Source organism: Nocardia sp. NPDC003726, from assembly GCF_053586955.1.
In genome coordinates, this window is sequence record NZ_JBSFNF010000001.1 from 1 (window position 1) to 54850 (window position 54850).

54 protein-coding genes (1 of these 54 cut by a window edge) are annotated in these 54850 nt (G+C 68.7%); 23 read left to right on the plus strand and 31 right to left on the minus strand.

Features of this window, described 5'->3' with window-relative positions; genetic code table 11:
- Positions 1-102: 102 nt before the first annotated feature.
- The 3 genes from ACWDMM_RS00005 to ACWDMM_RS00015 form a co-directional block, all read right to left on the minus strand.
- Positions 103-2268, minus strand: coding sequence for a 3-hydroxyacyl-CoA dehydrogenase NAD-binding domain-containing protein (locus ACWDMM_RS00005; RefSeq protein ID WP_357104842.1), 2166 nt, complete (start codon positions 2266-2268; stop codon positions 103-105).
- A gap of 29 nt (positions 2269-2297) precedes the next feature.
- On the minus strand, positions 2298-3509 hold the full coding sequence (locus ACWDMM_RS00010) for an acetyl-CoA C-acetyltransferase (RefSeq protein WP_195081101.1): 1212 nt from the start codon (positions 3507-3509) through the stop codon (positions 2298-2300).
- A 209-nt stretch (positions 3510-3718) separates the two neighbouring features.
- Positions 3719-4204, minus strand: coding sequence for a carboxymuconolactone decarboxylase family protein (locus ACWDMM_RS00015; protein ID WP_449935167.1), 486 nt, complete (start codon positions 4202-4204; stop codon positions 3719-3721).
- Between the two features lie 330 nt (positions 4205-4534).
- On the opposite strand from ACWDMM_RS00015, the gene ACWDMM_RS00020 reads away from it, so the two are divergent.
- The 3 genes from ACWDMM_RS00020 to ACWDMM_RS00030 all read left to right on the plus strand — a co-directional run bounded on the left by ACWDMM_RS00020 (position 4535) and on the right by ACWDMM_RS00030 (position 7682).
- On the plus strand, positions 4535-5029 hold the full coding sequence (locus ACWDMM_RS00020; protein ID WP_195081103.1) for an anti-sigma factor antagonist: 495 nt from the start codon (positions 4535-4537) through the stop codon (positions 5027-5029).
- Between the two features lie 166 nt (positions 5030-5195).
- Positions 5196-6101, plus strand: coding sequence for a cyclase family protein (locus ACWDMM_RS00025; RefSeq protein WP_195081409.1), 906 nt, complete (start codon positions 5196-5198; stop codon positions 6099-6101).
- A 42-nt stretch (positions 6102-6143) separates the two neighbouring features.
- Entirely contained in the window at positions 6144-7682 is a 1539-nt protein-coding gene (locus tag ACWDMM_RS00030; protein WP_449935169.1) for a long-chain-fatty-acid--CoA ligase, read from the plus strand.
- A gap of 551 nt (positions 7683-8233) precedes the next feature.
- Here ACWDMM_RS00030 and ACWDMM_RS00035 read toward each other — a convergent pair.
- The 6 genes from ACWDMM_RS00035 to ACWDMM_RS00060 all read right to left on the minus strand — a co-directional run bounded on the left by ACWDMM_RS00035 (position 8234) and on the right by ACWDMM_RS00060 (position 14156).
- Positions 8234-9625 (minus strand): phosphotransferase, encoded by a 1392-nt coding sequence (locus ACWDMM_RS00035; RefSeq protein WP_195081410.1) that lies wholly within the window; start codon positions 9623-9625, stop codon positions 8234-8236.
- Complete coding sequence (locus tag ACWDMM_RS00040) at positions 9622-10806, minus strand: acyl-CoA dehydrogenase family protein (protein WP_195081105.1); 1185 nt, start codon at positions 10804-10806, stop codon at positions 9622-9624. Before ACWDMM_RS00040 ends, ACWDMM_RS00035 begins: the two co-directional genes overlap by 4 nt.
- Positions 10803-11195 carry a nuclear transport factor 2 family protein gene (locus ACWDMM_RS00045; protein WP_195081106.1) on the minus strand — a complete coding sequence of 131 codons (393 nt, stop codon included), beginning with the start codon at positions 11193-11195 and terminating at the stop codon, positions 10803-10805. The genes ACWDMM_RS00040 and ACWDMM_RS00045 overlap by 4 nt, the downstream gene beginning before the upstream one ends.
- Before the next feature lie 35 nt (positions 11196-11230).
- Positions 11231-12151 (minus strand): hydroxymethylglutaryl-CoA lyase, encoded by a 921-nt coding sequence (locus ACWDMM_RS00050; RefSeq protein ID WP_449935175.1) that lies wholly within the window; start codon positions 12149-12151, stop codon positions 11231-11233.
- Positions 12148-13404 (minus strand): CaiB/BaiF CoA transferase family protein, encoded by a 1257-nt coding sequence (locus ACWDMM_RS00055; RefSeq protein ID WP_357104852.1) that lies wholly within the window; start codon positions 13402-13404, stop codon positions 12148-12150. The genes ACWDMM_RS00050 and ACWDMM_RS00055 overlap by 4 nt, the downstream gene beginning before the upstream one ends.
- A gap of 119 nt (positions 13405-13523) precedes the next feature.
- Positions 13524-14156, minus strand: a complete 633-nt coding sequence (locus ACWDMM_RS00060; RefSeq protein ID WP_195081109.1) for a TetR/AcrR family transcriptional regulator — start codon at positions 14154-14156, stop codon at positions 13524-13526.
- A gap of 109 nt (positions 14157-14265) precedes the next feature.
- Between ACWDMM_RS00060 and ACWDMM_RS00065 the strand changes: the two genes are divergently transcribed.
- Positions 14266-14832: a VOC family protein gene (locus ACWDMM_RS00065; RefSeq protein ID WP_357104855.1), complete on the plus strand. Its 567-nt coding sequence runs from the start codon at positions 14266-14268 to the stop codon at positions 14830-14832.
- 15 nt (positions 14833-14847) lie between these two features.
- Positions 14848-15486, plus strand: coding sequence for a carboxymuconolactone decarboxylase family protein (locus ACWDMM_RS00070; RefSeq protein WP_195081111.1), 639 nt, complete (start codon positions 14848-14850; stop codon positions 15484-15486).
- A gap of 24 nt (positions 15487-15510) precedes the next feature.
- Here ACWDMM_RS00070 and ACWDMM_RS00075 read toward each other — a convergent pair whose 3' ends face one another.
- Positions 15511-16032 carry a MarR family winged helix-turn-helix transcriptional regulator gene (locus ACWDMM_RS00075; protein WP_195081112.1) on the minus strand — a complete coding sequence of 174 codons (522 nt, stop codon included), beginning with the start codon at positions 16030-16032 and terminating at the stop codon, positions 15511-15513.
- Positions 16033-16090: 58 nt separating this feature from the next.
- On the opposite strand from ACWDMM_RS00075, the gene ACWDMM_RS00080 reads away from it, so the two are divergent.
- The 3 genes from ACWDMM_RS00080 to ACWDMM_RS00090 all read left to right on the plus strand — a co-directional run bounded on the left by ACWDMM_RS00080 (position 16091) and on the right by ACWDMM_RS00090 (position 18880).
- Positions 16091-16816 carry an SDR family NAD(P)-dependent oxidoreductase gene (locus tag ACWDMM_RS00080; protein WP_195081113.1) on the plus strand — a complete coding sequence of 242 codons (726 nt, stop codon included), beginning with the start codon at positions 16091-16093 and terminating at the stop codon, positions 16814-16816.
- A gap of 172 nt (positions 16817-16988) precedes the next feature.
- Positions 16989-17819 carry a DUF1684 domain-containing protein gene (locus tag ACWDMM_RS00085; RefSeq protein ID WP_195081114.1) on the plus strand — a complete coding sequence of 277 codons (831 nt, stop codon included), beginning with the start codon at positions 16989-16991 and terminating at the stop codon, positions 17817-17819.
- Entirely contained in the window at positions 17816-18880 is a 1065-nt protein-coding gene (locus ACWDMM_RS00090; RefSeq protein ID WP_449935184.1) for an LLM class flavin-dependent oxidoreductase, read from the plus strand. The genes ACWDMM_RS00085 and ACWDMM_RS00090 overlap by 4 nt, the downstream gene beginning before the upstream one ends.
- Before the next feature lie 29 nt (positions 18881-18909).
- Here the strand turns inward: ACWDMM_RS00090 and ACWDMM_RS00095 are convergent, their stop codons facing one another.
- Both ACWDMM_RS00095 and ACWDMM_RS00100 read right to left on the minus strand, forming a co-directional pair.
- Positions 18910-19401, minus strand: coding sequence for a DUF2505 domain-containing protein (locus ACWDMM_RS00095; RefSeq protein ID WP_195081116.1), 492 nt, complete (start codon positions 19399-19401; stop codon positions 18910-18912).
- Between the two features lie 214 nt (positions 19402-19615).
- Positions 19616-20602, minus strand: coding sequence for an oxygenase MpaB family protein (locus ACWDMM_RS00100; RefSeq protein WP_449935187.1), 987 nt, complete (start codon positions 20600-20602; stop codon positions 19616-19618).
- A gap of 148 nt (positions 20603-20750) precedes the next feature.
- On the opposite strand from ACWDMM_RS00100, the gene ACWDMM_RS00105 reads away from it, so the two are divergent.
- Entirely contained in the window at positions 20751-21515 is a 765-nt protein-coding gene (locus ACWDMM_RS00105) for a TetR/AcrR family transcriptional regulator (protein WP_195081118.1), read from the plus strand.
- Positions 21516-21531: 16 nt separating this feature from the next.
- Here ACWDMM_RS00105 and ACWDMM_RS00110 read toward each other — a convergent pair whose 3' ends face one another.
- The 11 genes from ACWDMM_RS00110 to ACWDMM_RS00160 form a co-directional block, all read right to left on the minus strand.
- Positions 21532-22512 (minus strand): oxygenase MpaB family protein, encoded by a 981-nt coding sequence (locus ACWDMM_RS00110; RefSeq protein WP_357104863.1) that lies wholly within the window; start codon positions 22510-22512, stop codon positions 21532-21534.
- 41 nt (positions 22513-22553) lie between these two features.
- Complete coding sequence (locus ACWDMM_RS00115; protein ID WP_195081120.1) at positions 22554-23237, minus strand: hypothetical protein; 684 nt, start codon at positions 23235-23237, stop codon at positions 22554-22556.
- On the minus strand, positions 23234-24205 hold the full coding sequence (locus tag ACWDMM_RS00120; protein ID WP_195081121.1) for an MlaD family protein: 972 nt from the start codon (positions 24203-24205) through the stop codon (positions 23234-23236). Before ACWDMM_RS00120 ends, ACWDMM_RS00115 begins: the two co-directional genes overlap by 4 nt.
- Positions 24202-25233 carry an MlaD family protein gene (locus tag ACWDMM_RS00125; protein WP_449935192.1) on the minus strand — a complete coding sequence of 344 codons (1032 nt, stop codon included), beginning with the start codon at positions 25231-25233 and terminating at the stop codon, positions 24202-24204. The genes ACWDMM_RS00120 and ACWDMM_RS00125 overlap by 4 nt, the downstream gene beginning before the upstream one ends.
- Positions 25230-26318: an MlaD family protein gene (locus tag ACWDMM_RS00130; RefSeq protein WP_357104869.1), complete on the minus strand. Its 1089-nt coding sequence runs from the start codon at positions 26316-26318 to the stop codon at positions 25230-25232. Before ACWDMM_RS00130 ends, ACWDMM_RS00125 begins: the two co-directional genes overlap by 4 nt.
- A gap of 11 nt (positions 26319-26329) precedes the next feature.
- Positions 26330-27349, minus strand: coding sequence for an MlaD family protein (locus ACWDMM_RS00135; RefSeq protein WP_357104872.1), 1020 nt, complete (start codon positions 27347-27349; stop codon positions 26330-26332).
- The gene (locus tag ACWDMM_RS00140) at positions 27349-28362 is read right to left on the minus strand and encodes an MlaD family protein (RefSeq protein WP_449935197.1); all 1014 of its coding nucleotides are present in this window, start codon (positions 28360-28362) and stop codon (positions 27349-27351) included. The genes ACWDMM_RS00135 and ACWDMM_RS00140 overlap by 1 nt, the downstream gene beginning before the upstream one ends.
- Positions 28359-29384 (minus strand): MlaD family protein, encoded by a 1026-nt coding sequence (locus ACWDMM_RS00145; RefSeq protein ID WP_195081126.1) that lies wholly within the window; start codon positions 29382-29384, stop codon positions 28359-28361. Before ACWDMM_RS00145 ends, ACWDMM_RS00140 begins: the two co-directional genes overlap by 4 nt.
- Before the next feature lie 7 nt (positions 29385-29391).
- On the minus strand, positions 29392-30276 hold the full coding sequence (locus ACWDMM_RS00150) for an ABC transporter permease (RefSeq protein WP_449935201.1): 885 nt from the start codon (positions 30274-30276) through the stop codon (positions 29392-29394).
- Positions 30276-30989, minus strand: a complete 714-nt coding sequence (locus ACWDMM_RS00155; protein ID WP_195081411.1) for an ABC transporter permease — start codon at positions 30987-30989, stop codon at positions 30276-30278. Before ACWDMM_RS00155 ends, ACWDMM_RS00150 begins: the two co-directional genes overlap by 1 nt.
- 453 nt (positions 30990-31442) lie before the next feature.
- The gene (locus ACWDMM_RS00160; protein WP_195081128.1) at positions 31443-31649 is read right to left on the minus strand and encodes a hypothetical protein; all 207 of its coding nucleotides are present in this window, start codon (positions 31647-31649) and stop codon (positions 31443-31445) included.
- A 142-nt stretch (positions 31650-31791) separates the two neighbouring features.
- On the opposite strand from ACWDMM_RS00160, the gene ACWDMM_RS00165 reads away from it, so the two are divergent.
- Positions 31792-32454: a cyclase family protein gene (locus ACWDMM_RS00165; RefSeq protein WP_449935205.1), complete on the plus strand. Its 663-nt coding sequence runs from the start codon at positions 31792-31794 to the stop codon at positions 32452-32454.
- 40 nt (positions 32455-32494) lie between these two features.
- Here ACWDMM_RS00165 and ACWDMM_RS00170 read toward each other — a convergent pair whose 3' ends face one another.
- Complete coding sequence (locus tag ACWDMM_RS00170) at positions 32495-33346, minus strand: crotonase/enoyl-CoA hydratase family protein (protein ID WP_195081130.1); 852 nt, start codon at positions 33344-33346, stop codon at positions 32495-32497.
- A 238-nt stretch (positions 33347-33584) separates the two neighbouring features.
- On the opposite strand from ACWDMM_RS00170, the gene ACWDMM_RS00175 reads away from it, so the two are divergent.
- Positions 33585-34346, plus strand: coding sequence for a 3-hydroxyacyl-CoA dehydrogenase (locus ACWDMM_RS00175; protein ID WP_195081131.1), 762 nt, complete (start codon positions 33585-33587; stop codon positions 34344-34346).
- A 163-nt stretch (positions 34347-34509) separates the two neighbouring features.
- Here ACWDMM_RS00175 and ACWDMM_RS00180 read toward each other — a convergent pair whose 3' ends face one another.
- Positions 34510-35400 (minus strand): hypothetical protein, encoded by an 891-nt coding sequence (locus tag ACWDMM_RS00180; protein ID WP_195081132.1) that lies wholly within the window; start codon positions 35398-35400, stop codon positions 34510-34512.
- A gap of 98 nt (positions 35401-35498) precedes the next feature.
- Positions 35499-36260 (minus strand): bestrophin-like domain, encoded by a 762-nt coding sequence (locus ACWDMM_RS00185; RefSeq protein ID WP_449935210.1) that lies wholly within the window; start codon positions 36258-36260, stop codon positions 35499-35501.
- Between the two features lie 914 nt (positions 36261-37174).
- Between ACWDMM_RS00185 and ACWDMM_RS00190 the strand changes: the two genes are divergently transcribed.
- The 4 genes from ACWDMM_RS00190 to ACWDMM_RS00205 all read left to right on the plus strand — a co-directional run bounded on the left by ACWDMM_RS00190 (position 37175) and on the right by ACWDMM_RS00205 (position 41800).
- On the plus strand, positions 37175-38287 hold the full coding sequence (locus tag ACWDMM_RS00190) for a hypothetical protein (RefSeq protein ID WP_195081134.1): 1113 nt from the start codon (positions 37175-37177) through the stop codon (positions 38285-38287).
- A gap of 356 nt (positions 38288-38643) precedes the next feature.
- Positions 38644-39915 (plus strand): cytochrome P450, encoded by a 1272-nt coding sequence (locus tag ACWDMM_RS00195; protein ID WP_195081412.1) that lies wholly within the window; start codon positions 38644-38646, stop codon positions 39913-39915.
- Positions 39916-40242: 327 nt separating this feature from the next.
- Positions 40243-41118: a DUF4231 domain-containing protein gene (locus ACWDMM_RS00200; protein WP_449935214.1), complete on the plus strand. Its 876-nt coding sequence runs from the start codon at positions 40243-40245 to the stop codon at positions 41116-41118.
- Between the two features lie 298 nt (positions 41119-41416).
- Complete coding sequence (locus ACWDMM_RS00205; RefSeq protein ID WP_357104883.1) at positions 41417-41800, plus strand: VOC family protein; 384 nt, start codon at positions 41417-41419, stop codon at positions 41798-41800.
- 112 nt (positions 41801-41912) lie between these two features.
- Here the strand turns inward: ACWDMM_RS00205 and ACWDMM_RS00210 are convergent, their stop codons facing one another.
- The 3 genes from ACWDMM_RS00210 to ACWDMM_RS00220 form a co-directional block, all read right to left on the minus strand.
- On the minus strand, positions 41913-42347 hold the full coding sequence (locus tag ACWDMM_RS00210; protein WP_357104885.1) for a hypothetical protein: 435 nt from the start codon (positions 42345-42347) through the stop codon (positions 41913-41915).
- Between the two features lie 137 nt (positions 42348-42484).
- Complete coding sequence (locus ACWDMM_RS00215; protein WP_449935608.1) at positions 42485-44044, minus strand: serine hydrolase; 1560 nt, start codon at positions 44042-44044, stop codon at positions 42485-42487.
- Positions 44045-44228: 184 nt separating this feature from the next.
- Complete coding sequence (locus tag ACWDMM_RS00220; protein WP_357104887.1) at positions 44229-45950, minus strand: GMC family oxidoreductase; 1722 nt, start codon at positions 45948-45950, stop codon at positions 44229-44231.
- 187 nt (positions 45951-46137) lie between these two features.
- On the opposite strand from ACWDMM_RS00220, the gene ACWDMM_RS00225 reads away from it, so the two are divergent.
- Positions 46138-46836: a TetR/AcrR family transcriptional regulator gene (locus ACWDMM_RS00225; RefSeq protein ID WP_449935219.1), complete on the plus strand. Its 699-nt coding sequence runs from the start codon at positions 46138-46140 to the stop codon at positions 46834-46836.
- A 119-nt stretch (positions 46837-46955) separates the two neighbouring features.
- Positions 46956-47864, plus strand: a complete 909-nt coding sequence (locus ACWDMM_RS00230; protein WP_323124278.1) for an NAD(P)H-dependent flavin oxidoreductase — start codon at positions 46956-46958, stop codon at positions 47862-47864.
- A gap of 5 nt (positions 47865-47869) precedes the next feature.
- Here ACWDMM_RS00230 and ACWDMM_RS00235 read toward each other — a convergent pair whose 3' ends face one another.
- Complete coding sequence (locus ACWDMM_RS00235; protein WP_195081141.1) at positions 47870-48064, minus strand: hypothetical protein; 195 nt, start codon at positions 48062-48064, stop codon at positions 47870-47872.
- A 34-nt stretch (positions 48065-48098) separates the two neighbouring features.
- Complete coding sequence (locus tag ACWDMM_RS00240) at positions 48099-49418, minus strand: family 1 glycosylhydrolase (RefSeq protein ID WP_357104891.1); 1320 nt, start codon at positions 49416-49418, stop codon at positions 48099-48101.
- Between the two features lie 368 nt (positions 49419-49786).
- On the opposite strand from ACWDMM_RS00240, the gene ACWDMM_RS00245 reads away from it, so the two are divergent.
- The 6 genes from ACWDMM_RS00245 to ACWDMM_RS00270 all read left to right on the plus strand — a co-directional run.
- Positions 49787-50269, plus strand: a complete 483-nt coding sequence (locus tag ACWDMM_RS00245) for a nitroreductase family deazaflavin-dependent oxidoreductase (RefSeq protein WP_195081143.1) — start codon at positions 49787-49789, stop codon at positions 50267-50269.
- A 54-nt stretch (positions 50270-50323) separates the two neighbouring features.
- Positions 50324-52618, plus strand: a complete 2295-nt coding sequence (locus ACWDMM_RS00250; protein ID WP_357104894.1) for a molybdopterin guanine dinucleotide-containing S/N-oxide reductase — start codon at positions 50324-50326, stop codon at positions 52616-52618.
- 93 nt (positions 52619-52711) lie between these two features.
- The gene (gene lexA, locus ACWDMM_RS00255) at positions 52712-53371 is read left to right on the plus strand and encodes a transcriptional repressor LexA (protein ID WP_195081145.1); all 660 of its coding nucleotides are present in this window, start codon (positions 52712-52714) and stop codon (positions 53369-53371) included.
- Between the two features lie 59 nt (positions 53372-53430).
- Positions 53431-54318 carry a Sir2 family NAD-dependent protein deacetylase gene (locus tag ACWDMM_RS00260; RefSeq protein WP_357104897.1) on the plus strand — a complete coding sequence of 296 codons (888 nt, stop codon included), beginning with the start codon at positions 53431-53433 and terminating at the stop codon, positions 54316-54318.
- 167 nt (positions 54319-54485) lie between these two features.
- Positions 54486-54689, plus strand: coding sequence for a hypothetical protein (locus ACWDMM_RS00265; RefSeq protein ID WP_195081147.1), 204 nt, complete (start codon positions 54486-54488; stop codon positions 54687-54689).
- A gap of 156 nt (positions 54690-54845) precedes the next feature.
- Positions 54846-54850: the 5' portion of an ABC transporter permease gene (locus ACWDMM_RS00270; RefSeq protein WP_357206172.1), read on the plus strand. 838 nt of this gene lie beyond the right edge of the window; the window shows 5 of its 843 coding nt (coding positions 1-5); it begins with the start codon at positions 54846-54848; its stop codon lies beyond the right edge, outside the window.

Sequence of the window (54850 nt, forward strand, 5' to 3'; positions counted from 1 at the left end):
GCGGGGGGGGGGGGCGCCCCCGGGCCCGTTTTTAATCTTTTTTAAAAACCGGCGGGGGGGGGGCCCGGGGCGGGCCCCCCCCCCGCCGCGTTCACTCCGGGCTCAGGCGTAGGTTTCCCCGGCCGCGGCCTTGGCGCGCAACGAATCCGGAACCTCGAACCGATCACCGTAGCGGGCACGCAGCTCGTCGGCGCGTGCCACGAAACCGGCCGTGCCGCCTTCGTACTGGTTGATGTACTGGATCACGCCGCCGGTCCAGGCCGGGAAGCCGATGCCGAAGATGGAACCGATGTTGGCATCGGGGACGGTGCGCAGGACGCCCTCGTCGAAGCAGCGGACGGTGTCGATGGCTTCGGAGAACAGCATGCGCTCCTGCATGTCGCGGAACGGGATGCCGTGGTCGGCCTTGGTGTACTTCTCCACCAGGCCGGGCCACAAGCCGAGCTTGTTGCCCTGCTCGTCGTACTCGTAGAAGCCGCGGCCCGCCAAGCGGCCGGGTCGGTCGTACTCCTCGACCATGGCGTCGACCAGCGGGTAGGCGTTGGAGTCGACCCAGCGCTTGCCCTCGGCGAGGAAGTTCTCCCGCAGCGAGCGCCGGATCTTCTGCGCGAGCTCGAGATTGATCTCGTCGTTGAGCGCGAGCGCGCCGACCGGGTAGCCCGCCTGGGTGGCGGCCTGCTCGACGGTGGCCGGGTGCACGCCCTCGGCGACCAACGCGACGGCCTCGTCCATGAACTGGCCGATGACGCGGCTGGTGAAGAAGCCGCGACTGTCGTTGACGACGATCGGCGTCTTCTTGATGGCGAGGGTGTAGTCGATGGCCCGCGCGATGGCCTCGTCGCTCGTCTCCGCGCCGACGATGATCTCCACCAGCGGCATCTTGTCGACGGGGGAGAAGAAGTGCAGTCCGATGAAGTCCTTCGGCCGGGTGACGCCGGTGGCCAGATCGGTGATCGGCAGGGTCGAGGTGTTCGAGCCCAGCAGCGCGTCGCCGTTCACGACCGACTCGATCTCGGCGAAGACCTTCTTCTTCAGCTCCGGATCTTCGAACACGGCCTCGACGACGAAATCGCAGCCCGCGGCATCGGCCGGGTCGGCGGTCGGGTGGATGCGGTCCAGTACCTGATCGCGCTTGTCCTGGGTGATCCGGCCCTTGGCCAGCGCCTTGTCCAGCAGCTTGCGCGAGTAGTCCTTGCCGCGTTCGGCGGCCTCCACGGTGACGTCCTTGAGCACCACCCGCATTCCGGCCTGGGCCTGGACGTAGGCGATCGCCGCGCCCATCATGCCCGCGCCCAGCACCAGCACCTTCTCCGGTTTGCGCACCGGGTAGCCCTCGGGGCGGCTGCCGCCCTTGTTGATGCTGCCCAGGTCGAAGAAGAACGCCTTGATCATGTTGGCGGAAATCTGGCCGCAGATGAGGTTGGTGCAGTACCGGGTCTCGATCTTGAACGCGGTGTCGAGGTCGACCTGCGCGCCCTCGACGGCCGTGGCCAGCACGGCGATCGGCGCGGGCATGGGCGCGCCCTTCAGTTGCTTGCGCACGTTCGCCGGGAACGCGGGCAGGTTCGCCGCCAACGACGGGCTGGCCGGGGTGCCGCCGGGGATCTTGTAACCCTTGACGTCCCACGGCTGGACCGCGTCGGGGTTGGCCTTGATCCACGCGCGGGCGTTGTCGAAAAGTTCCTCGCGGGTCGCGACGACTTCGTGAATGATGCCGACCTGCAGCGCCTTCGCGGGCTTCATACGTTGCCCTTGGCCGACCACGTTGAGCACAGCGCCGGTGATGCCGAGCAGCCGCACGGTACGGGTGACGCCGCCCGCGCCCGGCAGCACGCCGAGCGTCACTTCGGGCAGGCCGAGCTGCGAGCCCTTGACGTCCAGCGCGATCCTGCGGTGGCAGGCGAGCGCGAGCTCGAAGCCGCCGCCGAGCGCGGTGCCGTTGATGGCGGCCACCACCGGCTTGCCGAGGGTCTCCAGGCGGCGGAACGCGGCCTTGTAGGTGTCCAGGCCGAGCGCGATGGTGGGCGCGTCCTGCGGCCCGGCGTTCATCAGCAGGTTGAGGTCGCCGCCGGCGAAGAAGGAGTCCTTGCCCGAGGTGACGATGACACCGTCGTAGCTGTCCTTCTCCGCTTCCAGCCGGTCCACGGTGGCGGTGAGATCCCGGGCGAACGCCTCGGTCATGGTGTTGGTGGCCTGAGTGGGATCGTCGATGGTAAGCACCAGCACCCGGTCCGCACCGAGTTCCCAGGCAATCATGTTGTCGCTCATTGCTTTTCGCCTCTACTACTTCCGGATGCTCAGACGCGCTCGATGATGGTGGCGATGCCCATGCCGCCGCCGACGCACAGGGTGATCAGCGCGCGGTCGGCGCCGCGCCGCTCCAGTTCGTCGACCATGGTGCCGGTGATCATCGCGCCGGTCGCGCCGAGTGGGTGGCCCATGGCGATGGCGCCGCCGTTGACGTTGATCTTCTCGTCCGGGATGCCGAGCTTCTTCTGGTAGTTGAGCACCACGGAGGCGAACGCCTCGTTCAGCTCGAACAAGTCGATGTCGTCGAGCGTCAATCCCGCGGTGGCGAGCACCTTCTCGGTGGCGGGGACGGGGCCGGTGAGCATGATGGTGCTGTCCGCGCCGCTGACCGCACCCGCGACGATGCGCGCGCGGGGAGTGAGCCCGGCCCGGCGCCCCGCCTCTTCGCTGCCGATGAGCACCAGCGCGGACCCGTCGACGATGCCGGAGGAGTTGCCGGCGTGGTGCACGTGGTCGATCTTCTCCACCCAGTGGTAGCGCTGCAGCGCGACCGCGTCGAAACCGCCCTGTTCGCCCATGAAGGCGAACGACGGCGGCAGGCTCGCCAGGCTCTCCACCGTGGTGTCCGGCCGCATCAGCTCGTCATGGTCGAGGATCACCGCGCCGTTGATGTCCTTCACCGGCACAACGGATTTGGCGAAGTATCCGCCCGACCAGGCGGCGGCGGCGCGCTGCTGGGAGCGGACCGCGTAGGCGTCGACGTCGGCGCGGGAGAAGCCTTCGACGGTGGCGATCAGGTCCGCCGACACGCCCTGCGGCACGAAGTAGGTGCTGTAGTTGGTCGCCGGGTCCATCGGCCACGCGCCGCCGTCGGCGCCCAGCGGCAGCCGCGACATGGATTCCACGCCGCCCGCGATGACGAGCTGGTCCCACCCCGAACGGACCTTCTGGGCGGCGGTGTTCACGGCCTCGAGCCCGGAGGCGCAGAAGCGGTTGAGCTGTACGCCTGCCACCGTCTCGGGCAGTCCTGCGGCCAGCGCCGCGGTCTTGGCGATATCGCCGCCTTGGTCGCCGACCGGGGACACCACGCCGAGCACGATGTCGTCGACGGTCTTGGGATCCAGGTCGGGGTTGCGCGTCTTCAACTCGTCGATCAGGCCGACCACCAGGTCGATCGGCTTGACGCCGTGCAGCGCGCCGGTCTTCTTCCCGCGGCCGCGCGGGGTCCGGATGGCGTCGTAGATATAGGCCTCGGGCATGACTTCCCTCGAGATGGTGTGCAGGTACCGGTGGACCGCGGGGCGAGGGGAGCGGATGGCGCCCCTCGCCGCACGCAGCGACTTGCACACGCCTTGTTGGCGTTGCGTCAACAAATGTCCACTGCTGTTGGCGGATTGTCAATATGGTTCCCGCCACCAGTTGGCGATCTGCCAATAGATCTGCGGAACCGGTGGGTGCCGGGCCTGGCTCAGCCGCGAGAGGCCTGCTCGCGGCGGGGGTGCGTCCACGGCGGTGCGGGCTGGCGCACCATGGCGTTGATGCGATTGAAAGCGTTCATCGCGGCGATGAGTGAGATCAGCGCGGCGAGCTGCGTTTCGTCGTAATGGGCGCGGGCGCGCTCCCAGGTCTCGTCATCGACGCGCCCGCCGTCGGCGAGCCGCGTAGCGGTTTCGGCCAGTTCGAGGGCGGCGCGTTCGGCGTCGGTGTAGACCGCCGCCTCCCGCCACGCGGGCAGTAGGTGGAGCCGCTGTGGATCCTCGCCTGCCGTCAGAGCGTCCTGGGTGTGCAATCCGACGCAGAACGAGCAACCGTTGATCTGGCTCACTCGGATGCGCACCAATTCCTGGGTCTTCGCCTCCAGTGAAGATTGGGCGATCATGCGGTGAGCCGCCTCCATCGCGGGTAGGAACGCCCGGAGCAGCGGATTGCGGCGATAGTCGAGCCGGGGACGCATCACGGAACTCCTGAGATAAAGAGAGAATAATTCTCTTACGATATCGAACGCGGATGTATCCGGCCGTGTGAGCATGCGGAAAGGCAAGGCGCACAACGTATCAGCGAGTCGATCGGGGTGGCTGCGACCGGATCCGGCGGATCGCGCCGCGCGGGCACGTGTCGTGAACCCGACGCGGTGGCGGATTTGAAACAGCCTCCGGCGGAAGGGAATCGCGCCACCGCTGTACAGACGGGCATGCGTCTGTTAGCAAGGAGGGATGGGTCTGTCTTGAAGATGCAGGGTGGCCCGGTATCGAGCGCGCTACGCGCGAAATGAATCGAGTGCCAGATGAGCACAGAATTGCACGGTCTCGACGGCGGCGCCGCGACGTCCTCGGATGGGTGGAAAGACGCCCTCCTCGGACTCGACGCCACCTTCGAACACCGCGGCGACGCGACCATCGTCCACGCCCATGGTGAAGTCGACGCCTACACCCTGCCCGCGTGGCGGCGACTCCTACGCGAGGCGACGACGACCACCGCGGCGCCGGGGCCGATGGTGATCGACACCACCGGCCTCCGCTTCATGTCCGGCCGCTCGCTGGTGGTCTTGGCCGAGGAGGCCGAGGCGTGTTCGCGCCGTGGCATCCGTCTGCGGATCGTCGGTAACCGGCTGGTCGTGGGCCGCGTCGTGGCCGTCCTCGACCTCCACGCGCTGCGGCCCGTTCACTCCCGCCTCGAGGATGCGCTGGCCGACTCGCCGCCGAGCGGGCGATTCCACGGAATCGGGCCACGGGCGTCGTGGCGCGGGCATGCCGGCGCGGCGGAGCGACACCCGCTCTGACGCCGCGTGCCGCACGGCCGGGGTTCCGCTAGGCGGAGCCCCGGCCGTGCGGCACATGGAGGCTTGACAGGCGACGTGTCAGCAATCACACTTTGCGAGGAAAGTTGACATGACTGTCACGTCATTATCAGTTAGTCAGGAGGCATCGGTGCCTGCAGTTCCCGATATGCGCACGCTCGGGCGAGAAGTGAGCAACTGGGGTCGCTGGGGGAGCGACGACGAGCGGGGGACCACGAATCTCATCACGCCCGATCGGGTGGTAGCCGCGGCCGGATTGATCCGGACCGGTGAGGTCTTCCATCTCGGCATTCCCCTCGACGGTGACGGTCCACAACCCGGCGGCCTGCGGATCAACCCCATTCGGCTGATGTCGGAGAACGGGCAAGAACAGGTTCTGCCGGGCGGGTTCAAGTGGGCGGACGATTACGTCTTCATGCCGCTGCAGGCGGGGTCGCAATACGACTCGCTCGCCCACGTGCACTACGACGATCAGCTCTACAACGGCTTCTCCGGCTCCGGCGTCACGGTCAAGGGGGCGGAGAAATGCGGCATCCACACCCAGGCGGCCGGCATCGCCGGTCGCGGCGTCCTGCTCGACGTGGCGCGGGCGCGCGGGGTGGACTGGCTGGAGGCGGGGACCGCGATCGGTCCCGATGAGCTCACCGCGGTCGCCGAAGCCCAAGGGGTCACCGTCGGCTCCGGAGACATCCTGCTGATCAGGACGGGATGGCGCAAGAAGTTCCTCGCCGATCGCGACGCGGCCGGGTTCATGGCCGGTGAGCCGGGACTGGGCCTGAGCTGCGCCACCTGGTTGCGCGAGCGCGATGTGGCGGTGGTCGGCTCGGACAACTGGGCGGTCGAAGTGATGCCGGGCGAGAACCCCGGCGGAGCGTTCGAATTGCACATGGTCCTGATCCGGGACATGGGACTGACCCTCGCCGAAATGCTCGACTTCGAGGCATTGGCCGAGGCGTGCGCCGCCGACGGCCGCTACGAGTTCTTCTACGCGGGCCCACCGTTGCAGTTCACCCGCGGGGTCGGCTCTCCGATCAACCCCCTCGCGATCAGATGAGGCGAGTGATGACCGTTGTGTGGACCCGGAGGGGTGATGTGAATGTTGGTCGGTGACATCGTCGAGTACGGTGCGCGCAAGCACCCGGATCGGCTCGCGCTTCGCTTCGAGGACGAGCAGATCGATTACCGGCAGTTGCGCGATCGGAGCCGCCGCCTGGCGAACGCTCTGCTGCAGGTCGCCGCGCCGGGAGACCGCGTGGCGATCCTGTCGGGCAACTGCACCGAGTATTTCGACTGCTATTACGGCGTTCCGATGGCCGGAATGGTGCTCACGATCCTGAACTTCCGCTCACACCCGGATCAGGTGGCGGCATTGCTCCAGCACTCCGGCGCGAGCGTGCTGATCGTCGCGGCGGAATTCGCCGACGTGGTGCGGCGTATTCGCGATCGCATCCCCGGCGTGCACACCATAGTTTCCATCGGCGCCGCCGAAGGCCTGCTCGGATGGGAGGAATTCGCCGGTGGCGCCCCGGCTTCGGTTCCCGCGGTGCGCCCGGACGCGGATGACACCGCCTGGCTGGTGTACACGAGCGGGACGACCGGAATGCCCAAGGGAGTGATGATCAGTCATCGCAACCTGCTCACCGGGATCACTTCCTCCGCGTTGCACTGGGAGCTGCCCGAATACACGGTCTTCTTGTTCTGCTTCCCGCTGTGCCACGTCGGCGGATACGTCACGGTGCTCAACCATCTGCTCGGCGCGACTGTGGGTTTCCTGCGGGCCTACGACAACGCCACCTTCCTGCGACTGGTACGCGAATGGCAGGTCACGCAGACCGGGCTCGCTCCGACGATGATCAGCTTCCTGCTCCGGGATCCCGCGCTGGACACCCGTGCGCTGGAATCACTGCAAGCGATCGGCTACGGCTCCGCGCCGATTCCGGCGGCCGTGCTGCGGGAGGGACTGGAGCGTTTCGGATGCGACTTCTATCAGGGCATGGGCATGACGGAACTGTCCGGCAATGTCCTGCACCTCGATGTCGCCGCCCATCGCCGCGCGGCGGCCGGGGAAACGGGCCTGCTCGCGTCGGCGGGAAAGCCCATGCGGCTGGCCGATATTCGTGTCGTCGACGACGACCGCAACGATGTCCCCCTCGGCACGGTGGGTGAGATGGTGGTGCGCGGTGATCAGGTGACCGTCGGCTATTGGAATGACCCGGAGGCGACCGCGGACGCGTTCACCGACGGTTGGTTCCACACCGGTGACCTGGTCCGGCAGGACGAGGAGGGCTTCGTCTACATCGTGGACCGGAAGAAGGACCTCATCATCAGCGGAGGCGAGAACGTCGCGTCGCTCATGGTGGAGCAGGCGTTGTATCGCAATCCCGCCGTGGCCGAAGCTGCCGCGATCGGCGTACGTGACGACACCTGGGGCGAGGTGGTCTGCGCCGTCGTGGTGCTGCGGGACGGCGCCGTCGCGGAAGCGGCGGATATCGTCGCCGGTTGCCGCGAGCACCTGGCCGGGTTCCAGGTCCCCCGCCGCGTCGAGTTCGTGGACGCACTGCCGAAGAACGTGACCGGAAAGATCCTCAAACGCGAACTGCGCGAACGGTTGTCCCGTGTGAGTGAATCGGCCTGAGCATCGGTCGTGACGGCTCGACCGGCTCGGAGGACTGCCTCGCGTACCTCCGAGCCGGTCGAACGGCTTTCGGCGTTCCCGAGTCCGTGACCGCAGCCCGGTGCAGGTGGGCGGCGAAGTCGTCGGCCCGGGACGAATTCATCGGAGTCCCTGGTGGACTCGTAGTCCAGGAGCAGTCGGTCCGGGTCGAACCGAGGGTAATCCGCGCCGGGATGGAGCCGCCGGTCGAGTGCTGGGCCGGATATCGGATCTGTCGCCTCCGGAGACCAGGTGCCCCGGTTCATCCGGTCTCGTCGGACGCCACAGCGTGCGGGTGCTGTCGTTCACGGCCATGCGCGTCGTCTCCGCGTCGGAGTTCGTCTGGACGATCGCCTCACGGTAGGCAGTTGCCGCCCCGGAAGCCGGCGAGTTTTCCTCGCCGACCGGCGACACCGCGATCCGGCCGCCGTATCGGTGGATCGAAGGCGGCGCGGTGGTGGAGGTCGCCGCGAGATCGCGCCGTACCTCCGCCACCTGTACGCGCCTCTTCCCCGTCGCGCAGTTGGCCGGCGTCAGCGCTCGGAAGGCAGCTCGTCGGAAGGGGTCCGGTGGTGTTGCGGATTCGCGACTCGTAGACGCGAGAGCACGGCGGCCGAGACCGTCCGGCGAACGGCCTCGGCCCGGTACGGCAGTTCCCCGGCACGCAGTTTCTCGGCCAGTTCCGCTTCCGACGCGCAATGTAGCCCATCCAGCAGCTCCGCCACCCGGGACGTGGCGCCGGCGTCGCGTAGTTCGCGGCCGGATATCCGCAACAGGGAGACGCAGATCCGCAACAGATAGCGCTGCCGCTCGCGGTCTTCGGTCAGAGCCGGGCCGATGTCATCGGTCAAGGTCTCCGCGACCAGGTCGAGTATCTCCGTCACGCCGGGGCGGTCGTGGACGCTGGCCTCGGTAGTCGCGGGGCGATTGCCGTGAGCGGTTGTGTCGAGCAGATCGAGCGCGTCGATGAGGTCGTATTCGGATTCGCAGACCCGGCGGCCGATCGCCGCCAGCTCGAGTGACCGCTCCGCGCCGCCGAGGTGACGTTCGGCTTGAAACCTGCTGAGGATCAACCACTTCAGCGTGCCGAACACCTCCCACCAGTGCAGTTCCGCGTCCGACGGACGGTCGCCGGTGGCGCGCTGGTAGCCGTCGAGAAGTTGTTCGCGGGTGCCGAGACCGGCCACGGGCGCGGGCGCGCCGAAGCGCCAGGCCCGGACGCACAGCCAGCCGAGGTCCTCGATGGGGTCGCCGAGATGGGCGAGTTCCCAGTCGAGGACGCCCCGGATGCCGGTGGGGTCGATCAGCAGGTTGCCGAGCCGGAAGTCGCCGTGTACCAAGCCTGCGGGCCGGCCCGGCGGGCGGTGTTCGCGCAACCAGAGCAAGCCGATCTCCACGGCGGGGCGGGGTTCGCGGATATCGCGATAGACCCGCTCGATGGCGTCGAGGGGATCGGCATCGTCGAGCATGGTGAGCGTGTCGACGGGAGTGCGGTGGATCAGGCCGAGCACATAACCGAAGTCTTCGGCGATATGGCCGCGAACGTTCTCGAACTCCGTATTCCGCTGCAATTTCCGGGGGATCGACTCGCCATCGATCATATTCATCAGCAGATAGGGCGCGTCGATGCCCGGTGCGGAGTCGCCGCTGGCGAGGACTTCGGGTACCGGGACCCCGGCCGCCGCGGTGGCCCGCAAGCAGGCCGCCTCGGCGCGCATCCGGCCGATGTCGCCGTGGCCCGGCGGATCACGGCGCAGCACCGCGGCGAGCTGTCGTCCGGTCTCGTCCGTGGCGCGGACCGCGTACACCTCGCGGCTCGCGCCGCCGGTGAGCCTGCGTACCTCGGCGGCGGCCAGGCGCGCGCCGGTCGCCTCGCTCAGGACAGCGCGCACGCCGTCGGCCAAGGTCACCGCGGAGGTCGTCACAGCCACGGTGCGGCCCCGGGGTCGCGCAGCAGCCGCCGCGCGGTCGACATGCGGTGAACCTCGTCCGGACCGTCGTACACGCGGGCGTAGCGAGCCTGCCGGTACATACGTTCCAATGGCGTATCGGCGGTCAGGCCCAGTGCGCCGTGCACCTGGATGGCGCGATCGATGACGTCGTGCAGCATGCGGGCGCCCCAGAACTTCACCAGCCCCACCCGGACGCGGTAGTCGGCTCCGGCGTCCATCGCGCGCGCCGCGTCGAGGGTCATCAGCCGCGCGGCGTGGATCTGCGCCGCGGACTCGGCGATGTAGCGGTGGATCTCGCCCTTCTCCGCCAGCACCGACCCGTGCGCGAAGCGGGTGTTCGCGCGGGCGCACATCAGCTCGTAGGCGCGCTGGGCCTGGCCGAGCCAGCGCATGCAGTGGAAGATCCGGCCCGCGCCGAGGCGGTCCTGCGCCACCACGAATCCCTTGCCGCGTTCGCCCAGCAGGTTCGCCGCTGGCACCCGGACGTCGGTCAGCCGGACTTCGTAATGATCGCTCGGGTCGTGCCCCATGGTCGGGATGGCGCGCACGATCTCGAACCCGGGGGTGTCGGTGGGAACGATGATCGCGCTGATGCGTTCGTGCCTGGGCGCGGTGCCGGGCTCGGTTCGCGCGAACACGGTGCAGAACGCGGCCTGCTCGGCAGCCGTGGTGAACCACTTGTGCCCGTTGATCACCCAGCTGTCGCCGTCGAGTTCGGCGCGGGTTTCGATCAGCGTGGGGTCGGAACCGGCGGCATCCGGCTCGGTCAATCCGACCGATGGCAGGATGTCCCCGGACACCATCGGTTCGATCCACCGGTCGCGCTGCTCTCGGCTGCCGTGCCGGTGCAGCATGAGGGTGTCCTGCATGGACACCGAGCCGACGGCGAGCTGGCCGAACTCGGAACGGCCGATGATCTCGTTGAGGTAGACGAAATCGAGGAACGGCAGGCCGCCGCCCCCGACTTCCGCCGGATGGCCCAGCGCCCACAGACCGAGCTCCTTGGCCCGCTCTCGCAGCCGTGCCAGCACCGCCGCGGCGGCAGCGCCGGGCACGGCGAGAACGGCCTCCTGCGGGATGACCTCGTCATCGATGAAAGAACGCAGCCGCGAGGCCAATTCGGCTACTCGGCCCGCGGGTCGGTCGTGGGTCATGCGCGACGCTCCCCGGCAGCGGTGGACACCTCGCGCAGCGGCCGGGTCGCGGCCGAGTCGACATATTCGTCGATCCGGGTGATGCGCCCGTCCCGGACCTGGACGAACAGGCTCGCCGGAACCTCGAGCGCGCCGTGGCCCGGCAGATGACCACGCAGAACGTGCTGCTGGGCGAAGCCGTCGGGGAGCGCGTAGCGGCGGATGTCCTCGTAGCGCAGATTCTCGACGGTGCGCGACAGCCAGCGCAGCACGCGCAGATTCTCGGCGACGGTCTGTTCGGTGCCGTCGTCGTTGTGCCAGATCCTGGCATCCGGCGCGTACAGGTCGGTCAGCGCCGTCGCGTCGCCTGCGCTGACGGCGGCGAAGAAACGATCGGCCAGTTCATTCATGGGGTGTCCTCTTCTTCGAGCACGTGCCGCGCGGGTCAGCGCCCGGCGGCGGAGGATGGGGCGAGGCGTCCGCCCACGCGCAGCAGGTTGCTGTCGGCGGGCTTGCCGAGCAGGCGGGAGAGCAGACGCGCGGCGTCGAGGGTCGCCTCGAGGTCGATGCCGGTGGCGATGCCGCTGTCTTCGAACAGGTAGACCAGTTCCTCGGTGGCGAGGTTCCCGCTGGCGGCCGGGGCGAAAGGGCAGCCACCGAAACCGCCTACGGACGAGTCGAACCGGCGGATGCCGTGCAAGTAGCCCGACCACGCGTTGGCCGAACTCTGGCCGCGGGTGTTGTGCAGGTGCAGACCGAGGTCGATGCCGGGGGCCGCCGCGCGCACCAGATCGATCACCGCGCCGGTGCGGCGCGGGGTGGCGGTGCCGACGGTGTCGGCGATGGAGAGGCTGTCGGCGCCGGAGGCTATCGCGCGGGCGGCGATCGCGGCGACTCGCTCCGGCGGGGTGGGGCCGTCGAACGGGCAGTCGAAAGCGATGGCGATGATCACCTCCAGCTCGCCACCCGCGGCGTGGACCAGATCGGCGATGGGCGCGATGAGCGCAACCGATTCCTCGCTCGTGCGACCGACATTCGCCACGCTGTGCCCGTCCGAGGCCGAGACTACGTACTCGAGCCGCGTCATGCCCGCCGTGAGCGCTCGCCGGACACCGCCGACCCCCGCCACCAGCGCGGAGAAGACGACACCGGGCCATCGATGCAGCTGGGCGGCGATGGTCTCGGCATCGGCGAGTGCCGGAACCGCCCGGGGCGAGACGAAGGAGGTGACCTCGATACGGCCGACGCCCGTCGCGACGAGCGCATCGATCAGCTGGAGTTTGGCCTCGGCGGGGATGGGCGCTTCGATCTGCAGGCCGTCGCGCGGCGCCACCTCCCGGATCTCGACCTGCGCGGGCGCGGTCACGCGATCGTGCCTTGGGCGCGCAGCGCGGCGAGCCGGTCCCGGTCGTAGCCGAGCAGCCCGGCGAGGACCTCGTCGGTGTGCGTGCCAGGGCGGCTGGGACCGCCCCACCGCACACCGCCGGGTGTGTCGCTGAGTTTGGGGACCACCCCGACTCCTTTCACCGGGACCGGATCGAACTCCTCGTCGGCGGGCCCGACGGAGGGATCACGATGGTCGACGAAGATCTCGCGGGCGATGAACTGGGGATCGGTCATCACTTCGGCGACGGTGTTGACCGGACCGGCGACCACACCGAAGCGGGCGAGCAGGTCGATGAGATCGGTGGCGGTGAATCCCGCCGCCCACCGCGCGATCAGCTCGTCGAGTTCGTCCTGATGTTCGCCGCGCGCGGTGTGGTTGGCGTATCTGGGGTCGGTGGCCAGCTCCGGCCGCTCCATCGCCGCGGCCAGCCGCCCGAACACGGTGTCCTGGTTGGCCGCGATGATGACCCACAATCCGTCCTTGGAGCGGTACAGATTCGAGGGCGCGATCCGGTCGAGCCGGGTGCCCGACGGCTGCCGGACGTGTCCCGTCTTGTGATAGTCGGGGACGGTGGATTCCTGAATGGCGAGCGACGACTCGGTCAGGGCGGCGTCGACGATCTGCCCGCGCCCGGTGCGTTCCCGCACCAGCAGCGCGGCGAGAACGCCTTGGCAGGCGAAGAGCCCGGCGAGACTGTCACCCAGGGACAGCGCGATCCTCGGCGGCGCCTGTCCCGGGAACCCGTTGAGGTACCGCAGCCCGCTGACGCCCTCGGCGACAGAGGCGTAACCCGGTCGCGACGCATAGGGGCCGGTCTGCCCGTAGCCCGATACCCGTGCGAGCACCAGCCCGGGACTGATCGCGGACAAGACGTCGTAGCCGAGCCCCCAGCGCTCCAAGGTGCCCGGACGGAAGCTTTCCACCACCACGTCCGCGGTGCGCACGAGTTCCAGGAAGACCTCGCGCCCGGCCTCGGTGCGCAGATCCAGGCTGACGCACCGCTTGTTGCGCGCGTGCACCGACCAGAAGTACTGGTGCCCGCCCGCGGCCTGCCCCCACTCGCGGAGCGGATCGGGGCGGTCGGGGGCTTCGATCTTGATGACGTCCGCGCCGAGATCACCGAGGAGGCGGCCGCAGTACGGACCGGCGATCAAGGTTCCCAGCTCGAGCACTCGGTACCCGTCGAGCGCGCCGGGGGGCGCGTCCGCGCCGGGCTGAGCCTCCGTTGTCATGATGCCTCCTCGGGGAATGGCGACATGGTGGGATCGGTCGCGGCAAGCGACGCGCCGGTCGGCTCGCAGGCACCGAAAAGCCCACTCGAGTAAGGGTTCTTGGATAGAGCGAGGGTCGGTCAGCGCTCCTGATCGAGGCCGAGCGCGCCGACGCACATCTGGTCGAGGGTCTCCAGCAGCGCCTCTTCGTTCGCGTCGTCGCCCTGGATCAACCACAGATACAAGGTGTGATCGACCATCGCGGCCATCGCGCGGGCGGCCAGCTCCGGGTCGAGATTCGCGCGCACCAGGCCTTCGGACTGCCAGCGGGCGATCGCGCGCGCGGTCCGGTCGATCAGCTGGCGGCGATGCTCGTGCCGCAGCAGGCGGAAGTCGTCGTTGATGGTCGCGACCTGCTCGATGATCGCCATCATCAGCGCGTTGCGCCGGTATGCCCGGTAATACGACCGGTTGGACGCGATCAATTTCTCGGCGGGCGACAGATTGCCTTCCGCCGGTTCGCGGCGGTGCATGTCCTCGAAAAGCCGATTGCTGAGCTCGCCGAAGACATCTTCCTTCGATTCGAAGTAGCGATAGAAGGTGCCGTAGGAGACCCCGGCCTCCTGGGCGATGTGCTCCACCCTGGCGTCGAGGAAACCGACTGTTTCGAAGACCTTCCGCGCCGCGTCCAGCAGCGAGTCGCGCGTCTTGCGTCCTCGCGGGGTCAGCGTGTCCACCGGGGCGGGGGAACTATTGACAGATGACTTCGCCACGAGACAGACTATTCCTGAAGATGACATGACTGTCAAGTCATCTTTTGTCCGGCCATCGGTGCCGGATCGGTTGCGTCGGCGACCATTGTCGCTCATCGGAAGGATTGCCATGAACGCTCCCAATTCGAAATACGAACTGCGCGGAATCAATCACCTGGCCCTGGTGTGCTCCGATATGCGCCGAACGATCGATTTCTACAGCGGAATGCTGGGGATGCCGTTGATCAAGACCATCGAGCTGCCCGGAAATCTGGGGCAGCACTTCTTCTTCGACTGCGGTAACGGCAACACCCTGGCCTTCTTCTGGCTGGCCGACGCCCCCGACGCCGCACCGGGCGTGGCGGCGCCCAGGGGCCTGCCCGACACGGGGGAACTCCTCAGCGCGGTCGGCTCGATGAATCATGTCGCCTTCGCCGTTCCGCCGGAGCGGTTCGACGAGTACTACCAGCGGCTGCGCGAGGAGGGCATCGAGGTCAGCCGCGTGCTCAACCACGACGACAGTCCGGCCGGTGTGTCGCGAGACGTGCACCCGGGGACGTTCGTGCGTTCGTTCTATTTCCAGGATCCCGACGGCGTGCTGCTCGAATTCGCCTGCTGGACGCGGACGTTCACCGAGGCCGACGTCTCCCACGAGCCGAAGACCGCCGCCGACCGCCGCGTCCCCGCGTCGCGCTGAACCGAAAGAAGCGTCATGCCCCGACTGCGTGAAGTGCCCCGCGCCGAAGTCACCGACGAGCGGATCCTGTTCTTCTACGACCGCCTGTTCGGCCCCGACAAGGACCCAGCCGTCGATCACGGCACGATCCACGCCACGCCCGGCGACTGGTGGACGGTGTTCGCTCAATCGCCGGAGGTATTCCGGCACGCCGTGCGCGGTTTCGCCGTCTACCGCAACGCGACCCTCGATCCGGCCTTGCGCGAATTGGGGCAGAGCCGGGCCGGATACGCCCGCGGCAGCCAGTTCGTCTTCTCTCAGCACTGCAAGCAGATGCGCTCGCTTGGCGTGCCCGAGGAGAAGATCGCGGCGATCCCGCACTGGCAGATCAGCGATTGCTTCTCCCCGCTGGAACGCGCTTTGCTGGCCTACACCGACGCTCTCGTCTACGACGGAGGGCGCGTTCCGGACGAGGTGTTCGCGGTGTTGCGGGCCGAGCTGACCGATAGGGAGATCATGGAGTTCACCTACATCACCACTCTCTACGACATGCATGCCACCATCTGCCGGGCGCTGCGCCTGGAATACGACGACCGGCCGGAACCGGTGGCGGAAGTGCGGCTGCCCGAGGGTGTGGAAGCCAGGGATCTGTCCGCGGATCTGTCCGGAACCTGATCCGTTCGGGCGCGCCACGGTGGCCTAGGCCGGTTCGGCGGATCGGATCGCCGCCTCGAGCGTGCGCAATGCCGCGGTGAGCACGGCGCGTTCGTCGGCGGCAAGCCGGTCGGTGAACGCGGTCTCGTGCTCGAGCAGGGCGGGGACGACTCGTTCGATGCGGCGATGGCCGTCCGGCGTGAGCGTGACCAGCACGCCGCGCCGGGTGGCCGAGGTCGGTTCGCGGATGATCAGCCCGGCCGCTTCGGCGCGGGCGAGGCGCTGGGAGATGGCGCCGGCGGTGACGAGGCTGCGGGCGGCGATCTGGCGGGTGGTCAGCTGGTAGGGCGGCCCGGATCTGCGCAGGGTGCTGAGCAGGTCGAGGGTCGATTCGTCGATGCCGAGCCGCTGGAGGGTGCGCTGGCGCTCGTCGGTGAGGAGCTTGGCTACCCGCCACAGCGGCGTCAGGATCTCGATCGACTCGACCCGCGCGCCGGGCAGCTCGCGCCGCCAAGCGGAGGCGATCTGTGCGGGTGACGGTATCTCGTCGTGTGTTTCGTACGTCATTGCCGGAATTCGCTCTCCTCGTTACATTTAGTGCTAAATATAGCGAGATGAGACGAGAATGCGCGGAACGGTCGTCGTCACCGGGGCCAGCGGGGGAATCGGCCGCCGGGTGGCCCAGCGGTTCGCCGCAAGTGGGGCGGACGTGGTGATCACCGGGCGATCGCCGGAACGGGTCGAGCGGACGGCACGCGAGCTCGGAGCGCGTGGGATCGTCTGCGACGCGGCGGTTCCGTCGGAGGTGGAGCGTTTCGCCGAGTCGGTCGGGCCCGAAGTCGATGTGCTGGTGAACATGGCCGGCGGGAACACCGATCTCGCCGCGGGAAGCGCCGATGCGGCGTCGCTGGCGGAGGTGGCCGAGCGATGGACGGCGAACCTGTCGGCGAACCTCCTGAGCGCGGTCCTGACGACCTCGGCGCTGCGGGAGCGACTGCGACCCGGCGGGGCGGTGATCAACGTCGGCTCGATCGGCGCCGAGTACGCCGCCGGGTCCTACGGCGCCGCGAAGGCGGCGCTGGCGGCATGGTCGGCCGGGCTGTCGGCGCAGCTGGCGCCCAGCGGCGTCACGGTGAACACGGTCGCGCCCGGCTACATCGAGGACACCGACTTCTTCCAGGGGCAGCTGAGCGAGCAACGACGCACCTCGTTGATCGAGGCCACCCATGACAAACGCGCGGGTGATCCGGATGACGTCGCCGGGCTGATCGAGTTCCTGGCCTCGCCGCACGCCAGGCACATCACGGGCCAGACCATTCACGTCAACGGTGGCGCGCACACGACGAGATGAGAACCGGCGCGCGGGCCGGTTGCGTTCGCGCTGATCGCAATCCTGTCGGTGCGCCGCGGCCTGCGGTTGAATCCGGTATCACCTCCGTCCGCAGTGGTGCCACGACATTTCGGCTCGAATCGTGAACGGCACCGGACCGGGGACGGGCACGGCTGCAGACGAGGAGCACCACATGACAGCGCAGGCCGCCGCGGCAACTCCGACCGACGCCTTCGTGGCCGACTGGCAGGACTGGCACCGCGGGCAAGAAGCGCGGCTGGCCGACCCGCACGGTTTCCTGGCCATCACGAATCTGCACTGGCTTTCGGAGACGCCGCAGCGATTCCCCGACGCGCCGGGCGCTTGGTCCACCGGCGCCGATGGCGTGACGGTGGTTCTCGACGACGGTGACGAACTGGTGGTCGACGGCACACCCGTGCGCGGCAGGCATGTGTTCGGGGTCATCCCGGAACGCGGTGGGGTGAACGCCGTTTGGGGTGACGCGGTGATCGAGGTCGCCAAGCGCGGCGGGCACGACATCGTCCGCCCGCGGCACCCCGGCAACCCGCTGCGCACGGCGTTCCGCGGCACGCCCGCGTACCCGCCACATCCCGAGTGGGTGGTCACCGGGCGGTATGTCGCTTTCCCGCAGCCGCGACCGACCACGGTCGGCGCCGCTGTCGAAGGACTGGAACATGTCTACGAGGCGCCGGGCCAGGTGGAGTTCGAGCTGGACGGACGGCCGCTGCGCCTGACCGCCTTCCCCGGCAAAGACCCGGGCGGCCTGACCGTGCTCTTCACCGACGAGACCTCCGGGGTCACCACCTATGCCGCCAACCGCGTGCTGCAACTGTCGCCGCCGGAGGCCGACGGATCGGTGCGGCTCGACTTCAATCGGGCCGCGAACCTGCCCTGCGCCTACACCGATCTGGCGACCTGCCCGTTGCCGCCCGCGGAAAACCGGCTCCCGCTCGCGATCGAAGCCGGTGAGAAGCTGCCGTACGAACGCGGCGGAGTTCGATGAGCGACACGACGCCCCGGATCAGGACATTGTCGTTCCTGACGCCGGGCAATTATCCCGATGACGACCCCTACTCCGGGCTCGAGGACACACTGCGGCTGTTCGAGTACGGCGAAAGCCTCGGTTACGACGGTGCGTGGATCCGGCAGCGTCATCTCGAGCACGGCGTCGGGTCGGCGGCGGTCTTCTTGGCCGCCGCCGGTCAGCGCACGAGTCGAATCGAGCTCGGCACTGCTGTGATTCCCATCGGCTACGAAAGCCCGTTCCGGCTGGCCGAGGATCTGTCGCTGGCGGATGTGCTGTCGCGGGGCCGTTTGCAGGCCGGATTCAGCGCGGGCACACCGCCGCACGCCGACTTGATCGGCGATCTGGTCTTCGACGGGGACTGGCGTACCTACGATCTGTCCTACGGGCGGATCGCCCGGCTGATCGAGAACCTGCGTGGCGACTACCTCGGTGCCTCCGATACGGTGATCCACTCCCCGGGCAACACTCAGCGGCCCCGGCTACAGCCGCACAATCCGGGCCTGATCGACCGGCTCTGGTACGGCGGCGCCAGCGGCCGTTCGGTGCGCTGGGCGGGGGAGAACGGCCTGAACCTGCTGACGGGGAACATCGTCTTCGGCGAGCACAGCGACGATTTCGCCACTACTCAGTCGAGCCTGGTCACCGAGTATCGCCGGCTGGTGGATCCGGCCGGGCCCGCCCGGGTAGCGGTGGGGCGGGTGATCGTCCCGTTCGACAGCGCCGACCGCGCCACTCGCGAGCGGTACCGCCGATACGGGGCGAGCAGGCACGAGCGCACCCTCGCGCCACAGGGGGAGCGGCGCGTCCTGTTCGCGCCCGATCTGGTCGGACCCGCCGTGGAGATCGTCGACCGGCTGCACGCCGATCCGGTGCTCGCGCAGACCTCGGAGCTGCGGCTGGAACTGCCGTACGAGTTCCAACGCGCCGACTACGAGCAGATCCTGCACGACACCGTGAAGCTGATCGCCCCCGCTCTGGGCCGTCGGCCGACGACCGGAGCCGAGCACGACGCCGGTGCGGTGACCGCGACCGCTTGATCGGTTGTGTCCGCGGGCTTGCGTGACGGTCACCGATCGACGCGGCGGTGGCCGGTGATCCAGGTATCGGTGAATTCCGCTTCCGCGGCGAGCACGTCGCGGAGCCGGGCGACGACCGCGCCTTCGATCCTCCTGCCGAACAGCGGGATGCCGACCTCGGCCGCACCGTCCACGATCGCCACCGCGGCGGTGCCGGACTCGGTGAGCCGGACGGTGCCGCTCACCCGCGCGGGCACTCCTTCGACGCGAGCGTCGAAACTGCCGCCGTCGCGGGCGTAGATCTCGGTGCGGGTCACGACCAGGCCCTCCGGTCGCACCGCCGTGACGACGCCGGGCAACTCCGCCGCCGCGACGGTCTGCGTCATGCGCACGCGCACACGGTCGTCGGCGGCGTCGAAGGCGACGAGCACTCCGCCGACCTCATCGACCCGGTCTTTCCAGTACTGCTCGTCGGACAACGCCGCGCGAAGCGCCTCGGCCGAATGGGAGTAGGTGGCCGTGTACACCACAGGGGTCGCCATAGCGGCACACGCTACCCGCCACGCGGCGCTCCCGAGCCGCTGAATCGCCGGGGCTTCCTACCGGGACGGGCCCGATTGTGTTGCGGACCATCGTGTTCCACGCAGGCACACCATGCCCGTATGCTTCCGCGGTGCCGCAGCTGGGGACGGCTCAGCGTAGCGATAGTCAGATTTCCTGAGACTATCATCAGGCCATCGGCGCGGTGGCCCCGCCTCAGATCGGGCAGCCGCCCGCCGTGCTCGTGGGCGGCGCGAAGGAGTCCAGCGCGAACCTTCGGTGGTAGCGGACCAGTTTCTCGTACTGCAGGCGGTTGTAGGCCAGCGGGAGCAGCAGCAGGCGATCCGGCAGCAGCCGCCACGCCGCCCGCAGCAACCAGACGTACACCGCGAACTCCCGGTGATGGCGCTGTTTCAGCTCGAAGCCGACCATGTAACGGACGCCGGGGTGCATGACCTCGGCCGAGCACACCTGGATCACGTGACCGGCGAGAGGACGCAGCAGCAGCCACAACGGCATGAGCACGGTACGAGCCAGCGGCGGCAGCCCGAGGGTCGGCAACGGCAGCCGGGTCAGGCCGGCGAACTGCTCGACCAGGAACGGGTTCGCGGCCAGTTCCCGCTCCACCATCGCGTCGTAGTATTCGGTCGCCGACGCGAGGTCCTGCGGCAGCTTGCCCGACCGCGCGGCCAGTTCCAGCCCGGAAAACCCTTCCCGCAGCAGCTGATAGGCGGCTTCCTTCTCCTCCGGCCGCAGCACCGTCCCGGTGCAGTAGGTGAACGTGTTCAGCGCGACGAACATCCCGCTGACCCCCACCCAGATCCACGTCTGCGGATTGAGGGCGCTGTAGCGGACATCCCGATAGTCGCCGCGGCCCCGGCCGTGCACGTCACGGTGGCGCTGCTTGAGCCATTCGGCCTCGGCCAGCCGGTCGGCCGGATCGCCCCACATCGCCAGCAGCGCCGAGAAACCCGAACGCACGCCCCGGTCGGCGAAGTTCGCGGCGAAGCGACCGGTGCGGTCGACGGCGGCGGCGACGGGGACGAGCGCGACCTGATCGAAGGCGGCGCCGGCAAACACGCCCGACAGCACACTGCCGGTGTGTTTGCGGAACTCGGCGATGACCTCGGGGCGCACCCGATCGGACAGCGCCGCTGCGGTGGCGGGCTCGGAAACAACGGGCAGCTCTGCGTTCGTTGCCATGGGTCACCTCTGAACTACGGGTGATAGTGACATAGCTTCAAGACTATCATTTCTGGAGTGGTACGACGAGATCCGCTGCGACGGGGGCGGTGGAAGAGCCGATGGTGGTGGCGAGGTGACGCGAACGATGCGCGGTAGGCTCACGCCGATGAGGGCGCAGCGAAACGATTCGAGCAAGCCCGAGGCGAGCACCCGGCGGGACAAGGCCGCGGATGACGTCGGCCCGGCCGGCCCGCACGCCTCCGTGCGCCCGCAGGGACGCGGCGGTGAACAGGCGGTCGCGGAGTTCCTGAACGCGGTGGGCGACGCGTGGGCCGATCTCACCGCGCTGGATGCCCGATCCCGTCGCATCGTCGAGGCCGCCCGCGACTGTTTCGCCGAGGTCGGCTTCGAGGAGACGACGATGGTCCGCATCGCCGAGCAGGCCGGCGTCGGCGTCGCCACGGTCTATCGCCGTTTCGGCACCAAATCGGCCCTGGTCCGCTATGCCCTCATGGCCGAATCGCAACGCGTCGGGATCATCGTGGCGGAGGCGGTGCAGCGCTCGGCGGGGCCGGTGAGCGCACTGGCGGAGATGTTCTCGGCGTTCGTGAGCGAGGCGAAGGCCCCACGGTTGCTGACGCGCAGCCTCCGCGTCTCGTCCGCCGCAGGGGAACTCACCCGCTTCCTCACCGGCGACGAATTCATCGAGCAGGGAAGGACATTGGTCGCGCGCTTCATCGTGCACTGGCAGAAACGCGGCGAACTGGGTGTCTTCGATGCCGAGGTGGTCGCCGAGCTGTTCGTCCGCCTGACCATGTCGTTCATCTCGAACCCGCACGGCGCGCTGCCGCTGGCCGACACCGCGGCGGCGAAGGAGTTCGCCCGGCGTTTCCTCGCCCCGTTGCTTTTCCCGCATCCCGGCGGCGGTTAGCCCGTTCCGGCAGCGGCTACTGCTTGGGACGCACGCGATACGCCGCGGATTTCAGTTCTCGCTGCTTCATCCGCTCGATGCACCGGTGGTGCTTCCTGGCGTGGTAGGCGATGGGAAAGTAGGTGAGTCGCTCCGGCAGCACCCGGTAGGCGAGGCGGATGACCGCGTAGATCCGTTCGAGTCGTCGTTGCTCCTGCTCGCTCCATTCCACCCCGATCATGGCCCGCAGGCGCGGATCGAGCATTCCCACGATCGAGAGATAGTTGAACCGCAGCAGGGGACGAGCCAGCCCACGCGCCAGGGAGCGGACCGGGAAGGGCAGCGCCCGCAATTGCTCGCTGTCACCGGAGCGCAGGTCGGCGAACTGCTGCCGGACGTCGTCGGTGGCGCACAGGACATCCGACACCATGTGCTCGTAGTAGGCGTCGAATTCCGCCCTGGTCTTCGGATAGCCCTTCATCGGCACGCGCAGGATCCGCGCGATGCGGATGTTGTCGGCGAGTAGATCGTCCAGCTCCGTCGCGGTGAACTCGCGTCCGATCAGCAACGGCCCCGCCTTGGCGGTGGTGACGTAAGCGGTCGCGATGACCCATTGGTACGCCTCGGGGTTGAGGGCGCTGATATGTCTGCCCTCCGCGTTGCGCATGGTCAGCGGCTCGTGCAGGGAACGCAGCCGTTTGCCCTCGTCGATGGCCTCCATGCCGCCGTAGGTCCAGCGCAACACCGAGTCGACCGAGCGGATAGCGCGGCCGAGCGGATCGGTGCGGGCGACGGAATACCGGTCGACGACATCGCGGATCACCGGATGCAGCCCCTGCATCGCGAACGCGGCGCCCTCGACCACCAGATAGGTCCAATGGCCGACCATTTCGGCGGTCATGGAATCCGGCGACACCAGTTCGATGGGTTCTCCGTCGACCGTCACCACCCTTGCGGCGGCCGCATCGGGGCGCGCGGCTTCTATCGTGCTGGTGGAATCGCGTGAGGCTCTGGTCATCATCTTCTCCTGTCTCATGGACTGCGAAAGCGGATCGCGCTTCATCGGGGCGCCGGTGCAGGCGCGGGGGTCGGTGCGGGCAGATCGGGAGTCACGCCGCCGACGTCGGTGATGGTCCAGGCGGCCGCGCGGTTGAGCGTGACGGTGTAGGCGGCGGTGGCGGTGACGCCCTCCGGGGTCTGTCTGCTGCGCGAATTCATGTCGACGAACACCTGGACCACGAACAGATCGCCGTCGCGGCGCGAGACTTTCGCGGCGAGCAGTTTCGCGGTCGCGGTGTATTCCATCTGGGACAACCACGGCCCGACGACGTCGACGGCAGCCGAGAGCTTCGGCGCGAGTTGCTGACTCACGCCGGCCTGCAAGGCTTTGCGCCATCCCTCGATGTCACCCGGGCGTACCTGCGAGACATTGAGCGCGTACGACGAGGCGGCCTGTTCGGCGGCGGCGTCCACGGCCAGCTGCGCGCGCAACGACGCCAGTTCGTCATCGGAACCGGCGCTGAGCCGCCCGGCGGCGAAAGCCACCGCGGTCACGACGGCGGCCGCGACCACGGCGGCGGTGGGACGGGCCCATCGACGGAGTGCGCGTATCCCGCGAATGCGCCCGACTCGTGGTCCCGCGGGTTCGCTGGAAGTATCCGCCGGTTCCGCATCGTCGGCAGCGGCGCTTTCGGATGTCGTGCCGTCCGGCGTCGTCCGGCGGATCCGGTCCGTGGTGCTCATCGTTCTCCTTCGTCGGCCTGCGCTGTCCGGAGGGTGATCCGCAGGCGGTCGCCGGGCAGTGCGCTGAGGGCGCGGTCGAGCAGGGTGGCCATGTCGACCGCCCCGAGCGCGGGCCCGGCGGCTGAGGACACCGGCCGCAGCGCCACCCCGAGCGCGCCGAGTTCGGGCGCGAGCCGGCTCAGGAAGTCGACGAACTGCTGTTCCTCTTCCCGCCACGAGCCGAGCACTTCACGGCCGCGCAGCAGGGCCGATCCCTCGAACAGGTACTGGTAGGACACGCCGAGCGTCGCGCCGAACCGGTCGAGTTGCGGCGGCGCCGCGGTCAGCGCGGGCCGCACCCAGTCGGCGTCGGGCATGAGCCGCAGCAGATTGCGCAACACCGTTTCCAGGGACGGCTCGTGCCGAGCGAGCGTGACCGCGAGCAGTCCGGCGGCCCGCTCGATCGCCGGAGCCACCTGCGGGGCGTGCTCGACCGCCGCGGCGAACGTGTCCACCAACCGGCTGATCGCGGCCGCGTCGGCCTGGTCGAGCAGCCGCGCCGAAGCCGCCAGCAGTTCCGGCACGGTGGCGGGCGTGTCGACCGAGCCGGCGAGTTCGTCGCCGTCGCGCAGGTAGCCGGCGCGGCCGGGCTCGCCCGGTAGGAAGGCGAAGACCGGTTCGCCCAGCGCGGAGAGGTTCTCGATTTTCATCACGCTGTTCACCGGGATCGGGCGGGCACGGTCGTAGGACAGCCGCAGCCGGACACCTCCTGGCACGCTGCGCACCTCGTCGACGGTGCCGATGTCCACGCCGCGGTAGACGACGGCCGAGCCGGGGCGCAGGCCGGCGGCGTGGTCCATCCGGACCGTGACATGGTCGCGCGCGGCCATCGGTTCCAGGTCGAGGACACCGAGCACCAGGTAGCCACTGCCGAGCGCGGTGACCACCGCGAGCGCCACGCCGGACAGCCAGGCGGGAATCCTGGTCATGGCAGGACTCCGATCAGCCGGAGCAGGATCAGCGCGTCCACATCGCGGTCTGGACTGCCCGCGAGTCCGACCCGCCGCAGTTCCAGCGCCGGATTGCCCAGGAACGGAACCACTTTGCCGGACAGCAACTCCGCGAGCAGCGCGCCGTTGCCGGTCCAGACGGCGGCATCGGGCGACGGGTCCCGCAACAGCACCGCCGTTCGCTCCAGCGCGTCGTTGAGGTGGGGCAGCCGGGGAATGAGCCAGTCCAGCCCGGTGGTGAGCGTGTTGACGTCGATCACGACGTTGAGCACCGCGGTCATGAATTCGGGGACACGGCCGAGCCGCCGCGCAGCCGTTTCCGAGAAGAGGAATCCGACCTCCTCGCGCATCTGGTGCAGCCGCCGCGCCAATTGATCGGTGGCGGCGACGATCCGGTCGATGTCGCCGACACCGTCGGCCGCGGCGCCGAGGTCGGTGGCTACGCGGCCCGCCAGTTCCCTGGTCTCGGCCGGATCAGCGGGGAGGACGCGGTCGAGTTGTTCGACGGCGTCCTGCATCCTGGCGGCGCTGCCGCCGTTGACGAACGCCGCCATCCGCTCGAGTATCTGCTCGATCTGCGGGCCGGTGTCGGTGTCGCGCAACGGAATGGTGTCCCCGTCGCGCAGCAGTGCGACCGCGTCGCCGGGCGGCGGCAGCAGTGCGAGGTAGATGTCGCCGAGGACGGTGTTCTGCCGCAGTTCGGCGCGCGTTCCCACGGGCAGGCGCACGTCCGAACGCACGTCGATGTGCGCGACCGCGGCGTGCGGGAGGAGATCGATCGACCGCAGCCGGCCCACGTCGGCGCCGTTGCTGCTGACCCGGGCGCCCGCGGGCAGGCTCAGCACGGACTCGAACTCGACCGCGAGGCCATAGGCGGGTCCGTCGACGCCGGTGCCGGGCAGGGCATGGTCACTGGGGTCGAAACCGCAGCCGCAGGCGGTGAGCAGCAGGGTGACGATGCCCGCGAGCAGCAGCCGCGGACCACTCGGCCGTCGCCATCCGTTCATCGTGCGCCTCCGACGGTCGCGAGAACGGCCAGTGGCAACGGCAGCTGGGCCGCGTGCGCCGAAAGCGCCTGACAGGTAGGCGGATCCGGCACCGATGCGCACAGCGCCGTCGCATCGGCCGCGCCGAGAACGACGGCGGGCGGACGATAGTCGAAGCTGAGGCCGGACCCGTCTTCGATCATGCTGCGCAACATCGTCATGACCCCCGGTATGGCCGCGAGCAGATCACGGGATTCCTCGGCTCTGGTGCGCGCGAGCGTCACTATCGGCACCGAGGATTCGAGGATCTCCATCAGGTAGGGGAAGTGGTGGTTGAACAGCCGGTCGAGCGGGCCGATCGCCGCCGCGAGCTTGCCGACCAGGATCTTGACGATCACCAGCGTGCGTTCGAGCAGTTCCAGCCCCGGCCCGAAGGTGATCAGCGAGGTCTTGATGTCGCTCCATTCCGCGGCGACGAACCGGCTCAGCTCGGCGGAGTTGTCCAGTAGTTCGCCGAGCTGGGCCAGGAACGCGTCCGGCGCGGCGAGCAGGTCGGACAGCTGCCGCAGCTGCTGGTCGACGGCGGGGCCGAGTCCGCGCAGTTCGCGGTCCGTACCGTCGAGCAGGGCCCGCAACGGCGTCGCGCCGTCCGGTCCGGGACGGGTCAGATCGTCGAGGAGTCCGGTGAAGGAGCCGAGCGCGTCGGAGACGCTCACCGGCGTGGCCGTGTGGTCGGGCGCGACGCAGTGATCCGCGGGCAGCGCCGGTCCATCCCGCACCGGCGTGTCCACCAGTTCTACGCGACGGTCGGTGAGTATCGAGGAATTCATCACCACGGCCCGCATACGAGCCGAGAGCGGGCGCTCGCCGATGGTCATCTCCACCCGGACGTGTCGGTGGTCGGGCACGAGCGCTCGCACCTTCCCGACCGCGACACCGCGGATCGTCACGGGCGCGTCCGGATAGAGCCCGAAGGTGTCGTCGAACAAGGCGCACACCGCACGGGTGTGGCGCTCGGCGTCGTGGATCGCCGCGCCGGCCACCGCGGTCACCGCCACCGCGGTCGCGATCAGGATCGCAGGCGCCCGGCGTCGTCCGCTCTGCATCGGCCACATGATCAGCACCCCGCTCCCGGGACCGGAAGACAGACGTCGGGGCGGCGCACGGTGAGGCCGCTCTGATCGATGAGCGCTCGACCCTCCGGTCCGGCCAGTCCGGCGAGTTCTTCCATGGTGTGGGTCATCGCGGCGATGACGGCGTCCGTCGAACTCAGCAGCTCGCGGCTCAGATCGCGGCTCTGCTCCAGTGGGAAGAACAGCGGTTCCAGCTTCTCGGCGTAGGGACCGGCGAGGAAGTCGAACAGCAGCCCGACCACGGCGGTCACTTTGTCGGCGAAGATCTCGACCTTGGATCGCGCCGCCACGATCTGCGGTCCGAGCACGGCGTAGGCGCGGATCACCTCGGTGGCCAGCATCTCGTTGTCCCGCGCGGTCGCCAGGTATTCGTTGGACAGGGCCAGCAGCCCTTGGACCTGATCCTTCTGCTCGGCCAGCGCGCCGACCACCGCACCGAGTGAGGACACCGCCTGGCGAACCGCGCCGGGGGCGTCGGTGAGCGCGTGCGCCGCGGCGTCGAGCGTCTTGCGTAGCGACTCGGTGTCGATCTGGTCGGTCACCCTGACGGTTTCCGGCATCAGCTCGTTCACCAGGAACGGCAGGTGCGCGCGCTCCATCGGAATGGGCGCGCGCAACGGCTGCGCGCCCGCTGGCAGCAGCGCCAGGTACAGCCCGCCCACCGGGGTGAGCATCCGCACGTCCACGGCGGTGCGGTCACCGAGACGTTGTTCGGATCGCACGATGAATTCGACCTCGACGTGATCCTCGCCCAGTCGGATCGACAGCACCCGGCCCACCTTCACGCCGGCGATCCGTACGCTGTCGCCGGTGGTCAGTCCACCCGTTTCCGGCAAGTGCAGCCGATAGGTCACAGAGTCCGGCGGGCGGAGATACAGCACGCCCACCGTCGTGAAAGCCAGTGTGACAGCGATGACGCTGATCAGCGCCCACGTCAATTGCGTTCGGGGAGAAGGGGTTTCCGGCCCGAGCGAGACGACGGGACGCGCCGGGACCAATCGCATCACCGACTCCCTTCGCAAACGGTCAAGGGGCGGCCGTGGAGCAGCACGGCCGCCGTGATCGGCAGTGCGACCGTGCCGTTCGAACAGTGCCGGGAGGGCTCGGAGCGGGGGATCAGCGCGTTGAGCGCTTCCAGCAGGCCGGGCAGGGCCGACAGCGCGCGCACGGCGGCGGTGGTGTCGGGGATGGCCTGGTGGATGCGTTCGGTGAGCGCGTCGGAGCTGTCACGGGCGCCGAGCAGCAGCCGCGCGAGTGCCTCGGCGGTGCGGACGATCTCGGTCATCTCGACCGAACCCTTGTCCATCAGGCTCAGGAATTCCTCCATCCGGCTGGCGACCGGCATGAAGATGGAGTGGAAGACGCGCAGGATGTTCTCCAGATTGGCCGAGCGTCCGCGCAGCCGCTGCGACAGCGCGTCGAGATTCGCGACGATGGTCGCGATGAGGGTGGTGCGGTCCTCGGCGTAGGCGGTCAGCGTGGCGAGATCGCGCAGCAGCGGAGCCATGTCGCCGTCGCTGCCCTCGACCATCGCGACGAGGTGGGCGGCGAACCTGTTGTACACCTGGGGATCGGCTTCACGCAGCAGCGGGCGCAATCCGTTGAACACGGTGGTGATGTCGAACGAGTCGACCGTGTCGACCACCGGTTGGGCCGGGTCGAGGAACGCTCCTCGCCCCTCGGCGGTGACCGCCAGATACCGCTGCCCGGTGAGATTCTGGAAGCGGACGGCGATACGGTCGGTGCTGCGCAGCCGATACCGCGACAGCAGGGTGAAGCGGACGGTGGCGCGATGATCGGCGGTCAGCGAGATGCCGGTCACCTTGCCGACCTGAACGCCGCGCAGCCGCACGTCCGCGTTCTGCTGCAGTCCGAAGACGTCGCCGAATTCCGCGTGGTACTCGGTCGTCTCGCCGCCGACCGGCCGGTGGATCGCCTGCACGACCACGGTGACCACGGCGATCACGACCAGCAGCAACAGCAGCAGGCGCACGGCGGCGGCTCGTGGTGTCCTCATCGCGGCGCACCGCCCGTGGCCTGGACCGGGAAGCGGAACGCCGGCACCGCCGCGATCAGCACCTCCACGTCGAGCACCACCCGGTCGTCGCGGCGGTGCAGCGCCCCGTCGATGCCGGCGGCCAGATCGTGCAGCTGTCGCGGCGTGACTCCCCGCATCGCCCGATCGAGCGGGATCACCAGGTCCAGCAGCATGTCCACCGCCTGCGAGGTGGGGCCGAGCGCGCCGACCAGTTGTCCGGCGAAGGCGAACACGAGGTTGGAGACCTCGGAGATGGTGTCGGAGGCCTGGCGGGTGCGCAGGTCGTCGTCGAGTTCGGTGACCGACGCCAGGGCCGTGAGGATGCTCAGCGCCGACGGGGTGAACGCACCGACGCCTTCGGCGACATCCGCCGACTCGCGCAGCAGGTCGGCGAGCGGGCCGGGCCGGGCGCGCTGCCAGGTGCGCGCGAGCAGCAGGGCCGAGGTGAGCATCGGAGCCACCGCATCGGTCAGGCTCGCCGCGTTCTCCAGCGACGTCGTCATGCGGGAGGTCAGCACGTCGGCCACGGCGCGGCCGGAGTCGCGCAGGATCCGTGTCACGGTGAAGTTGTCGACTCGATCGCCGATATCGAGCGTCGCGCCCGCGGCGATCGGGTCGCCGCCCGGCATCGGGACCAGTTCCAGCGCGGTCGATCCGAAGACGTTGGCGGAGACGAAACGGGTGTGCATGGTCGTCGACAGCTCGGTCAGCCGCGGCGCTTCGACGCCGACTCGTACCCGCTGCCGGTCGGGGCCGATCGGCTCGATCGCCTCGACCGAGCCGATCGTCATGCCGCGCAGCCGGACCGGCGTGTGCGTGCCGACGCCGTCGCCGATGCCGGTCATCACGAGGTCGAAACCGGCCAGGTCCGCACGGGCGGGCTCGGAGGTGCGCCAGACGGCCACGGCCAGCACGGCCAGTGCCGCGAGCAGCGCCAGCCCGCGCAAGCGCAGACCGGCGGGGCCGGGACCGCGAACCGAGAACTGCGCCGCACGACTCATGACTTGCTCACCCCGCGAAACTGTTGTCGGTGTCGAAGCCCCACATGGCGATCGTCAGCACCATGTCGGTCGATGCGATGAGCACCAGGCTCGCCCGGATCGCCCGGCCCGAGGCGATGCCAACCCCTTCGGGGCCGCCGGTGGCGTAGAAGCCCTGGTAGGCGTGCACGCCGGTGATCACGAGCACGAAGACCACCACTTTGATCAGCGAGTAGACCAAGTCGGTGGGCGCGACGAACATGTGGAAGTAGTGCGCGAAGGCGCCCGACGCCTGGCCGTGCACCGCGGTCACGGTGAGCCGGGTCGTCAGGAATCCGAGCGCGAGCGCGATCAGATAGGTGGGTATCACGGTGATCACGGCGGCGACCAACCGCGTGGACACCACGTACGGGATGGGGTCGATCGCCTGCGCTTCGAGCGCATCGATCTCCTCGGAGATCCGCATGGCGCCGATCTCGGCGGTCATCCGGCATCCCGCCTGCGCGGCGAAGCCGACGGCGGCGATGAGCGGGGCCAGTTCCCTCGGGTTCGCCAGCGCCGACATCGCGCCCGCCAACGGGCCCATACCCAGCATGTCCAGCGCGGTGAAGCCGACGATGCCGATCATCGCCCCGGCCACCACGCCCATGATGACCAGCACGGGCACCACCCCGCCGCCGACGATGACCGATCGTCCTCCGCCCCAGGCCAGGTCGGTGAAGACCGCGACCACCTGCTTGCGGTAGCGGCGTAGCGCGTAACCGGCGCCAAGACACGCCGCGGTCGCGAAGCGCAGCTGAAACCCCAACTCCTCCAGCGGCTCCCACAACCGAGTCAGGTGTCGTGTCCAGCGCAGGCCACGGGGCCGGTACTCCGACGGCCGCGCGGTTCGCGGCCCGCTTCGCAGGGCCATCACAGGAATCCCAACGGCACGAACAACAGCACCACCTGGGTGATGACGAGATTGACGATCAAGCAGGCCAGCAGTCCGAGCACGACCGCAGCGTTGACGCAATCGGCCACGCCTTTCGGTCCGCCCCGCGCCTCCAGCCCGCGCTGGCAGGCGATCACCGCGACCAGATAGCCGAAAACCGCTGCTTTGCCGATGCAGATCACCAGATCGGTGACGGTGGCGAAGCTGCCGAACGACAGCCAGTACGAACCCGGCGCGACGCCTTGGCCGACCGAGGCGACGAGAAAACTGGCCAGGATGCTCATCAGGATGACCAGCACCGCCAGCATCGGCGCCACCACGGTCATCGCCAGCAGACGGGGCGCGACGAGCCTGCGGTGCGGGTCGATGCCCATGGTGCGCAGCGCATCGATCTCTTCGCGGATCGTGCGCGCTCCCAGATCGGAGGCGATCGCCGACGCGCCCGCGCCGCCGACGAGCAGGGCCGCCGCCATCGGCGCGATCTGCTGCATCACGCCCATGCCGCCGACCGCGCCCGCCATCGAACCGGCGCCGACGTTCTCGGTGATGCTGCCGACCTGGACGGCGATCACCACGCCCATCGGCAGCGAGATCAGTATCGCGGGCAGCAGGGACACCGAGGCGAAGAACCACGCCTGCACCAGCGCCTCCCGCACCGGGAACCGGCGCAGCACCAGATCGATGGCGAGCATGGCGGTGGAGCGTGCGCCGAGTCGCACCGTGCGACCGAAAGTCCTTGCGCTCGAAGCGGTCCGGCTCGCCAGCGCGACCGCGAGCGGAACCGCGCCCTGTTCCCCGCCGGAGGGCCACTCGGCGGACGCCGCATGCTCGGACACGTCCCACTCCTCGCGCAACAATCCAACCCGTCGCCCGAAGAGAGGTCGTCTATCGCTCCGTGCGCGGAGTGCTGAGCCGTTGATAGTTCAACCGCGATAAGGCTATCAATTCGGCGGATCGGATGGGTTGAGATTCACGAAAACGATCGAAGGCTATCCGGTCTGGACTCGAGCACATCCGTTCCATGCTGCCGGAGGCGAGTCGGGTTCCCGCTGGAGCCGGACGGTTGGCGGTCGTCGGCCTCGTGCGTGACGCGGCGACCGTCGCCCGCGGTTCGGCCATACCCGCCGGCGCGCGGCGACGCCCGATCAGGGCAGACGCATGAGCCGCCGGGAGAGGGTGAGCAGGCGGCGGGCGAGTTTCACGACCGGGAGGCCGAGGGGAAGGAGAACGACCGTCACGCACAGCACCGCGCCGACGAGCCACAGCACGGCCGCCACCAGCCCCAGTACCGTGCCGAGCACGGCGGTGAGGATCCCGAGCACGACGCCGAGCAGGCCCTGTAACGCTCGCATGACGACCTTCCGGTATCCATTCTGCGCTTCCGCGCGGCGAAGCGCACGGGCCGATTCGATCCTGCGGCTCGTGGTTCTGCCAGGGTGCGAGCACGCGGCGACTCCGTATACGAGCACGGGATCGGCCGGTAGCGTCCGGGGTATGAGCCGAGCGATCGTGGAGTTGTCGCATCCGGTCTCGGACGGCATGCTCACCTATCCGGGCCAGCCTGCCCCGCGCATCACCACCGAAGTGGCGCCGGACAGATCACCGCTGATCGACATGACATTCGACATCGCACGGGTGGACATGGTCGGCCACACCGGGACCTACATCGACGCGCCTCGCCTTTTCCACGCGGAGGGCGCGGACATCGCCGAGCTGCCGTTGGAACGGTTGCTCGATGTGCCGATCGTGGTGATCCGCGCGTCGGGACTGCGCGCGGTGGGTCCGGACGTGCTCGGCGATCCGGCGCTGCTGTGGGGCAAGGCGGTGCTGGTGCACACCGGGTGGTCGGCCAGGTGGGGTTCGGCCGAGTACCGGGACCCCGCACATCCGTTCCTGGTCGGTGAGGTCGCCGAGGCGCTGGTCGCCGCCAACGTCGCGCTGGTGGGAATCGACTCGCTCGACGCCGACGACACGTCGTTGCCGACGCGTCCGTGCCATCACACGCTGCTGGGAGCGGGAATCCCGATCATCGAGCAGATGACCAACCTGGACGCGCTTCCCGGCACAGGCGCCAGGCTGGTCGCGCTACCTGCACCGGTGCACGGGATGGGGTCGTTCCCCCTGCGTGTCGTGGCGTGGATCGACCACCGGTATTGAACGGCCCCTCGTCCGCCGAATTCACTGTCTCGCCGAGAATTCACGGCCGGAACGGCGGCACCGCGAGATCGTCGCCGAAGATGTCCGGGAGGTCGCGGTCGACGCTGTCGGGGAAGCGCGCGGGCCGCTTCTCCAGGAAGGCGGTGACCCCTTCCCTGGCATCGGCGCTCGCGCCCCGGTGGTAGATGCCGCGAGATTCGATGCGGTGCGCGATCATCGGATGATCGGCTCCCAAGTTGCGCCACAGCATCTGCCGGGACAGGGCCACCGAGACCGGCGCGGAATGCTCGGTGACGCGGCGCGCGAGCGCATGCGCCTCGTCGAGCAGGGTGTCCGCCGGATACAGCGCGGAGAACAGTCCCGCCTCGAGCGCTTCGGCCGCCTCGACGAGTCGGCCCGAGTACACCCAATCCAGTGCGGTCTGCATCGGCACCAAGCGGGGCAGGAACCAACTGGAACAGGACTCGGGCACGATGCCGCGCCGATTGAAGACGAACCCGATACGGGCGTTGTCGACGGCGATGCGGAAGTCCGCCGCGAGCGTCATGGTGATGCCGACGCCGACGGCGGGGCCGTTGACGGCGGCGATGATGGGCTTGCGGGATTCGTACATGCGCAGGACCAGCTCGCCGCCGCTGTCGCGGAAGGACTCCGCGGCGTCGTTGTCGCCCGCGGCGAAGGTCTCCGCCCCCGCCGACAGGTCCGCGCCGGCGCAGAAGGCGCGACCAGCGCCCGTGATGATCACCGCGCGGATGGAATCGTCGCGGTCGCAGGTGTCGAAGGCTTCGATCAGCTCTGCGCCCATCGCGGTGGTGAACGCGTTGAGCTGCCGCGGGCGGTCGAGGGTGACGGTGGCGATGGCGTCGGAGACGTCCAGGCGAATATCGGCCATAACGAACACTGTGCCATCACGCCGACATGTGCGCTCTTGCAGGGGGTTCGCGGGACATCGTCGCACCCTCGGATCGAATCGAACGAGAATGACTGTTTACTTAATGCTCCCTGGGCGGTTAGCCTGTCGCCGTGTCCCGATCGGTCACGGCACCTGGCGCCCCGCACCGGGGTGGCGGCGCGGACCGATCGGCCGGCGTTTCGCGTCGTCGTTGGACAACCCGGAGAAGAGGAGTGGGATGGAGATCAGCAACGCGGTCGCTGCGGTGACCGGTGGTGCGTCGGGACTCGGCTTGGCGACCGTGCGGGAACTGCACGGCAAGGGAGCGAAGGTCGTGATCATCGACCTGCCGTCGTCCTCCGGCGAGGCCGTGGCCAAAGAACTCGGCGACGGCGTGGTCTTCGCCGCGGCGGACGTCACGAACGAGGAGCAGGTCACGGCGGCGCTCGACGCCGCGCAGGAGCTGGGCGACCTGCGGATCGCGGTGAACTGCGCGGGTATCGGCAACGCGATCAAGACCGTCGGCAAGAACGGGGCGTTCCCGCTGGCGGACTTCACCAAGGTCGTGAACGTCAACCTGATCGGCACCTTCAACGTGATCCGGCTGGCCGCCGAGCGGATCGCGAAGACCGATCCGGTGGGCGAGGAGCGTGGTGTCATCATCAACACCGCGTCGGTGGCGGCCTTCGACGGCCAGATCGGACAAGCCGCGTACTCGGCGTCCAAGGGCGGAATCGTCGGCCTGACCCTGCCGGTGGCGCGCGACCTCGCGGCGATCAAGATCCGGGTCGTGACCATCGCGCCGGGACTGTTCCACACGCCGCTGTTCGCCACGCTGCCGGATGAGGCCATCGCCTCCCTGGGCGCGCAGGTGCCGCACCCGTCGCGCCTGGGCGATCCCGCCGAGTACGCCGCGCTCGCGCGCCACATCGTGGAGAACCCGATGCTCAACGGCGAGACCATCCGCCTGGACGGCGCCATCCGGATGGCGCCGCGCTGAGGTAGTGCCCATCGGGGCTCCGAAGGCAGCGGTGGTGCGGGTGTCGGCGTAAGCCGCATCCGCACCGCCCTTTTCGTCTCAGGACCTCCCGCTGCTGGTCAGGAAGCCCGACAGCACCACGTAGGCTGCCCGGTCGATCGAGCCGACCGGCGTCGATCGAGATCTAGCGTGGTCGCTTGGAGCCGGGCGATAGACGGATCCCGACCACGGTGATGACGGTGACCACCAATACCGTCATCAGCTTCATGAGACTCCAGGCGTCCGGGTCGTGGGCCGGTTCGACGGCTTGTATGTCCCTTCCCCGTTGCCGGTTCTGCGGCCGAGGGGGCGACTCGGGGAGGGGGCGGTCGGCCCGCGGCAGGACCGGTACGGGGACGGCGGCAGGTGCCGGGACGATGGGGAGAACGGGGGCGGGCGGGCCGAGTTGCAGCGGGCTCATGGGCTCGGGCGGGGTCGTGGGAAGCAGCAGCAGGCAGGTCAGCACCGCGCTGCCGGTAGCGGCGCTGCCGACGGCGGCGCTGCCCAGACCGGATCCGCTGGACCCCGGGCCGATCAGACCCGGCACCAGCGAGCCGAAGCCGCTGCCGGTCACCAGTCCGAGCAGCAGCAACGCGCTTCCCGTCACGGCGCTGCCGGTACATGCCAGCTGGGCGCTGCCCGCGTCGACTCCCGGCGCCGCGGTTGGATGCTCCGCCGTGACGTCCGGGCGTGGCGTCGTGTCCACCGGGTGGGTGACGCCGGATTCCGCATCTCCGGTGGCGAGAGGACCGCTTGCACCGCCGCTGCCGCTCGGCGTGAGACCGGCGCTGCCGGAGGGCAGCCTGATCGGACCGAGGCTCAGGGACCCGCCCGAAGTATCGCCCTCGGCGGCGCTGCCGGACGACACGGCGGGGCCGCCGCTCGAACCACCACCCGGGAAGGCGCCCACCGGGTCGAAACCGGTAGCAGTGCCCGAACTCCCGGTGGCGAGGTCACCGAAGGGCGGCCACGGCGGCGCCTGGGCGGATGCTTCCGACGGGTGAGCCACGAATGCCGCCACGGTCAGGGGCAACATCGCAGTGGCCAACCCCTTTGCCAATCCGGGTGTTCGAGATGCGTCTCGGTTGGGTCGCATGTGCAGTCGCCTAGTCATAGTCGAAACCGGCCGGAAGTTCATGTCGTGTGCTGGTACCGCGACAGCGCGAGTTCGAAAGCCTCCTTCGGGACCACGTTCCCGCCGGAGAACGGCTCGTCGAGGTTGTAGATCGCCCGGATCACCACGCCGACGATGGCGCCGAGCAGCGCGGTGGTCACGACGGTGCGCTTGGTGACCTGGACGCCGGAGAGGACCACGCTGAACAGCAGCAGCACCGTGCAGATCCACATGGCCAGGTAGAGGAAGGCGGGTACCCGGTAGCCCGCGTCGAGCGCGCGATCGGCGCGTGCCTGCGCCACCGCGTCCAGGCTGGTCAGCGCACTGGTCCGGAGGGCGTCGACCTCGGGATCGACCGGATTCACCGCGGCCACCGCGTCGCGGAGGGTGTCGAGGGTGTCCTGGGTGGATTGACTGAGACGACCGTCGTCGGCCATGACGGTCCATTCGTCGGTGAGAACCTGCTGGGTGTAGTCGTGCACCAGACCTTGGACGCGGGCGTGGTCGGGTTCGGGCATCCCGTGCGCGGCCCAATAGGTATCGATGAGCGCCTTGGCTTCCGCGATGGTGTGATTGCGCGCGTTGTCGTACTGCTGCCAGGCGATGACCACGATGAATGCCACCACCGCCATGAAGATCGTGTTGATCAAGTTGAGCACCAGCGCGCCGACGGTGTCGTCGTCGGTGTGCCGCCATGCCTTCGGATGTAGGCGATCACCGGAGACGAAGACGACCACCGCGACGAGCGCGGTGAGAGCAGGCACCAGAAACTCGAAGGCCATGCGGGACTCCGTTCTGTCTGAGTGGTTCTCGCGACCGTGGCGTCGCAGGGCCGGTCGCACTGGAGTGGTGCGCGATTTCCGCGCACCACGAAGCGCGCGGCCGCGGCGATGGCGCGACGGCGTGGTTGCGGGAGCGTCTTCGAGCTGGGTAGCTGTCAGTGCCGACCGGGCGTGACCAGATCCCGCGAGACGTTCGGCAGCCTTCGGCTATCCGGCGCGCCGGAACCGCTGCGGACAGGCATTTCGATGATCATGCGTGGCCCTCACCCCCGAGATGGATACCGAGACGATCGACGATCACGCCGTCGAGAGTCTGCGACTGTTCGGATCTGATCAGTGATGCACGGCAAAGCGGTGACACGACGCGGCGCCGTTGCGAATCAGGCGCCGTGAGATCGTCCGATCCGACAGACCGGTTCGGACCACACCGATAGTAGACCGCGAAACCGCCTGCCTGTGGCGAAATTTGGGAATGTCCCGCCGCACGCACCCGGAACGGGGGTGTGCCGTGTGCGGGGTGTCCACGACTCCGGGGTCGCGCCGGGTCACCGGCCGCGGGGAACTGCCGGCAAGCATCCTGTGTCGCCAGAACGTGCGCTGATGCGGGGAATCTCGTGACGGTGGTGCTCATCGGCCGCGACTTCGGCAGCAGACCCGCCCCCGGACGCATCGTCGACCTATTGCCTTGGCTCACAGAGGATTTGATACCGAGGTAGATCGAAGGCGCGAATACCTGGATGGCCCACCACGACGGCGGAATGCATCCGGAAACGCCCCTCCGCGCGTCGATAGCGTGAGAACATCAGGAGATGCGGGATCGGAGCGCGTCCAGGTACGCTTGCACAGCTACCGATCGGCGTAACGGGAAGATCCTGGGTCGCGGATCGCGCGTCCAGACAACAGAAGAGCCACAGATGACCAGATACGCGCATTATGTCGGCAGCCTGCCTGCCGAGCTGATGACGGGTGATCGTGCCGTCATGCAATGGTTTGCCGACCACAGCGAGGGGCGGCCGGTGACCGCCGTGCCCTGCGATCTCGATCCGGACTGGATTCTCGACTATCTGCGTACGCGCAAACAGCACGCCGACGTCTTCGAGATCGTCCGCCCCGGCGACTACGCCGACTACGGTGATTTCCCCAGCTACGGGCTGAGATCCGGTTGCACACTGGAGCCGCGGCATGTGTCGATGGACCGGGTCGAGCGGATCGGCCGGGTCGTGGAGACGTTCGAGTCGCTGCGCGCCGACCGGCCGGCGCTCGCCGGAACGAAAGTGCAGATCAGCCAGCCCAGTCCGCTGGATCTGGCGATGTTCGTCTTCGCGGGCGCCGCGGTCTCCGGTGGGCTCCCCGTCTGGCCTGCCGTCCGGCGCTCCGGGCTCGTGGTCGGCGCGCTTCGGCAGCTTCCCGTGTTCACCGAAGCGGTGGTGGGGGAGATGACCGAGGTCGTCGAACGGCACGGCGACCGTGTCGTCTGGCAGGTGGAGTCGCCGATCGCGCTGCTGAGCATGGTCAAGGCCGAGCAACTGCGTTCGCAGTGGGCGCTCGCGCCGTTGATCGCACGGCAGCTCGCCGGTTTCCTCGGGCGGATGCACGAGATCGGCGCGGAAGCGATCGTGCACCTGTGCTACGGCGACTATCAGCACAAGAGCCTGCTCACCCCGCGCACTCTCGCTCCGGCGGTCAAGCTGCTCGGCCGCACCGCACGGCTACTGCGCCGACAGGGCACACCGTTACCCCCGGTGCATATCCCATGCGCCTACGGCGCCGAGCCCGCGCCGCTGGAGCCGCGGTTCTACGCGCCGTTGCGCAAGCTCGATCCCGAGTGGAAAGTGATCGCCGGTGTCGTCTCTCCGGACTCCGGCGAGGACAGCGCTCGTGCGCTCGCTCTCTTCGAACAAGCCGCCGGGCGCTCGGCTTACGGTGTCGCCACCGCCTGCGGACTCGGCCGATGCACCGTCGACGCCGCTCGGCAGGCGGTAGCCACCACGGTCGCGCTGACCGGCGGCGCGGAACCCGGACAGTGATCTGCCGGGCGATAGCCGACGGAGCGTGATGGTGGGGCGACGCCAGCGGTCCGCACGCGCGCAGCACGATCCGGCGCCGATGCGCGAGCACCGGATCGTGCGCTGCCGACCAGCGCGTACGGTGTGCTTGCGGGCTGATGGCCGGTGAATTGCCTTGTCCGAATGTGGTTCTCGCGCCCATCGGCGCCGCCTACGTCAGCGGCGGGATCGGAGCGTTGCTATGTTGCTAGCGTAAGCGGGTCGCCGAGCTCTGGACAACAGGTCTTGGAAGGCACGTGTACCCGCTCACAGATCACGTTCGTCGAATTGCTGTTCCATAACCTGGAGTCACGTTCTTGACCACACCACAGTCCCCGATGGCCGCGCCGCACACCACTGGAGCCGGAGCGTGCCCCGTCCAGCACGGCCCCGTGACGGAAGCGGACGCCCCACGTGTCCCGATGTATACGAAGGAGTTCGTCGCCGACCCGCACCGCGCGTATCGCGAGATGCGCCGCGAACACGGCACGCTGGTTCCGATCGAACTGGCGCCCGGCGTGCCCGCCACGCTGGTGATCGGCTATCAGACCGCGGTGCGGATCCTCAGCGATCCCGACCATTTCCCAGCTGATCCGCGCACCTGGCAGAAGACCATTCCCGAGGACTCGCCCGTGCGGCCGATGATGGAGTGGTATCCGGCCGCCCGCTACAACACCGGACTGGCCCATGATCGCTACCGGCATGCTTCCGTCGACGCCATCGACGGGATCGATCTGTTCGACGTGCCCGCCACGGTGGAGCAGATCGCCGTTCCGCTGATCAACACCTTCTGCGCGACCGGATCCGCCGATCTGGTCACCCAGTACGCGTTTCCGCTCGTCCTGGAAGTGCTCAACCAGATGGTCGGCTGCCCGGCCGAAATCGGGGAGCGGGTGGCGACCGGCATGGCCGCGCGCTTCGACACCGTGCGGGGCCCCGAGGGCATGAAGATGCTCAAGGACGCGCTGATGCAGCTGATCCGGCTCAAGCGCAAACAGCCCGGCGACGACGTCACCTCACGGCTGGCGCACCACTCCACCGAACTCGACGATATCGAGATCTTCGCCCAGCTGATGAGCTTCTACGGCGCCGGTTTCGAGGCGCAGCGCAATCTGCTGACGAACGCGGTCCTGCTGATGATCACCGACGACCGGTTCCGCTTCGGCGACGTCCTCGGACGGAATCTGTCCACCACCGACGCGCTCGACGAGGTGTTGTTCAACGACCCGCCGATGGCGAACTTCTGCACGACGTACCCGCGGCAGCCGATCATGGTCGACGGTGTCTGGCTGCCCGCCGACCAGCCGGTGGTCATCAGTCTCGCCGGGTGCAACAACGACCCCCAGATCCGCGGTACCGACGAGCCCGGTGGCAGCCGTATCGGCAATCGGTCCCATCTGGCGTGGAGTGCGGGTCCGCACGCCTGCCCGGCCAAATCCGTCGCCTACATGACGGTGCAGAACGCCATCGATCAGCTGTTCGACGCCCTGCCGGAAATCCAACTGGGCCAGCCGAAGAGCGAACTGCAGTGGCGACCGGGACCGTTTCACCGGGCGCTGATGGCCTTGCCGGTCGTCTTCCCCAAGTCGGCGCCGGTTCACCTCGGGTAGGCGTGAGCCGCCGGGCCACAGCGCAAGTGGAACGGGTGTGACCCGACCGGTTCGGGTCCATACCGATGCTCGGCGGTGAAAGCGGCTGATCTGCACGGCGATATCACCGACGCGGCGGATGCGCCACGCCGATGTGGATATTCGTCTGCGGGGACGGGATGGTTCGTCGACGATGGTCAGCGGCATGGGGGCGAGTTGTACGCCCGCGTTCGGGCCCAGGAAACCGCGTCGTGGCACAACCGGATTCGGGTGCGGTGCAAATAGATTCGGTGCTACCCCGAACCCGGTACACTTCGGCCATGTCGGTTCGAACGCGTCCCGCGTCCCGTGCAGCACGCTGACGACTACCCGGGGCTGTTCCAGTCCGCGGACACCGCATCGCTGTACGGCCAGAAGTTCTTTCTTCGCGCCTACGGAACCCGGCTCTTGCTGGCTGTGGTGGCGGCGGCGTGTGCGGCATTCACCTTCCGCGTCGGCTCGTCGGGGACCGATATCGCGGCCATTCTCACCGCGATGGCCTTCGTGGGCATCCTCGCGGTGGATGTGGGCGTCCTGCGCGGCCGTCCGGGCAAGTCCTGGTACGAAGGTCGCGCGCTCGCCGAGTCGGTGAAAACGTTGACCTGGAAGTACGCGGTGCAGGGCGCGCCGTTCGCAGGCACGTTGTCCGCCGCCGACGCCGATCGGATGCTGATCGAGCGACTCATGCTGCTGCGTCAGGACATCTCGGCGCTCGCGCTGCGGCCGACCACTGCCCCGGCCATCACCGCTCGGATGCGGCAGCTGCGCTCCGCTCCGTTCGACGAACGGCGACGCGTCTATCTGGACGACCGCATCCGGGAGCAACAGCGGTGGTACGCGAGCAAATCCGGATACCATCAGCGCAGGTCGCAGCTGTTCGGCACGCTGGCACTGGTTTTCGAGGTAGCGGGTGTCGCCGGAGCGCTGGTGAAGGCGTTCAACGCGGTGAGCTTCGATCTGGCAGGCATTTTCGCGTCCGCGGTCGCGGGGTTGGCCGCATGGTCGTCGGCTCGCCAGCACAGCACCGGCGCTGCCGCCTATGCCGTCGCCTCGAACGAACTGAGCATCGTGGCCGAAGTCTTGGAACAGCACGACACCGAAGCCGACTGGGCCGATGCGGTATCCGACGCCGAGGAAGCGATCAGCCGGGAACACACGCTGTGGCGGGCCTCGCACGGCGAATGACCTTCGCGCACGGACGGTGACCGGTGCGACGTCAGCGATCGGACATCGGATGATCCGGCGTGGCTGCCGGATATGCCGGGCATCGGCGCTTACCATGAACGGGCTGTGTGACGTGGCGGCGTCGCACGGCGAACGGGGAAGCGGCCCGTCCGGCGTATCGCGATGCGCCGGGCGGGCCGTTGCGTTCGCTCCGGCCTGTCTCCACCGAATCCGTGCGCGACGCTGGGCGCCGTGCGGCGTTTGCCGCCGAGCGGCGCGGGTAGGCAACGACGAATGGCATAGGTCAGGAGGTCGGAGTATGGCATCGAACAACGGGGTCGGGCAGTTGCGCAGCGTGGTGCTGGATTGTCCCGAACCGCGCAAACTCGCCAGGTTCTACCAAGAGCTGCTCGGCGGAGACCTGCTCGAGGACGATGACGACGATTGGGTGGTTCTCGTAGAGACTTCGGGCCGGCGCATCGCATTCCAAACGGCGCCCGACTACCAGCCGCCGCGGTTCCCCGATCCCGAGGGATCGCAGCAGGTACATTTCGACGTCCTGGTGGACGACATCGAGCAAGCGGAGCCTGCGGCGCTCGCGTTGGGCGCGACTCTCGTGCAGGGCCGAACCGATGGAGCGTTCCGCGTTTACGCCGACCCGGTGGGGCACACGTTCTGCCTGGTGTGGCTTCCGGAGGAGTGACAACCGCAGCCGGGGACCTGGACGCGACTCGGCCCGCCACACGGAAGCGATCGCGCGATCGTCTCCGATGGCGGGCCGGGCCGCGGCAGCGTCCACCGATCGGCCGCGCCCGTCAGTCGGGTGGCGCCGGGCGACGGATGTCCTCGCCCACCGAGCCGCCCGCGATGTCGGCCGCTACGCCGATCTCCTCCTCGTAGCGGTGTGCGGCGGGCACTTGCTCGCTGTCGTCGGTGATGTCCTGGAGCCGCCGGTCGTCCTCGCTTCCGGCGGCCTCCGGCTCCGGGTCACGACCGGGATCGGTGTCGGGCTCTTCCTCGGCGAGCCGGTCTCCGATCGATCGGGGATGAGCTTGCTCCCACTGCGTCACGCCGTACTTCGTGACGCCGCTCCAGTGCTCCGGTGGGTCCATTCCGGCCTCGAGCGGGTCGGAACGCAGCCGGTCCTCGTCCAGATCCTCGGCGCTGTTGAGAGCCGCCGGATCGGTTTCGACCGAGTCGGGCGCGCCGGTGTCCTGCGGCGGGTCGTATGTCTCGTTCGGTTCGGTCATCACTGCCTCCTCTCCTGCATTCAGCGACTTCCCGCAACCGCGGTCGGCAAACCCCTGGGAAATGGACGGGCGATATCCCCGATCGGCGGCGGTGCCGTGCTCGGCGGCCCCGGATCGCGGTCGGCGTGCCGCGACGGTCAGCGTCGCGTGAACACGCCGAGGTGTTCGGTGTCGTAGTACTCGAGGGTGAGCCGGTCACCGTCGAAGGTGGCCTGGGAGAGCGATCCGCGATTGGCGTTCTCGCCGGGCGGTGTGAAGACGAAAGTGTCGCCGTCCCAGTGCGTCAAGGGGAAGGTCATGTTGTTCGGACCCAGGGTGAGCGTCAGCGATTGATCGGTGGCGCTGATCGTCGCGGGCCCGTAGTAGGCGTTGTCGTAGGTGCCCGCATACGACGCCGATGACCGGGCGGGAGCGGGCTTGGCGGGCGGCTGTTTGCCCGCCAGCGCCCCCGCCGGTGCGCCCAGCGGCTGGAACGCCTCGCGGTAGAGAGCGCGCCAGTCCTGCTGAACCTTCCCGAACTGGACCAGATCGGCGAACTCCGCGTTCAGTGTCTCCGGCACCCCGATCGGCGCCGCGTTGGTGAGCGTGACGATGCCGACGTCGGCGGACGGGATCAGGGTGAACGCGGTGGCCGCGCCGAGGCCGAACGCCCCCGAGTGACCGAGCACGACGCGGCCGGAGGCGGAATCGCTCACATTGAAACCGAATCCGTAGAACCCGGCTCGCGCGTCCGGCGTTTTCGGTGGCGCGGACACGGCTTGGGGGGAGATGGCGGGCAGGAGATCCTCCGGGGGCACCAGGACCGAGCCACCTGCGGAACCGTCGGCCAGCACCATCGTCATCCATGCGGCCATGTCGGACACCGAGGAGCTGACCCCTCCCGCCGGGGATTGGGCGTCCGGTTGGCGCTGCGGGTTCGCAGGCTCGTATTTCCCGTCGATCAGCACGTGCCCCTCGGCCCGGTTCGCGCGGGAGGCGAAGTCGGCGTAGCGAGAACTGGTCGATTTCATGCCGAGTGGGCCGTAGATCGTCTGCTGGGACAACGTCTCCCACTGGGTGCCCGCGGCGGCGGCCACGGCGACGGCAGCAGCGGTCAGTCCGAAATTGGTGTATTCGTACGAAGTCCGGAAGGGACCCAATGGCAGCAGCCGCAGCCGGTCCAGAATCTGGTCGCGGTCGTAGCCGAGGTCCTCCAGAAGGTCGCCCGCATGATCGGGCAGACCCGATCGGTGCGCGTACAGGTCGCCGATCGTGACGTGCTCGGTGACGTAGGGATCGGCCAAGGCGAAGGACGGCAGCAGCCGGTGGACCGGAGTGTCCCATTCGACGCCCCCGGCGGCGATCCGGCGGGCGACCACCGTCGCCCCGACCGGCTTCGACAGCGACGCCAGTTGGAAAACCGTATCCGGGTCGACCCGCTCCTTGGTCACGACATTGCGGACCCCGAATCCCTTGCTGTACACCACCTTCCCGCCGTGCACCACGGCGATCGCCATACCGGGAACGCCGGAGGAGGCGAACAGGTCTTCGGCGAGCCGGTCCAGCTCGTTCACGGCATCATCGATCCGGCCGTCCGGTATCGGCACCCCGGCGATCTGGTTGGGCAGCGCCGCGGAAGGGGACGGTGCCCCCGTTTGCGTGGTGTCGGCTCGGTCGCCGCCGCATCCGGTCAGCGCGAGGACGGCGGCCGTCACCATCGCCGTGGGACCGAGCAACGCGCGCCGCAGTGTGCTCACGGGTCGCCTCCTGGCCGTTGCAGCGACAAAAGACCAGACAAAGGCTAGTTGAGTCGAGATTGCTGTGGGGGTCGGTTCTGATTTTCGCCGCCGCGGCGGGCCCGGCCGCCGTCGAATTGCGGCTGACCGGACCCGGCGGGCGGAATCATCCTGCGGCGGGCGTCTCGCGGATCTCCACGATCGGAAGCACGAGCGCGGCGGGTGAGCTCGCGGGGACCGCCGGATGCACCGGTGCGATGGGAGCGATGCGCCGGTATCCCGTGCCCACCGGCGGGCGGGTGTCCACCTCGCCCTTGTTCGGCCAGTACGCCGCCGCCCGCTCGGCCTGCGCGGTGATCGTCAAGGAGGGATTGACGCCCAGGTTCGCCGAGACCGCCGCGCCGTCGACGACGCTGAGCGTGGGGTAGCCGTACACGCGGTGGTAGGCGTCGATCACGCCGTGCTCGGCGTCGGCCCCGATCACCGCGCCGCCGAGGAAGTGGGCGGTCAGCGGGATGTTGAAGATCTCGCCCCAGCTACCGCCGGCGATGCCGCCGATCTTCTCCGCGACCCGCCTGGTGACGTCGTTGCCCACGGGGATCCAGGTCGGATTGGGTTCGCCGTGGCCCTGTTTGCTGGTCAGCTTACGGCCGAACAGTCCGCGTTTGGTGTAGGTGGTGATCGAATTGTCCAGGTGCTGCATGACCAGCGAGATGATGGTCCGCTCGCTCCAGTTCTTCGTGCTCAGGAAGCTGAGCAGGTTCATCGGGTGGCGCAGCACCAAGCCGAGGAAGCGCAGCCAACGCGGGATCCGGCCGCCGCCGTCCACCATGAGCGTCTGGAGCAGGCCCATGGAGTTGGAGCCCTTGCCGTAGCGGACCGGCTCGATATGCGTGTCGGGGGTGGGATGGATGGACGAGGTGATCGCGACGCCCTTGGTGAAGTCGGTGCCGGGGCGCACCGTCTTGGTCGCGGCGCCGACGATCGACTCCGAGTTGGTGCGTGTGAGCACGCCGAGCCGGTCGGACAGATCCGGCAGCACGCCCTTGTCCCGCATGGCGAACAACAGCTTCTGGGTGCCGCGCGTGCCCGCGGCGAGCACGACGTGCGCGGCGGTGAACGTGCGCGGTTGCTTGCGAATCCAGGCGCCGGTACGCGCGGTGGACACATCCCAGGTGCCGTCCGGGTGCGGACGCAGCTCGGTGACCGTCGTCATCGGGATGACCTCGGCGCCGGCCTGCTCGGCCAGGTAGAGGTAGTTCTTCACGAGAGTGTTCTTCGCGCCGTACTTGCAGCCCACCATGCAGTCCCCGCATTCCACGCACCCGGTGCGGTCCGGGCCGACGCCGCCGAAGTACGGGTCCGGCACGGTCTTACCCGGTTCGCCGAAGAACACGCCGACGGGTGTCTGCACGAAGGTGTCACCGACGCCCATGTCGTCGGCGACGGCCTTGAAGACCTCGTCGGCGGGCGTCATGTGCGGATTGCGCACCACGCCGAGCATTTGCTGCGCCCGCTCGTAGTACGGGGTGAGCTCGTCGCGCCAGTCGGTGATGTCACGCCATTGCGGGTCGCGGAAGAACGGCTCCGGCGGCACGTACAGGGTGTTCGCGTAATTCAGCGAACCGCCGCCGACGCCGGCGCCGCCGAGGATGAGGACGTTGCGCAGCGGGTGGATGCGCTGGATTCCGTAGCAGCCGAGCGCGGGCGCCCAGAGGAACTTCTTCAGCTCCCAGCTGGTCTTGGGCAGTTCGTCGTCGGCGAAGCGTCTGCCCGCCTCCAGTACGCCGACCTTGTACCCCTTCTCCACCAGCCGAAGCGCGGTGACGCTGCCGCCGAACCCCGAACCGACGATCAGCACGTCGAAATCCGTCGTCCGCTGGTCCATGTGGAACTCCTCGATCGTGTCGCCAGTGACTCGGCTAACACTACTCCCGGGTAAGTAACGGTTCGCAAGTCGGCCGGAATCGGCGGATCGCTCCGGTATTCGGCGTTGCCAGTAGTTGTCCGCCCCGATTCCAGAGCGATGCTCGCAATAGTTGACAACGCTCTCTGAAACGCGCATCGTTTCTGCTATGCCGACGACACCCCGCGCCCGCGCCAGGGCTCAGACCATGAACGACATCGTCCGGATCGGGCGCGAGCACTTGGCGACCGAGGGTGCGGCCGCGCTGTCGCTGCGCGCGGTGGCACGTGACCTCGGCGTGGTCTCCTCGGCCGTCTACCGGTATGTCCGCAGTCGCGACGAACTGCTCACCCTGCTCGTCGTGGACGGCTACAACGCACTCGGCGACGCGGTCGACGAAGCGCTGGCCGAGAGCGGGGACGATCCGATCGAGGGGCTACGAGTGCTCGGCCGCACAGTGCGGCGCTGGGCGCTGGCCGAGCCGGCCCGCTACGGGTTGCTGTTCGGCACACCGGTTCCCGGCTACGACGCGCCCGCCACCGAGACCATCGCTCCTGGCACCAGGGTGATCGCCGCGCTGCTCACCCTGTTCGCCCGCGCCCATCGCGCGGGCCGACTCGCCGCACCCGGCGAGCAGCCGCGGATATCCGCGCCGCTCGCGGGCAGCTTCGCGCTGATCCGGGACGAGTTCCGGCTCGACCTACCGGACTGGCTGATCGTCCGCGGCGTGACGTTCTGGGTCGGCCTGTTCGGGGCGGTGAGCGCGGACGTGTTCGACATGTACGGCTCCCAGACCTTCGCCGACCGCGACGAGCTGTTCGAACTCCAGCTCGGCGGACTGCTGGACCTGCTCGGTCACCGCGGGTGAGCTCCCGGCCGACCGGGGGCCGGTGAGCGGTCGCGGCGGCATGTGCTGCGATGGAGCGCGTGACGACGCCCGGCCGACAGTCTGCAGCAACCGCATGGGCGCACCGGATGGGTGCGCGCATGCCCCTGGTCAACGCGCCGATGGGGGGTGTGGCGGGCGGACGGCTCGCCGCGGCGGTGACCGCCGCCGGTGGACTCGGCATGATCGGAATGGGCAGCGCCGGATCGGTCGCGGCGCTGGAGCGGGAGTTGCCGCACGTCCGCGGCAGCGACGGCCCTTTCGGCATCGGTCTGGTCGACTGGGTGGTCGCGAAGGAGCCGCGTCTGCTGGAGGTCGCGATCGCAGCCCGTCCCGCACTGATCTCGGTGAGCTTCGGGGAAGACCTGGACTGGGCGGCACGCGTCGCGGACGCGGGGATCGTCCCGGCCACCCAGGTGTACAGCGAGCAGGATGCGCGGCGTGCGCAAGACGGCGGTGTCGGCCTCTTGGTCGCCCGCGGTGTGGAGGGCGGCGGACACGGCGCCGTGAACTCCGCGCTGCTGCCGCTTCTGGAGGAGGTGCTGGAGGTGGCGTCGGTTCCCGTACTCGCGGCGGGCGGAATCGGCACACCGGGGGACCTGGCCACCGTGTTGCGAGCCGGAGCCGGTGGCGCCTGGCTCGGCACCTGTCTGGCAGCGTGTTCGGAGTCGCTGCTGCCGGAGGCGGCCCGTCGCGCCATGATCGACGCGCGCGGCGACGACACGGTGCTCACCCGCGCCTACGACGTGGGAATGGAATTGCCCTGGCCGACAAGGTTTCCCGCGCGAGTCTTGCGCACCGGATTCACCGATCGGTGGACCGGACGCGAAGACGAACTCGCCATGGACGCGGCGGCCAAGCGCGCACTCGCCGCGGCGCTCGCCGCCGCCGACCCGGCCGTCACGCCCATCGACGCGGGGGAGGGCGTCGGCCTGGTCACCGCCGTGGAACCGGTCGCGCGCGTGCTGGAGCGGCTGTGGGCGGGTGCGGCCGGGTCGGTCGCGAGCTGAGCGTTTCAGTCCTCGCTGCTGCTTCGGTCACCGAGATAGCGGATCAGCTCGGGATCGGAAGAGACCAGCCGGTCGACCTCCTCGCCACCGGTGCACTGGTAGAGGGCGACGGTGACCGAACCGGATCGACGTCCGGCGACGCGCCAGATCCCGCCGGAATCGGTCCAGCGCCGCAGCACTTCGATGGGATCGTCGGTCATCGTCCACCTCCGCGCGATGGTGTACCCAGCGGCGTCACCGTGGCACGGTGACCGGATCGGCGCAACTGGCGGGCACGTCGACAAGGGAGCAATCCTTCGGCGCACGGGTCGGCCGGTAATCGGGCGCGACGCCGCCACTGCGGGTGATGCCGGTGTACGCGGCCACCGCGTCCGTCGGCTTGCGCGTCAGGGCCGGATCGGTCAGGACGTCGACGGTGTAGAGACCGAAACGCGGTGTGTAGGAACCCCACTCGTAGTTGTCGGTGAGACTCCAGTAGTTGTAGCCGATCAGGTTCATGCCGTCGGCCTTGGCGCGCTGGAGCCAGTAGACGGTGTCGCGCAGCGAGTCGGCGCGGCCGTATCCGTCCGCGCGTGGCAGGCCGTTCTCGGTGGGCATCCCGTTCTCGACGATGTAGAGCGGCTTACCGGGGAACTGACGCGCATAGTGCTGCAGCGCGTAGTAGATCCCCTCCGGCTGCAGCGGGTTCTTCCACAACTCGGTGAAACTAGCGGAAGCGGTGAGGCTGTCGGGGGAGAGGCCGTAGTAGTAGTCGATGCCGATGTAGTCGAGCTTCGCGGCGATCCTGTCCATCAGCGGCTTGTTCACCACGTCCTCGCCGCCGGGGATGTAGGCGACATTGCTGGTCACCATGGCGCCCGGCTGCACCCGGTGGATGTAGTCGTAGATGCCGTCGTGGGCCCTGGCGATCCGGTCCTGCATCGCGGGCGCCGCCGCGGGCGGCAATCCGCCGTTGCGCAGTTCGTTCACCAGGTAGAAGGCGGGCTCGTTGAACGTGACCCATAGCGGCTGGTACGGCGCGTAGCGGTCCACGACCGCGCGTGCGTTGGCCAGCCAGTCCTCGATGATCCCCGGGTTGTTCCAACCCCCACGGTCCACCGCCCAGCCCGGGTAGACCCAGTGGTCGATGGTGATCATAGGGCGCATGCCTGCCGCGGTGATCGCGCCGACGACGTCGTCGTAGAACTTCAGCCCTGCGGGATCCCAGGTGCCTGGTTCGGGCTGCAGGCGAGCCCACTCGACGCCGATGCGATACACCTTCACGCCCAGATCGGCCGCGAGGGCGATGTCGGAGCGGTAGCGCGAGTAGAAGTCGATCGAATCCAGGTAGGGATCTGTCGTCTTCCCGGACGCGACATAGCGGGACCAGTTGCTGTCCGGTGCGTGGCCTTCCGATTGGTATCCCGACGAGGCGACGCCCCAGAGGAAATCCGGGCCCATAGGCGCCACCGCGGCGGGCGGCGCGGGACGGGCGGCCGCTGGAGTGGCGCCTCCGAGCAGTACCGCGGCGACGGCCGCCAGTGCAGCCGACAGATGGCGGCGGTGTGAACGCATCGAACTCCTGTTCCGAGAAGTGGCGGGCCCTCGTGGATACCTCGGCGCACGAGGCCGCGGTGGGGAGGGCGGCATGGGGGACAGGGTAACTGGTCGCTTGACCGTTTTCTTGGACTCGGGGAAGGCGGGGAGCCCGGACTGAATGGTCCTGCGGAGCGGAGAACCGCAACGACCGCGATGCCGACGCAGGACGTGAGGTATTACATATTGATACGTAGATATTCGCATCTAACTATCTATTTTGCTGACCCTCAAACACCACATTCCTAAAAGACAGCAAAGACGGAGGGGGCGAATCGGCTGTGAGATGCCCCTCGGTCACGGCCTGGGTCACCTGATCGGAAGCTGGGGCGTGTCAGGATTTGCCCATGGTGTCGAATCCGTTGCCGCGAGTAGCCCGACGGCTCGCCCAGCGCCGCTGGGTGATGCGGACGGCGCCGGTCGTGCTTCGGTTCGAGCGCTTGATCCGGCGCGTCACCGGCGGACGAAGGGGCGTTCTGGATGTGGCGGGCCTGCCCTCCATCGAGGTCACCGTGCCCGGCCGGAAGACCGGGATCCCGCGCACCACGTCGTTGCTGTACGTGCCACGTGGTGCGGACTTCATCGTCCTCGGCTCGAATTGGGGTAGTCCCCGGCATCCGGCGTGGTCGGCGAATCTGCGCGCCGCGGATACCGCCTCGGTCCGCCACAAGGGCGAGCAGTTCCTGGTCGCGGTGCGTGAGATAGACGGCGCGGAGCGCAAGTCCGTCTGGGATCTGGCGGTGGAGTTCTGGCCCGGCTACGCCATGGAGTACGAGCTCTCCGGCGGCCGGCTGTTCCGGATCTTCGAGCTGCGTCGGAAGTCGCACTGAGGCAACGCGAATCGGCAGAGGCGCGGGGTGGGTGCGGACGGTTACGGTGGGGCGGTGACCACGCATCTGACCCACTGGGGGGCCTTCGAGGCGGACAGCGACGGGGAACGGCTCACGGAGGTGCGGCCGTGGCGTGGTGACCCGGAGCCGATGCCGTTGATCGGCAATGTCGCTTCGGCGCAGCATCACCCCACTCGTATCGATCGGCCGTATGTGCGCCGGGGCTGGCTGGAGAACGGGCCCGGGCCGGGCCCGCGCGGTTCGGAGGCTTTCGTTCCGGTGTCCTGGGAGCGGGCGTTGGACCTGCTGGCCGGCGAGCTCGGCCGGGTGTACCGGCGGTACGGTGCGGCGGCGGTGTTCGGCGGTTCGTACGGCTGGGCCAGCGCGGGGCGCTTCCATCACGCGCAGAGCCAATTGCACCGCTTCCTCAACTGCCTCGGCGGCTACGTCCGGCACGTGAACAGCTACAGCTTGGGCACCTCGACGGTGCTGCTGCCGTACGTCATCGGTGACATCGGCTGGGTGACGCAACAGGCCACGGCGAAGGCGGTACTGGCCGAGCACTCCGAACTCGTGGTGGCTTTCGGTGGTCTGTCGCCGAAGAACGCGGCCGTGTCACCGGGCGGGGTCTCCCGGCACAACATGCGGGGCTGGATCACGGCGGCGCGAGACCGGGGCTGCCGGTTCGTGTCGATCAGTCCGTTGCGCGACGACACCCCGCCGGAGAGTGCAGCCGAGTGGATCGCGCCGGTGCCGGGCACCGATGTGGCGATGATGCTCGCGCTGGCTCAGGTGCTGGACGCGGAAGGCCTGGCCGACCAGAAGTTCCTACGCGAGTACACGGTCGGTTACGACCGATTCGCGGCGTATCTTCGTGGGTCGGCGGACGGAGTCGTCAAGAATCCGGAGTGGGCCGAGGCGATCACCGGCGTGCGGGCCGAGCGCATCCGGATGCTGGCGCGCGAGATGGCCGCTGCCCGGACTCTGGTGACGGTGAGCTGGTCGCTGCAGCGGGCGCGTCATGGTGAGCAGCCGGTGTGGGCCGGTGTGGTGCTCGCGGCGATGCTGGGGCAGATCGGGCTTCCCGGTGGCGGGTTCGGGCATGGTTACGGATCGGCCGCGGGCGTCGGTGAGCCCGCGCGCGGGCCGGTGCCTCGTCTTCCGCAGGGGCGCAACGGCGTCGACGCGTTCATTCCGGTCGCGCGGATCGCGGACATGCTGCTGAACCCGGGTGCGCCCTATCGGTACAACGGTCGGGAACTGGTGTATCCGGATGTGCGGTTGGTCTATTGGTGTGGTGGCAATCCGTTTCATCACCACCAGGACCTGGCCCGTTTGCGGGCGGCGTTCGGACGCCCGGACACGGTCGTGGTGCACGACGCGTTCTGGACGGCTACCGCGCGGCACGCGGACATCGTGCTGCCGTCGACGATGTCGATCGAGCGGGACGATTTCGGTGCGGGAGAGGGTGATCGGTCGTTGTTCGCGATGCGCGCGTTGACCCGTCCGCCCGCCGATGCGCGCGACGATTTCCGGATCTTCGCCGAGACGGCCGATCGGCTGGGGGTCGGCAAGGAGTTCACCGAAGGACGGTCCGTCGCGGAGTGGCTGCGGCATCTGTACGAGCGGTGGCGTGCCGAGCGGTCGGATGCGGGACACGACTTCCCGGATTTCGACCTGTTCTGGTCCGGCGAGGCGATCGAGCTTCCGGTGCCGGACCCACGGCAGGTGCTGGCTGCGGACTTTCGCGCCGATCCGGACCGATGCCCGCTCGCCACGCCCAGCGGGAAGATCGAGATCTTCTCGACGACCATCGATGGCTTCGGGTACGCCGATTGCCCGCCGCATCCGGTGTGGCTGGAGCCGGAGGAGTGGCTCGGTGGTCGGGTGGCGCAGCGGTTTCCGGTGCAGTTGGTGGCGAATCAGCCGCGCACGAAGTTGCACAGTCAGCTCGATGTGGGCGCCTACAGCCAGTCGGTGAAGATCTCGGGGCGCGAACCGATCCGGATGCATCCCGCGGACGCCGGCGCTCGTGGCCTGTGTGCTGGTGACATCGTGCGGGTGTTCAACGACCGGGGTAGTTGCCTGGCCGGCCTGGTGGTGGACGAGGGGGTGCGGCCCGGTGTCGCGCAGCTGTCCACGGGCGCGTGGTACGACCCCGATCCGGCGGATCCGGCGTTCTGCCGCCACGGCAATCCGAATGTGCTCATCGCCGATCGTCCGTCCTCGACGCTCAGCCAAGGGTGCGCGGGGCAGCTCACCATGGTGCAGATCGAGCGCTATGCGGGAGCACTCACGGACGTGGCTGTGCTGCGCCCGCCGGGCAGGCTGGGCGAGGACGCACTGTGAGGTCGCCGTGCGGGCGATGGCGGTATCGGGTTTCGGCGTGCCGGGTGTGATGGCCGGTCGGCAGTGTCGGCCGGTGCCTCTACCATTCCCCGGGTGACCGGATACGACCCGCTCGATGCGTTCGAGCATCTCGACACCTCGACGTTGCCGCCGCGCCAGCAGCGGATTCTCGCCACGATTCGGGACTGGGTTCAGCGCTACGGGTATCCGCCGAATACGCGCGAGATCGGTGCTGCGGTGGGTCTGCGGTCGGCGTCGTCGGTGTCCAAGCATCTGCGGAGCTTGGAGGAGCGTGGTTTTCTGCGGCGCGGCCGCACGGTGTCGCGTCCGATCGATGTGCGGATGTTCTTGCAGGCCTCGGCGCGGGAGACGGCGGAGGATTCGGTGGCGGTGCCGGTGGTGGGTGATATCGCGGCGGGCGCTCCGATCCTGGCCCAGGAGCATGCCGACGACACGATGACGTTGCCGCGTGAACTCGTCGGCCGCGGCACGGTGTTCGGGTTGCGGGTGCGTGGTGATTCGATGGTCGATGCGGCCATCTGCGACGGTGACATCGTGGTGGTGCGGCAGCAGCACGAGGCGCATTCGGGGGAGATCGTGGCGGCGATGATCGATGGGGAAGCGACGGTGAAGGTCTACCGGCGGCGTAACGGTCACGTGTTCTTGGAGCCGCGCAATCCCGCCTACGAGGTGATCGATGGCGACGAAGCCGTGGTGCTCGGCAAGGTCGTGTCGGTGATGCGGCGGGTCTGACCTCGACGAATCGGCGGTGCGCCGGGTGCGGTGATCGTGGCGGTCGTACCCTGAACGGCATGTCGGAGTTGGTGCGGATGCCGTCCGGCGCCGGGTTCGAGCGGCTGGTGGGCTTGCTGGACGGGCGCCGGGTGGTCGCGTTGACCGGCGCCGGGATCTCGACCGACAGCGGGATCCCGGATTATCGTGGTCCGTCCTCGCCGCCGCGCAACCCGATGACCTACCAGCAGTTCGTGGGCGATCCGGTGTTCCGGCAGCGGTACTGGGCGCGTAATCACGTCGGCTGGCGGCGGATGGACGGATCGTGGCCGAATCCGGGGCATCGGGCGCTGGCGCGGCTGGAGCGCATGGGCGTGGTCAGCGGGTTGATCACGCAGAATGTGGATCTGTTGCACACCAAGGCGGGGCATCGGCGGGTGATCGACCTGCACGGCACCTACGCGCGGGTGCGCTGCCTCGGTTGCGGATCGCTGATCTCACGGATGTCGCTGGCCGACCGGCTGGAGGCGGCGAACCCGGGCTTCGCGGAGGCGGTGACCACCGATGGGCTGGAGGTGGCGCCGGACGCCGACGCGGTGGTCGCCGACACCACGGGCTTCCGGATGGTGGACTGCGAGCGCTGTGGCGGACTGCTGAAGCCGGACATCGTCTATTTCGGGGAGAGCGTGCCGAAGGAGCGGGTTGTCGCGGCCTACGAACTGGTCGAGGCCGCGGACGTGCTGCTGGTGGCCGGGTCGTCGTTGACCGTGATGTCGGGATTGCGTTTCGTGCGCCACGCCGCAAAGCGCGGTCGTCGCGTCGTCATCGTCAATCGGGGGCGCACGCGCGGCGACGAGCTGGCGGCGCTGACGTTGGACGGCGGGTGTTCGACGGTGTTGCCCGCGCTCGCCGAGTGTTTGGACGGGACGCGCGTGCCGGCCACGGCCGATCCCGCAGGGCGCGCGTAGTCCCGATCGTGTGCTCATTGCGGCCGGGACCGCGGTGCAGCGCGTGTGACCCGTTCCGGCATGGACATCGGTCATTGACCAGGGGGACGTTTCCCGTGGCGTGGCGGTGCTATTCGGGGAAGGAGTGGACACAGTGCCCCGATGAGGGGCGATCGAAGGAGGATCCCGTGGCCGAGAAGAGCTATCGCTCCGCCGAAACCGGTGAATACGTGAGTGAGGAGACCGCGGCGGAGAACCCGAGGACGACGCTCGGTGAGGACGAGCCGCACGCTGGGGACAATCGGCGTGACCGCTCGGCGATCACCGGGCACTTCGTCAAGCCCGATACCAGCCGTCGGCACCCCGACACCACCGTGACCGAAAACGGGTGACTGGATTTCGGATCCGCGTCGTACCTGATCGCGGCAGGTCGGCGCGGGAAGAGCGCCCGCGCCCGGGTTCAGGATCGCGCTGATCGCAATCATTCTGTGAACCGTCCGCACACCTTACTGTTCCGGACAGTACTTCTCGTGTGAGGACCGTGTCAGATGAC

What these genes read in the sequence shown, in the direction of transcription:
- ACWDMM_RS00215 (WP_449935608.1), bottom strand. Translation starts at nt 44,044, where the DNA reads ATGGTGACGGCCGCCGTCCTCGCGCTGACCGGATGCGGCGGCGACCGA.
- ACWDMM_RS00260 (WP_357104897.1), top strand. Translation starts at nt 53,431, where the DNA reads ATGTCGGAGTTGGTGCGGATGCCGTCCGGCGCCGGGTTCGAGCGGCTG.
- ACWDMM_RS00015 (WP_449935167.1), bottom strand. Translation starts at nt 4,204, where the DNA reads ATGCGTCCCCGGCTCGACTATCGCCGCAATCCGCTGCTCCGGGCGTTC.
- ACWDMM_RS00160 (WP_195081128.1), bottom strand. Translation starts at nt 31,649, where the DNA reads ATGCGAGCGTTACAGGGCCTGCTCGGCGTCGTGCTCGGGATCCTCACC.
- ACWDMM_RS00125 (WP_449935192.1), bottom strand. Translation starts at nt 25,233, where the DNA reads ATGAACGGATGGCGACGGCCGAGTGGTCCGCGGCTGCTGCTCGCGGGC.
- ACWDMM_RS00045 (WP_195081106.1), bottom strand. Translation starts at nt 11,195, where the DNA reads ATGAATGAACTGGCCGATCGTTTCTTCGCCGCCGTCAGCGCAGGCGAC.
- ACWDMM_RS00240 (WP_357104891.1), bottom strand. Translation starts at nt 49,418, where the DNA reads ATGCGTTCACACCGCCGCCATCTGTCGGCTGCACTGGCGGCCGTCGCC.
- ACWDMM_RS00195 (WP_195081412.1), top strand. Translation starts at nt 38,644, where the DNA reads ATGGCCGCGCCGCACACCACTGGAGCCGGAGCGTGCCCCGTCCAGCAC.
- ACWDMM_RS00175 (WP_195081131.1), top strand. Translation starts at nt 33,585, where the DNA reads ATGGAGATCAGCAACGCGGTCGCTGCGGTGACCGGTGGTGCGTCGGGA.
- ACWDMM_RS00165 (WP_449935205.1), top strand. Translation starts at nt 31,792, where the DNA reads ATGAGCCGAGCGATCGTGGAGTTGTCGCATCCGGTCTCGGACGGCATG.
- ACWDMM_RS00225 (WP_449935219.1), top strand. Translation starts at nt 46,138, where the DNA reads ATGCCGACGACACCCCGCGCCCGCGCCAGGGCTCAGACCATGAACGAC.
- ACWDMM_RS00080 (WP_195081113.1), top strand. Translation starts at nt 16,091, where the DNA reads ATGCGCGGAACGGTCGTCGTCACCGGGGCCAGCGGGGGAATCGGCCGC.
- ACWDMM_RS00040 (WP_195081105.1), bottom strand. Translation starts at nt 10,806, where the DNA reads ATGACCCACGACCGACCCGCGGGCCGAGTAGCCGAATTGGCCTCGCGG.
- ACWDMM_RS00070 (WP_195081111.1), top strand. Translation starts at nt 14,848, where the DNA reads ATGCCCCGACTGCGTGAAGTGCCCCGCGCCGAAGTCACCGACGAGCGG.
- ACWDMM_RS00005 (WP_357104842.1), bottom strand. Translation starts at nt 2,268, where the DNA reads ATGAGCGACAACATGATTGCCTGGGAACTCGGTGCGGACCGGGTGCTG.
- ACWDMM_RS00245 (WP_195081143.1), top strand. Translation starts at nt 49,787, where the DNA reads ATGGTGTCGAATCCGTTGCCGCGAGTAGCCCGACGGCTCGCCCAGCGC.
- ACWDMM_RS00095 (WP_195081116.1), bottom strand. Translation starts at nt 19,401, where the DNA reads ATGGCGACCCCTGTGGTGTACACGGCCACCTACTCCCATTCGGCCGAG.
- ACWDMM_RS00020 (WP_195081103.1), top strand. Translation starts at nt 4,535, where the DNA reads ATGAGCACAGAATTGCACGGTCTCGACGGCGGCGCCGCGACGTCCTCG.
- ACWDMM_RS00135 (WP_357104872.1), bottom strand. Translation starts at nt 27,349, where the DNA reads ATGCGATTGGTCCCGGCGCGTCCCGTCGTCTCGCTCGGGCCGGAAACC.
- ACWDMM_RS00025 (WP_195081409.1), top strand. Translation starts at nt 5,196, where the DNA reads ATGCGCACGCTCGGGCGAGAAGTGAGCAACTGGGGTCGCTGGGGGAGC.
- ACWDMM_RS00155 (WP_195081411.1), bottom strand. Translation starts at nt 30,989, where the DNA reads ATGCTCGCCATCGATCTGGTGCTGCGCCGGTTCCCGGTGCGGGAGGCG.
- ACWDMM_RS00145 (WP_195081126.1), bottom strand. Translation starts at nt 29,384, where the DNA reads ATGAGTCGTGCGGCGCAGTTCTCGGTTCGCGGTCCCGGCCCCGCCGGT.
- ACWDMM_RS00150 (WP_449935201.1), bottom strand. Translation starts at nt 30,276, where the DNA reads ATGGCCCTGCGAAGCGGGCCGCGAACCGCGCGGCCGTCGGAGTACCGG.
- ACWDMM_RS00075 (WP_195081112.1), bottom strand. Translation starts at nt 16,032, where the DNA reads ATGACGTACGAAACACACGACGAGATACCGTCACCCGCACAGATCGCC.
- ACWDMM_RS00090 (WP_449935184.1), top strand. Translation starts at nt 17,816, where the DNA reads ATGAGCGACACGACGCCCCGGATCAGGACATTGTCGTTCCTGACGCCG.
- ACWDMM_RS00230 (WP_323124278.1), top strand. Translation starts at nt 46,956, where the DNA reads ATGCCCCTGGTCAACGCGCCGATGGGGGGTGTGGCGGGCGGACGGCTC.
- ACWDMM_RS00065 (WP_357104855.1), top strand. Translation starts at nt 14,266, where the DNA reads ATGAACGCTCCCAATTCGAAATACGAACTGCGCGGAATCAATCACCTG.
- ACWDMM_RS00180 (WP_195081132.1), bottom strand. Translation starts at nt 35,400, where the DNA reads ATGTTGCCCCTGACCGTGGCGGCATTCGTGGCTCACCCGTCGGAAGCA.
- ACWDMM_RS00115 (WP_195081120.1), bottom strand. Translation starts at nt 23,237, where the DNA reads ATGAGCACCACGGACCGGATCCGCCGGACGACGCCGGACGGCACGACA.
- ACWDMM_RS00170 (WP_195081130.1), bottom strand. Translation starts at nt 33,346, where the DNA reads ATGGCCGATATTCGCCTGGACGTCTCCGACGCCATCGCCACCGTCACC.
- ACWDMM_RS00100 (WP_449935187.1), bottom strand. Translation starts at nt 20,602, where the DNA reads ATGGCAACGAACGCAGAGCTGCCCGTTGTTTCCGAGCCCGCCACCGCA.
- ACWDMM_RS00130 (WP_357104869.1), bottom strand. Translation starts at nt 26,318, where the DNA reads ATGCAGAGCGGACGACGCCGGGCGCCTGCGATCCTGATCGCGACCGCG.
- ACWDMM_RS00110 (WP_357104863.1), bottom strand. Translation starts at nt 22,512, where the DNA reads ATGACCAGAGCCTCACGCGATTCCACCAGCACGATAGAAGCCGCGCGC.
- ACWDMM_RS00010 (WP_195081101.1), bottom strand. Translation starts at nt 3,509, where the DNA reads ATGCCCGAGGCCTATATCTACGACGCCATCCGGACCCCGCGCGGCCGC.
- ACWDMM_RS00235 (WP_195081141.1), bottom strand. Translation starts at nt 48,064, where the DNA reads ATGACCGACGATCCCATCGAAGTGCTGCGGCGCTGGACCGATTCCGGC.
- ACWDMM_RS00120 (WP_195081121.1), bottom strand. Translation starts at nt 24,205, where the DNA reads ATGACCAGGATTCCCGCCTGGCTGTCCGGCGTGGCGCTCGCGGTGGTC.
- ACWDMM_RS00185 (WP_449935210.1), bottom strand. Translation starts at nt 36,260, where the DNA reads ATGGCCTTCGAGTTTCTGGTGCCTGCTCTCACCGCGCTCGTCGCGGTG.
- ACWDMM_RS00085 (WP_195081114.1), top strand. Translation starts at nt 16,989, where the DNA reads ATGACAGCGCAGGCCGCCGCGGCAACTCCGACCGACGCCTTCGTGGCC.
- ACWDMM_RS00190 (WP_195081134.1), top strand. Translation starts at nt 37,175, where the DNA reads ATGACCAGATACGCGCATTATGTCGGCAGCCTGCCTGCCGAGCTGATG.
- ACWDMM_RS00030 (WP_449935169.1), top strand. Translation starts at nt 6,144, where the DNA reads ATGTTGGTCGGTGACATCGTCGAGTACGGTGCGCGCAAGCACCCGGAT.
- ACWDMM_RS00105 (WP_195081118.1), top strand. Translation starts at nt 20,751, where the DNA reads ATGAGGGCGCAGCGAAACGATTCGAGCAAGCCCGAGGCGAGCACCCGG.
- ACWDMM_RS00220 (WP_357104887.1), bottom strand. Translation starts at nt 45,950, where the DNA reads ATGGACCAGCGGACGACGGATTTCGACGTGCTGATCGTCGGTTCGGGG.
- ACWDMM_RS00140 (WP_449935197.1), bottom strand. Translation starts at nt 28,362, where the DNA reads ATGAGGACACCACGAGCCGCCGCCGTGCGCCTGCTGCTGTTGCTGCTG.
- ACWDMM_RS00205 (WP_357104883.1), top strand. Translation starts at nt 41,417, where the DNA reads ATGGCATCGAACAACGGGGTCGGGCAGTTGCGCAGCGTGGTGCTGGAT.
- ACWDMM_RS00055 (WP_357104852.1), bottom strand. Translation starts at nt 13,404, where the DNA reads ATGACAACGGAGGCTCAGCCCGGCGCGGACGCGCCCCCCGGCGCGCTC.
- ACWDMM_RS00210 (WP_357104885.1), bottom strand. Translation starts at nt 42,347, where the DNA reads ATGACCGAACCGAACGAGACATACGACCCGCCGCAGGACACCGGCGCG.